Genomic DNA, 54279 nt, shown 5'->3' on the forward strand with positions numbered 1-54279 from the left:
ATGGTGCAGGGCCAGGCAAACACCGGCAAGGCCATCGCCAGGCGGTGGCCGCGTTCGACCAGCTCCAGTACCGCGCCTTCGGGCTCTTGCGCGTCTTGCGCAGGGGCGGGCGCCTGGATGCTGGGGTCTTCGTGTTCGGGAGCGATGTCGGTCAATTCGGGGTAGTCGTGCTGGCTCATTGGGCGGCCTCGCTGGAGAAGCCTTGCAGGTACTGGCGGGCCAGGCGCTGGGCATTGTCAAAACTCACGGCACTGACGTTGAGGCGGCCAAGCACGCCTTGGCGCGGCTGGTCCACCGAGACGGCCAGCACGGTCAGGTCATACAGGCCACTGAACTTGCGGTAGGCGGCCATGCAGACGACGGCGCGCAGCGGCAGCTTGGCGTCACCGGCGACAAAATCCTCGCGGCATTCATAGCCGGTGCGCACACGGTTGCCGCGTTTGCGCATCGGTTCATTGGCAAAGCTGCTGCCGTAGGTATGGGCAAACTGCCAGGGGCTCAGGCGCGGGGCGTCGTAGGCCTCGTAGCGCATGCCCAGGCCGCCGACATCGCCGTCACCGGTGAAGACTTCGCTGTCGATGCGGCATTGGCTGCGCTCGAAATCGAACAAGGATTCGCTGCGCCGCTCACGGCCGTCGCCCCAGCAGCGGGCCAGGGTTTCGGATGGCACGGGCACGCGGTAGGGGCCATAGCGCTCGCTGCGGCTGCTGCCGCTCAGCACCCGGTCGACCAGGTCCTTCTGGTGGGCCATCAGCTGGCGTGTGACTTCGGCATGCATGGCGCCCTTGACCGGGGCAGCCTCGCGGCCCTGCGCGAGCAGCTGCTCGACAAACTCCACCGGCACCAGAAAGCTCAGTTGCTCTGCGCCCAGCTGCTTGGCCACGTTGACACCGACCACGCGGCCCTGGGTGTCGATGGCCGGGCCACCGCTCATGCCCGGGTTCAAGGTGCCGCCAAAGAAGATGCGCGGGTAGAAGCTGCGCTGCACCAGACCGTTGTAGGTGCCCTCGGTGATCGCAAAGCCCACGTCCAGCGGGTTGCCCAGCGAGAAGATACGCTCGCCGCCGCTCAGCGGCCGGCTGCTGGGGCGCAGTGGCAGCGCACTGTAGCGGGGCGCTGGGGCCGCTTCGCTGGCTGGCGGGGGGGTGACGCGCAGCAAGGCCAGGTCATGCAGCACATCGATCGCGAGCAGCTGCACCGGCGCCTCCTGGCCGCTGACCGAGACCAGCACCGCGCGGTGGCGTTCGGGCTCCAGCGCGAGCTGGCTGACCACGTGGTAGTTGGTGATCAGCAACCCATCCTCGGAGACAAAAAAGCCCGAACCGGTGCTGCTTTGCGTATTGGTCTGGCGGCGCAGGGTGCGGATCTGCACCAGCTTGTCGCGCGCAGCCATATAGGCCTGCTGCGCGTCGGGGGAGGGGGGCGGGGCCTCGGCCGCCGCTGCGGGTTGGTTGGCAGCAGCAGGCGTTCCCGGTGTTGCTGGCGCTGATGGTGACAGGGGTGGCGCCGTGGGCGCCGGCACGGCAGCCTCCGCCGCGAGCGGGTTGGCCGTCTGTACCAGCGGCGCCTGGGCCATGGCGGGCGCTGCCAGCAAGGCAGCCAGCGCAAGCGCCAGGCCGTTGCGCCACAAAGGGAAAGATGTGCAATGGGTCATGGTGTTGGGGTTCGCGCCCTGCAGGCCGGCGGGCTCGCTCGCAGGCATGGCAGGGCGTTGGACTCAGGGGCTGACGGCCAGGGCTGGATACCGGGCAAGCTCAAATGCTATCAAAATTAAAGCGCTGTTGTGTGAAGGGATCCGGTATCTGTGCAAGTGTTCGTAGGTCTCAGGCAACGCCACGGCGCAGCACCTCGGTGAGCAGGTTGCGCAGCCCGCCCCAGGCCACCTGGATGCCCAGGCACATGAGGATGAAAGCCGAGAAGTTCAGGAAGACCATGACGCCGCTCTTGCCCAGCGGTTTGAGTATCCGGTCTGCATAGCGGTAGCAGATGAGTACCGTGCTGCCTGCAACCAGGCATCCGGCGACGGCACCGAGCAGGTTGGCAGCGACGACGGCGTTGGACTCGCTGTCCAGAACTGCCACGCTGACCGTGATGGTCGCTGCCAGCGTGCCCGGACCAAATGACAGCGGAAAGGTCAGTGGGTAGAAGGTGAGCAGACGGGCGGATTCTGGCGACAAGGACTGGGTGGGCTTTTCTTGCAACTCCTCATTGGGCTTGGCGTTGATCATGTTCCAGCCGATCACCGCCAGCAACAGGCCGCCGCCCAGCCGCACCACGTCGATGGACAGGGAAAACAGGTTCAGGATGATGGCGCCAAAGAGCATGAAAAAGACCATCAGCACGCTGGTCTGCAGGGCGATGCGGGTGGCCATGCTTTGCCGCAATTCCTTGCTGGCGCCTTCGGTCAAGGCCAGAAAGAAGACCGAAATGCCGATCGGGCTCAGCGCAGGCACGACGGTAACCACCAGCAGCCAGAAGCTCTGGTGGGACGCGCTCAGATAAGTGTCAAAATTCATCGTGAAATGCCTTTTGATAGTTAATCCATAGCCCGATGGTGCCACTCTAAGCGAAGTCCAACCAGTGGGCAACCGGCCAATATCGTTACAGCGTATGTGCGCAACGCAGGGCGGGGGGCGGTCCAATTGGCCCCTGGCGACAACGGCAACTCCGGAGGCAGTGGACAATAGCGCGATGAACTGGAGAAACATACTGATCCCCATCGGCTTGCTGGTGCTGCTGGGGGCTGCTTACCAAAATTACAAATGGATGGGCGTGCTGGCCGTCAGCGGCGGCATCGTGCTGTGGCTGATGCTGCACTTCACCCGTCTGATGACCATCATGAAGCGGGCCTCCGAGCGGCCTTTGGGCTATGTCGCCAGTGCGGTGATGCTCAATGCCAAGCTCAAACCCAATGTGCCGCTGGTCCATGTGGTGGCCATGACGCGCTCTTTGGGCCTGCGCCAGTCCAAGGACCTGGAGCAGCCCGAGGTGTTTGTGTGGCGCGACAACACGGACTCATCGGTGACCTGCGAGTTTGTGCACGGGCGCCTGCAGAAATGGACCCTGCAGCGCCCGGCTGATGCAGCCGAAGCCGCTGCTGCACCCGCCCATCCGCAGCCTTGAGCCGGCCCCACTTGTAACAACGGCGACCTGCCGCCCGTCTGCGGCACCCTTTTAGGCGGGTTTGGCGGTCAAATCTGAGGTGCGCCATGTGCATCTTCTGCCAAGTCGGGCGCCGTCCACGTAAAATCACTGCCCAGCACGGGAGCCCGTTGGGGCTGGTCCCCACCATTGCCCGTGCCTACAGAATCATCGAAAGCCGGTCCGCGACAGGGGTGCGGGGCCGGCGCAGGAAAGTTGAAAACCATGACGCAGGCAGTTGTTGAGTTGCTGGCCAAAGACCTGAACGCCCAAGGTGGCGTGTTTTGCCCCAATCCCAAGGCAGACATGAAATTGTGGAGCGGCCATCCCCGCGTTTTTCTGGATGTCGGCCACAGCGGCGAGGCCAAATGCCCGTACTGCGGTACCGTGTACCGGCTCAAGGCGGGCGAAACCTTCCACGGTGGCCATTGAGTGACTGATTCCCCATTGGGCGGCGCTGCAGCTTCGCGCAGGCTGACGCTGACCATTGGCATCCTCACGCTCAACGAAGAAGACAATATCGAGGCCTGCTTGCGCAGTGCCTCGTTTGCCGACCAGGTTGTGGTGGTGGACAGTGGCAGTGTGGACCGTACCACCGCCATTGCCTGTAGCCTTGGTGCCCAGGTGTTTCGCTACGAAGACTGGCAGGGCTTTGCGTTGCAGCGCAACCGGCTGCTCGCCCACGCCAAGGGGGACTATGTGTTCTTCCTCGATGCCGATGAGACCATCTCTCCCGCGTTCCGCGAGGAGCTGGAGGCCATCGTCCAGTCGGGAGAGGAAGCCATCTGGATGGTGCGCTGGCGCATGGTCGCTTTCGGCAAGGAACTGAAATACCTGCGCTCCACCGCCAAGGTCGAGCGCCTGTTCTGGCGTGGCCTGCTGCGCGAGTACACAGGCGTGGTGCATGAAGAGGCGCAACTGAGCCGCGCCAATGTGACGCGCCACCTGATGCGCACACCGCTGCTGCACCATTCGCGCAGCACCGTGCATTCCAGCCTGGAAAAGCTCACCCAGTACGCGATGCTGGGGGCCGCCAAGCGGGCCGAAGAAGGCGTGCGTGGCGGCATTCTGCGCGGTATGGCCTCGTCGGTGGCGATGTTTGTGCGTCTTTACTTCTTCCATTTCGGCTTTCTGTGCGGGGGCGCGGGCTTCCTGTATTGCGTGTTCGTCGCACTGGAGAGCTTCTTCCGCTATGTGGCACTGGCCTATGACCGCCCTTACCTGAGCGGAGACGTGCGCCGATGAGCCGCCCTGCTGCGGCGCCGTCCGCTGCACCCTCGGCCGCAGCACGCGCCAGCCAGCTGGCGGCGTTTCTGGTGCCTGGTGTGGCACTGACCTTGCCCTCTGGCTACTCCTTTGGCGCTGCAGTGCTGGCGCTGGCCAGCCTGGTTTTTGTGCGCCAATGGTGGGGCCGCAGCTGGGACCGCCGCGCGCTGGCCTGGGCGCTGATGCTCGCCGTCATGGCCGTCATGTGGACCATGAGCTTCGATGACTGGCATGTGCGCTCGCGCAGCGACCAGTTCGTCAAATACGCACTGGCCATCACCGGCCTGGGTTTTTTGCAGACCTTTGCGCCCCGGGTGCGCCCGCTGGGCTGGGGCATGCTGGCGGGTGCCCTGGGTGCGGGCCTGGTCGCCGTCTACCAGACGGGCTGGACCGATGCCCACCGCGCCAACGGCTTTACCAATGCGATCCAGTTCAGCGGCATTGCGCTGGTGCTGGCGCTGGCCTGCTGCTTTGGGGTGCTGCTGCTATGGCGCTCATTGGCGGCCTGGCAGCGTGCGCTGGGTTTGGTCTGCAGCCTGTTCGGCCTGCTGGCCGTCATCCTGTCGGATACGCGCGGCAGCTGGATCGTGCTGCCCTTTGTTCTGCTGATAGGCGCGGCGCTGCTGTGGCGCTGCGGCCTGCGCAAACCAGTGGGGCTGGGCCTGCTGGCGGCCGTGCTGGGCATTGGCGGGCTGGTCTTGCTCAAGGGCGATGAAATGGCCCAGCGCTACCACACCGCCGTGCATGAGGTGCAGAGCTACGAGGTGCAGGACCGCCATGCGGCTGAAACCTCGGTCGGCCAGCGGCTGGCCCACTGGCACCTGGCCTGGCACATGGGGCTGGACAGGCCGCTGACCGGCTGGGGCCTCCAAGGCTATATCGCAGAGAAAGCCCGCCGCGTGGAAGCGGGCGAGGCCAGCGCCTCGGTGCTGCCGTATGACCATGCGCACAACGAGCTGCTCGACATGTTTGCCAAGCGCGGCCTGGTGGGAGTGGCCTTGCTGCTGGCCTTTTATGCCGTGCCGCTGCTGATCTTCTGGCCCACCCGCAAGCGCATGGCGCAATGCCCGGGCATGCCCATGGACCGCCAGATCCTCTACCTGCGCATGCTCGGCATTCTGGTTCCGATGTGCTACATCGGCTTTGGCCTGACCCAGGTCTTTTTTGCCCACAACAGCGGGCATCTGTTCTACGTCTATCTGCTGGTGCTGCTGCTGGGTGCGCTGATCGGACGTGAGCGCGCACTGCTGGCTTTGCAGCAGAAACCATAAGCGTCTTAGGTTGCCTCAGGCCACCTGGCGGGACGCAAAGCGCGCTGCCGGCTCGATCAGCTGGGCCTGCGCTGCCACCAGCGGCAGATCACGGGAGCCCGCCTGCGTGCCCTGGACCAGCGAATACAAGGTAGCCGTGGCCAGCTCCAGCGCCTCTGGCAACGCGCGGCCATCCACCAGCCGGCCCAGCAAGGTGGCGGCAAACACATCGCCCATGCCATTGGGCAAGGGGTGCAGGTCGATACGCGGCGTGGTCACCAGCCAGGCGCCTTGCCCGTTGACGGCCAGGGTGCCCAGCTGGCCGGCGGCGATGTCGGGCGTGGCCAGGCTGGTGATGACGATGGTGTCCGGCCCGCGCCCACGCATCTGGCGCGCGACAGCTACAGCCTCTTCGGTGCTGGCCAGCTTGGTGCCGCTCAGCAGCTCGAACTCGAACTGGTTGGGCGTGATGATGTTGGCGAACGGGATGGCCTGGTCGCGCAGAAAATCGGGGATCGCCGGGTTGACGAAGAGCCCCCGGCCCACATCGCCCATCACCGGATCGCAGAGGTAGCGCAGCTGCGGGTTGGCCTGGCGGATGTCATTGACGGCATCGAGAATGGCGGCGCCGGTATCGGCGTTGCCCAGGTAGCCCGAGAGCACCGCGCCCACTTTCTGCAGCGCGCCGCGCTCGCGCAGGCCCGCGAGGATGTCGCGGATATGTTCGGCGCCCAGGATCTGGCCCCGGAACTGCCCGTAGCCCGTGTGGTTGCTGAACAGCACCGTATGCACCTGTAGCACATCAAAGCCCAGGCGCTGCAGCGCAAACACCGCCGCCGAGTTGCCGACATAGCCCCAGGCCACATGCGATTGGATGGACAGGATGACGGGGCGGGAGGCTTGCGCAGGGGCAGAGGGTGCAACAGTGTTCACGGCAGGCAGTCTTTGCTGGCCCGGACCAGGCTGCCGGGCATTGGCTGCTATTGTGCGCCCGCTGCCTGCCACTCTTGCTTGAGCTGGTGCAATAGTTGCGCAGCGGGCAGGGCTCTGGCCTGGGCCACGCCCTGGCCGGCCCACAGCGACAGGTACTGCGCATCGCCCGCCGCGCCGGCGAGCTTGCGCAGTGCGCCGGTCAGCGCGTTTTGCACCGGGTAGGGCGGAATGGCGGCCTCATCGGCTTCGAGCGCATCGATCATCGCATTGCGGATGCCGCGCGCAGGGCGGCCCGAGATCGTGCGGGTGGTGACGGTGTCGGTGGCCTGGGCAGCGGCCAGTGCAGTGCGGTAGGCCACGTTGATGGCCGATTCCGGGCAGACCAGAAAGGCTGTGCCCATCTGCGCCGCCTGCGCCCCCAATGCCTGTGCGGCGGCGATGCCGGCGCCATCCATGATGCCGCCGGCCGCAATTACCGGTACCTGCAGCTGCCGCACGCAGTCGCGCACTAGCGGCAAGGTGGCGACCATCGACGAGGCATAGTCCGCCAGGAAGGTGCCCCGGTGGCCACCGGCCTCGCTGCCGCTGGCGATGACCGCATCGGCCCCCACCGCCTGCCAGGCCAACGCCTCGGCCACCGTGGTGGCCGTGCCCCAGACCTGGCTGCCGGCCGCCTGCAGACGCTTCACCTGGGCGGCGTTGAGGATGCCGAAGGTAAAGCTGGCCACTGCCGGGCGGCAGGCGGCCAGTGCATCGAGCTGCTGCGCAAAATCTTCGCACCACTGGCTGGGTACGGCTGGCTCCGCGCCAAAACGGGCGTACAGCGGGGCCAGGCGCTTCAGGGCCTGCTGCACGGTGGCGGCATCGGGTGCGGGGGTGGCCTGCACAAACAGGTTCATGGCGAAGGGCCGGTCGGTCTGCGCGCGCGCTGCGGCAGCGGCCTCAGCCATCGCCTGGGGCGAGCGCATGCCACAGCCCAGCGAGCCCAGGCCGCCGCCCGCACTGACGGCAGCGGCCAGCGCTGCGCTGTCCGCGCCGGTCATCGGGCCTTGCACCACAGGCAGCTGCAGGCCCAGTTCTTGCATCACATCGCGGGTCATACGGTCTCCATCGCTGCTGTTAAAGGGGTAGGTGCGGCCGTCTGCAGGACCGCCAGCAATTGCTGCACCGCCGGCGTGGCATAGCCCTGGCGGGTGACAAACATCGTGGTGCAGCTGCCCAGCGGCTGGCTGTGCACAGGCAGCGGGTTGCGCTGCAGGTCGAGCACGGTCTGGGGCACGACGGCCACCGCACTGCCGGCGGCCACGGCCGCAATGATCGCGTGGTAGGACGACAACTGCAACACCCGCGTGGGAACCGGGCCATGGGCCTGCGCCATCCATTGCTCGCCAATGCGGCGGTAGGTGCAGCCATCGCTGAAACCGGCCAGGGTGCGGGGCAGCTCTCCCTCCAGGGTCTGGGCGGGGCGCAGCAGCTGCAGCGATTCTTCGTACAGCGGCACCAGGTCCAGCGGCAGCGGCGCATCCACATCCGGCGGCGGCCAGGCCACCAGCGCGGCATCGAGCTGGTGGTCCAGCACCTGCTCCATCAGCTGCAGCGACGCGGCCGTGGTCAGCTCCAGCTGCACCTGCGGATGCGTGCGGTGGAACGTGGCCAGTGGCAGCGGCAGGCGCGCGGCGGCGGTGCTCTCCATCGAGCCCAGGCGCAGCCGGCCGCTGGGGTGCTGGCCGCGCAGGCTCTGCGTGGCCTCTTCGGCCAGGGTCAGCAGCTGGTCGGCATAGCGCTGCAGCTGCTGTCCCTCGGGTGTCAGCACCATGCGCCGGGCTTCGCGTACAAAAAGCGCAACGCCCAGCGACTCCTCCAGCTGCTGGATGCGGGTGGTGATATTGGACTGGGCGCGGCCCAGCTGCTGCGCAGCACGGGTGATGCTGCCGCTGGCAATGACCTGCTGAAAGATGGCAAGGGTGGCGAGATCCAACACGTTTGTATCTATCTTTTTGGAAGATGTTAATTTAACATAGCATCTCTAAAAAAGATACATAAACGACAGGTCCGCACCATGCCACCCTCGGTCAGCACTTCGGTTTCCCCTTCCTCGTCCAGCGCTGCGCTGCCCTGGAACCAGCGCCCCTGGCTGGTGGCCGTGGCCGGCATGGTGGCGCTGGCTTCGGCCATGGGCGTGGGGCGCTTTGCGTTCACCCCGTTGATGCCGATGATGCTGCATGACGGCAGCATTGACCTGGCGCAGGGCAGCTGGCTGGCGATGAGCAACTACCTGGGCTACTTTGTCGGCTCGCTGCTGTGCATGGTGCTGCCCTGGGTGGCCCAGGGCCTGATGCAGCGGCTGCACCCCTCGCGCATGGTGCACTGGTGGCTGTTCATCACCGCCGTGCTGACGGCGGCGATGGCACTGAACTGGCCCGGCGCCTGGGCCAGCCTGCGCTTTGTCTCGGGCGTGGCCAGCGCCGTGGTGTTCCTCAATATCACCCTGTGGTGCATGTCGCAGCTGGCGCATCTGGGGCGGCCGCAGATGGGCGGCCTGTTGTTTTGCGGCCCGGGCATCGGCATTGCGCTGACCGGCCTGGCCACCAGCGCCATGGTGGCAGCCGGCTGGCATGCCGTCAGCGCCTGGCTGGCGTTTGCGCTGCTGGCGCTGGTCTTCTGGCTGATGGTGATGACGGTGGTGCGCGGCCCGCTGGCGCCACCGCCTGCCCATACGCAGACCGGCGCCGCGGTGGCAGCCGCACCCGAGGGCCCGGTGGACCGGCTGCTGCTGACCCTGGCCTACAGCCTGGCCGGCCTGGGCTATATCGTCACCGCCACCTACCTGCCGGTGATTGCGCGCGGCGCGCTGCCCGCCGATTCGGTCTGGCCCGACCTGTTCTGGCCCATGTTCGGCGGCGGCGTGGCACTGGGCGCCTATCTCTCGACCCATTTGCCTACCCGCTGGGACCGGCGCCGTCTGCTGATGGCCGGCTACGGCATCCAGGCGGTGTCCATTGCCATCAGTGCGCTGTGGCCGACGCCGCTGGGCTTTTCGCTGGGCAGCCTGCTGCTGGGCCTGCCGTTTACGGCACTGACCTTTTTTGCGCTGCAAGAGGCGCGCCGCATCTGGCCGAGCGCGCTCAGCAGCTTTCCGGGTCTGCTGACGGCGGCCTACGGCTTGGGCCAGATCGTAGGCCCGCCGATGGTCGCCTGGATGCTGGCCCACAGCGCCAGCACCCAGCAGGGCTTTGCCTATGGCCTGGCGGCCGCAGGCGCTGCACTGGTGTTGGGGATCGTGATTCTGGCGGCCATGGTCTGGCGCCATCCGCACCAGGGCTGAGCCGCTGAAAGGCCGCCTGCAGGCAGCCGTAGCGGGTTGCCCAAGCGGGTGCCGCCGAAGCATTTGCCCGGCATGACCCACTCGTGAAATCTTGTTTGACCTTCGGGTAAACTCCGGGGCGCAAACGTTTGCGCCCATGCAAACATGCGGCATCTCGCGGCTACTGCTGTGGATGGCACCGCGCGATGCACAACAATCCTTCGGAGACTTATCTCATGCGCTTTACCCGCCGTACCCTGACTGCTGCGCTGGCTTTGGCCACCGTGGCTGGTTTTTCCCACCAAGCCGTTGCGGCTGACAAGCCCAAGGTGGCGCTGGTGATGAAATCGCTGGCCAACGAGTTCTTCCGCACGATGGAAGACGGCGCCAAGGCGCACCAGAAGGCCAATGCCGCCCAGTACACCTTGGTGGCCAATGGCATCAAGGACGAGACCGACACGGCCGCGCAGATCAAGATGGTCGAGCAGATGGTGGCCCAGCGCGTGCAGGCCATCGTGATCGCCCCGGCGGACTCCAAGGCCCTGGTGTCGGTGCTGAAAAATGCGGCAGACAAGGGCGTGCTGATCGTCAACATCGACAACAAGCTCGATGCCGACGCGCTCAAGAGCAAGGACCTGAACGTGCCTTTCGTGGGTCCGGACAACCGTGCCGGCGCCAAGCTGGTGGGCGATTTCCTGGGCAAGCAGCTGCAGGCCGGTGACAAGGTGGGCATCGTCGAAGGCGTCTCGACCACCTTCAACGCCCAGCAGCGCACCCTGGGCTTCCAGGATGCGATGAAGGCCGCTGGCGCCAATGTGGTCAGCCTGCAGTCGGGCCAGTGGGAAATCGACAAGGGCAACACGGTGGCCGCCGGCATGCTGCGCGAGCACCCTGATCTGAAGGCGATCATGGCAGGCAACGACAGCATGGCGCTGGGCGTGGTCGCAGCGGTGAAGGCCGCCGGCCGCACCGGCAAGGTGCAGGTCGTGGGCTATGACAATATCGCCGCCATCAAGCCCATGCTGAAGGACGGCCGCGTGCTGGCCACCGCCGACCAGTACGCTGCCAAGCAGGCTGTGTTCGGCATCGAGATCGCCCTCAAGGCGCTGGCCGAGAAGAAAAAGCAGAACGAGCTGCCCGCTGAAGTCAAGACCGATGTGGCCTTGGTGACCAAGGACAGCAAGTAATCACGGCGCACCCCATGGCTACGACTGAGGCGCAAGGCGCCGGCACGCCACGCGTGCGTTTGCAGCAGATCGGCAAGGCCTACTCCGGCACCCTGGTGCTGGAGGGCGTGAGCCTGGATCTGCAGGCGGGCGAAGTGATGGCGCTGACCGGTGAAAACGGCGCGGGCAAGAGCACCTTGTCCAAGATTCTGTGCGGGTTGGTGGATCCATCGCAGGGGCAGATGCAGCTCGATGGCAAGCCCTTTGCCCCCGCGTCGCGGCGCGAAGCCGAGCGCCTGGGCGTGCGCATGGTGATGCAGGAGCTGGGCCTGGTGGCTACCTTGACGGTGGCCGAGAACCTGCTGCTCGGCCAGCTCCCCCACAGGCTCGGCTGGCTGGACCATGCGGCGATGCGGGCGCTGGCCCGCACCCAGCTGGCCAAGATCGGCATGGAGCATATCGATCCGGACACCCCTGTCTCGCAGCTGGGCATTGGCCAGCAGCAGATGGTGGAGATCGCCCGTAACCTGCAGGAGGGCACGCGGGTGCTGGTGCTCGATGAGCCCACCGCGATGCTCACGCTCAAGGAAACCGAGCATTTGTTCACACAGATTGCACTGCTCAAGGAGCGCGGTGTGGCGCTGGTCTATGTGTCGCACCGGCTCGAAGAGCTGCAGCGCATCGCCGACAAGGTGGCCGTGCTGCGCGATGGCCGCCTGGTCGATGTGCGGCCCATGCAGGGCGTGCAGGAGCATGAACTGGTCGAGCGCATGGTGGGCCATGCGGTGCAGGACAACGAAGGCCGGCCGCGCCGCGCGCGTGGTGCGCTGCGCCTGTCTGCCAAAAATCTGCAACGCGGCGCGCAGGTGCGCGGCGTCAGTCTGTCGCTCTATGCGGGCGAGATCATGGGCCTGGCGGGCCTGGTCGGCTCGGGCCGTACCGAGCTGGTGCGCCTGCTGTTTGGCGCAGACCGCGCCGAGCACGGCGAAATCAGCCTGCATGCCGCTGGCAGCCCCGCGCCCACGCAGACGGTGGCGCCCAACTGGAACAGCCCCGTGCAGGCGATCCGGGCCGGTATCGGCCTGGTGACCGAAGACCGCAAGTCGCAAGGCCTGCTGCTGTCCCAGTCGATCCGCGCCAACACCACCTTGGCGGGCATGCACAAGATTGCACGCGGCGGCTGGCTGCAGCGCGCGCAGGAGAGCGAAGTGGCCCGCCATTTTGTCGAGCGCCTGCGCATCCGCTCGCGCAGCGCCGAGCAGGCCGTCTCCACGCTGAGCGGTGGCAACCAGCAAAAAGTGGTGTTTGCCCGCTGGCTGCACCAGCCCTGCGATGTGCTGCTGCTCGATGAGCCCACACGTGGCGTCGATGTGGGCGCGCGCGCCGACATCTACCACGAGATCGACCGCATGTGCGATGACGGCAAGGCCGTGCTGATGGTCTCCAGCGACCTGCGGGAGCTGATGGCCATGTGTGACCGCATTGGCGTGATGCACGATGGCGAGCTGGTGGCCGTGTTCGAGCGCGGCCAGTGGAGCGACCAGCAGTTGCTGGCCGCCGCCTTTGGCAATGTGGACGAAGCCCCATCGGCCCACGCCGCAGCACAGGCTGCAACCCCCGAATAAAAGAGCAGGCAAGAGGACCAAGCCATGACTACCCCCCTTTCCGCGCGCGCCAGCGCGCCTACGCCGCCGGCTGCAGCGGCTGCCAGCGCCGCCTCGCAGACGTCTTCGGGCCGCATGCAGGCCTGGGGCACCTATGTGGGCCTGTTTCTGGTGCTCGCCGCGATGGTCGCGCTGTTCAGTTTCCTCAGCGAGTATTTCTGGAGCACCGAGACCTTTGTCACCATCGCCAACGAGATCCCCGCGCTGGCGGTGATGGCCGTGGGCATGACCTTTGTGCTGATCCTGGCGGGCATTGACCTGTCAGTGGGTTCGGTGCTGGCGCTGTCGGCGGCGGTGGCGGCCCAGGCGATTCTGGTCTGGGGCCTCAACCCCTGGGCTGCGGGTGCGCTGGGCCTGCTCTGCGGCCTGCTGTGCGGCGCGGTGCTGGGCTCCATCTCGGTGGTCTGGCGCCTGCCCACCTTCATTGTGTCGCTGGGCATGCTCGAAGCGCTGCGTGGCGCGGCCTACCTGGTTACCGACTCGCGCACCCAGTATGTGGGCGATGCGATCTCGGGCCTGGCGGCGCCCATTGCCGCGGGCGTCTCGGCGGCTTTTGTCATCGCCATCGTGGTGGTGGCGCTGGGCCAGATTGTGCTGACCCGCACCGTGTTCGGCCGCTATGTGGTCGGCATCGGCACCAATGAAGAGGCCATGCGCCTGGCCGGTATCGATCCGCGCCCCATCCGCATCCTGGTGTTTGCACTGACCGGCCTGCTCGCCGGCCTGGCAGGCCTGATGCAGTCGGCCCGCCTAGAGGCCGCTGACCCCAATGCCGGCAGCGGCATGGAGCTGCAAGTGATTGCCGCCGTCGTGATCGGTGGCACCAGCCTGATGGGCGGGCGCGGCTCGGTGATCGCCACCTTCTTTGGTGTGCTGATCATCGCGGTGCTGGAAGCGGGCCTGGCCCAGATCGGCGCCAGCGAGCCGGCCAAGCGCATCATCACCGGCGCGGTGATCGTCGTGGCCGTGATCATCGACACGGTGCGCCAGCGCCGTGCCGCACGCCGGGCCTGACGGTGGTGATGAGCAGCATCAAGGACGTGGCGCGCCTGGCGGGCGTGTCCGTCACCACGGTCTCGCATGTGCTGAACAAGACGCGTTCGGTGCTGCCGGCCACGCAGGAGCGTGTGCTGGAAGCCGTGCAGACCCTGGGCTATGTGCCCAGCGCCGTGGCGCGCAGCCTCAAGACCCAGGCCACGCACACCATCGGCATGCTGGTGCCGGACAACTCCAATCCCTATTTTGCCGAGCTGGTACGCGCGGTCGAAGACGCCTGCTTTGCGGCCGGCTATGCGCTGCTGCTGTGCAATACCGACAACGATGCCGGGCGCCAGCAGGTCTACCTGGATGTGCTGTCGCAAAAGCGGGTCGATGGCCTGATCGTGGCCTCCACCAGCGATGATGCGCTGATGTCCCAGCACCTGGTGCAGACGGCGCTGCCGATGGTGCTGATCGACCGGGCCATTGCCGGCCTGGAGCGCCCCTGCGTGCAGACCGACCATGTGCAGGGCGGCATGCTGGCCACCCAGCACCTGATGGCCCTGGGCCGCAAGCGCATTGCCTGCGTCGCTGGCCCGCAGGATCTGCAGTCCAGCGAACAGCGCGTACAGGGCTGGCGCCAGGCACTGCAGCTGGTGGGCCTGCCCAGCGATCTGCTGGTGCATGGTGATTTCACCGTCAACGGTGGCTATGTGGCCATGCAGCGCCTGCTGCACGACGGCGGCGCCAACCGGCCCACGGCCGTGTTTGCCTGCAACGACCTGATGGCGATGGGCGCGCTGCGCGCCGTGCATGAGGCGGGCCTGCAGGTGCCGCGCGATGTGGCCGTGGTGGGCTATGACGATATCGAGCTGGCCAGCTATACCCAGCCAGCGCTGACCACGGTGGCCCAGCCGACCCGGGCCATGGCCCAGCAGGCGTTGGCCTGGTTGCTGGAGCGCATCCAGGCCGGCCGCAGCGCCGGCCCGGCCGCCGCTGCCACGCAGATGCTGGTGCCGGCGCTGGTCACCCGCGAGAGCAGCCGGGCGCTGGCCCGGGCTGCCGTGCCGATTGTGAGTGGAGAAACAGTGTGAATGTGCCTATCTTGAGCCAGGCGCCGCGTATCGTGGTGCTGGGCAGTTTGAACATGGACCTGGTGCTGCGCGTGCCGCATATGCCGCGCGCTGGCGAGACCATGCTGGGCCAGTCGCTCAGCCAGGTGCCCGGCGGCAAGGGTGGCAACCAGGCCGTCAGCTGTGCGCGGCAGGGGGCGGCCGTCAGCCTGCTGTCCTGCGTGGGCGAGGACGCCTATGCCGACCAATTGCTCGCTGGTCTGGTGGCCGACCATATCGATGTGCAGCATGTGCAGCGCAGTGCGCGCGATGCCACCGGCGTGGCCGTCATCAGCGTCGATGACAGCGCCCAGAACCAGATCGTGGTGGTGCCCGGTGCCAACCTGCGGCTGCAGGTGACCGAGCCGGTGCTGCGCCCGCTGCTGCAGGATGCCGACTATGTGGTGCTGCAGTTCGAGACCCCTTTGCAGGAGGTGGACCAGGCCTTGCGCAGCGCGCGCGCCGTGGGCTGCAAGACTGTGCTCAACCCGTCACCGGTGCAGCCGCTGCCCGATGCCTGGTGGCCCATGGTGGATGTGCTGGTGGTCAACGAAGGCGAAGCCGCCCAGCTCAGCGGCAGCCCGGTGGACAGCCCCGAAAGCGCCGCCCGTGCCGCGCGCTGGCTGCAGGCCAAGGGCGTGGGCCAGGTGGTGGTGACCTTGGGCAGCCAGGGCGCCGTTTGCTGCGGCCAGCCGGCCCAGGGCAGCGCAGAAGCCGCCGCCCATTGGCACCGCGCCCCCCAGGTACAGGCGGTGGACACCACGGCCGCTGGCGATACCTTCCTGGGCGCACTCACCGTGCAACTGGCGGCTGGCGCCAGCCTGGACGACGCCACGCAGTGGGCCATCCGTGCGGCGGGCATCTGCGTGACCCGCGCAGGCGCACAGCCTTCCATTCCTTTCCATGCCGAGGTCGCCACCCGCACCGAAGCCAGCCTCTGGAGCCCCGTATGAAGCGTGCCGCATTGTTGAATATCGAGTTGTCGCAGATCATCGCCGCGATGGGCCATGGCGATCTGTTGGTCATTGGCGATGCCGGCCTGCCGGTGCCCCCTGGCGTGCGCCGGGTGGACCTGGCCGTGGCGCGCGGTGTGCCCAGCCTGGACCAGGTGCTGCAGGCCATTCTGAGCGAGCTGCAGGTGGAAGCGGCCGTCGTCGCCAACGAGTGCCTGGACGGGCCGCAACTGCCGGCCTGGTACCAGCAGCGCCAGGCCGATGGCCTGCCCAGCGCGCCGCAATGCGTGCCGCATGAAGCGTTCAAGGCGCTGAGCCGTCAGGCCGTGGCCGTCGTGCGCACTGGCGAATGCACGCCTTATGCGAATATTGCGCTGCGCTCCGGCGTCGCTTTTTAAGCGCTGACATCCACCGTGCCATCAACAAGGGCCTCTGCTGCAAAGCAAGAGGCCCTTTTTCAATGCGTTCACAGCTGGCTTAGACGCTGGCCGGCGGCAGGGTTTGCGCAGGCGTGCTGCGTGCCAGCGGTGCCAACGGCAGGCGCAGCACAAAGACGGCGCCGCCGCCCTCACGCCCTTCGCAATGCACGCTGCCTTCATGGCGCTCGGCAATCGAGCGCACGAGGGCCAGGCCCAGGCCCACACCGCCATGGCGCTCGCTGGCGCCGGGCATGCGGTAGAAGGATTCAAAAATGCGCTCGCGCTGGTCGGGCGGCACGCCGGGCCCCCGGTCGGCGACGCGGATTTCCGCATACGCGCCCTGTTTGTCCAGGAACAAGGTGATCGGGCCCTGGGAGTAGCGGCGGGCGTTTTCCAGCAGGTTGCGCACCGCGCGGCGCAGCAGCTTGGCAATGCCACGCACCTCGATCGCATCGCCATGCGTGTCGGCCACTTCCAGGTCGGCCTCCACCCGTGCGCACTCTTCGGCGCACAGACCGATGATGTCGATCATCTCGGCGGTGCCCACATCGGCCTCGCGCGCACCGAGACGGCTAGCCAGCAGAATTTCGTCAACCAGCTGGTCCAGCTCGGCGATATTGCGCTGGATCTCCTGCTTGAACGTGGGCGAGGGCTTCTCGCCCATCAGCTCCACGCCCATGCGGATGCGGGTCAGCGGGCTGCGCAGCTCATGCGAGGAGTTGGCCAGCAGCGATTTGTGCGATTGCACCAGCGCCTCAATGCGGGCGGCTGCGGCATTGAATTGCTCGGCCAGGTCGCTGACCTCGTCATTGCCGCGCACATCGACGCGCACCGACAGGTCGCCATCGCCAAACTGCTTGACGCCTTTGCGCAGTGCCTCGAGCCGGCCCATCAGGCGCCGGATGATGGGGAACACGCCCACGACGACGACGACCCCAATGAGGCCCAGCATCCAGAAAAAGCCAAACGGCGGCTTGACCCAGAACCACCAGGGCCCCAGATTGGGCGGCGGCGGGCGGTGGCCTTCGCCCCGGCCGGAGCGGCGCTGCAGCTCCATCTCGTAGGTGCGGCCCTGGTCGTCCTCGATCAGGTACAGCACCAGTTCGCTGGGGTCGCCGGGCTGGCGCACCGCCTCGCCATGCAGCAGCAACGAGCCATCGGCACTGCGGATCAGCAGCTCGCGCGCCGGGGGCTGCAGTGGTGTGGCGTTCTTTTCCGCCGCTGCCTGCCAGGCCCAGCCAATCACCAGGATCAGCACGGCCACGCCGCCCACCACGGTGAGCCAGATACGCAGATAAAGCCGTTCGGCGAAGTATTTGTACAGATGCATGCGGGCGGCGGGGCGCTGGAGCCAGTCCTCAGTCCTGCTGTTTGGCGAACACGTAGCCGACGCCGCGCACCGTCAGAATGCGGCGCGGGTTCTTGGCATCGGCCTCGATGGCGGCGCGGATGCGGCCCATGTGCACGTCGATGGAACGGTCAAAGGCTTCGAGCTCGCGGCCCCGCACGGCTTCCATGATCTGGTCGCGGCTGAGCACGCGGCCGGCGCGTTCGGCCAGGGTGACCAGCAGGTCAAACTGGTAGCTGGTCAGGTCGGCGGGCTTGCCGCTGATCGTGACGGAACGGGCGTCGCGGTCGATCTCCAGGCTGCCAAAGCGCAGCACCTGGCTGGCGGGGGCCGCCGCGCTGCCGCCATCGACCCGGCGGCGCAGAATGGCGCGGATGCGGGCGAGCAGCTCGCGCGGCTCGAACGGCTTGGGCAGGTAGTCGTCGGCGCCCACTTCCAGGCCGATGACGCGGTCCATCGGGTCGCCCTTGGCGGTCAGCATCAGGATGGGCACCTGGGCGGCGGGGCCGTTCAGGGTGCGAATGCGGCGGCAGACCTCCAGGCCGTCGAGATCGGGCAGCATCAGATCGAGGATGACCAGGTCGGGCGACTGGCCGCTGGCCGGCTCCTGCAGCGCTGCGAGGCCGCTGGCGCCATCGGCCATGTGGCTGACCTGCAGCCCCGACTGGGCCAGATACTCGCTCACCATATTGGCCAGACGCTCGTCATCTTCGATCATCAACAGTTGGTGGGTATGCATGGCAGTCATGGTTAGGAGCGGGAGGACCCGCAGATTTTGCTATAGGGGCGATCGTGGCACGCCGGGGTCGCGCCGGATTGTCCCTGCCGTAAAGTTTGGTAAACCGCGCATCGGTCGTGCCAAGCGGGTCAGGGCCTGCCGGGCACAGGCCTGATGCGCGACGCCAGCCAGACCAGCACCAGCACCGGCAACCCCAGCAGCGCCGTCGACACAAAGAACTGCGCATAGCCGAAATGGTCCACATAGACGCCCGAGAAGCCGGCAATCCACTTGGGCAGCAGCATCATCATCGAACTGAACAGCGCATATTGGGTGGCCGAGTAGTTGACGTTCGTGAGACTCGACAGATAGGCGATGAAGGCCGCCGACGCAATACCGCCGGCCAGGTTGTCGGCGGAGACCACCGCAATCAGGCCCACCAGGTCATGGCCACGGGTGGCCAGCCAGGCAAACAGCAGGTTGCTGCCGGCCGACAGCACCGCGCCCAGCATCAGCACCCGCATCACGCCGATGCGCATCGAGATCACCCCGCCAATGAAGGCGCCGACCAGTGTCATGATGACGCCGAAGATCTTGCTGACCGAGGCGACCTCGGCCTCGGTGTAGCCCATGTCGACATAAAAGGGGTTGGCCATGATGCCCATCACCACATCGGAGATGCGGTAGATCGCGATCAAGGCCAGGATCAGCGCCGCATGCCAACCGTAGCGGCCCAGAAAGTCGGCAAACGGGGCGACCAGCGCCTCCCGCAGCCACTGGGCGGCATTGCGGGCAGGGGTCAGCGCCTTGGCCACGGGCTCGGGCGACAGCAGCACGGTGACCACGCCCACCAGCATCGACGCGGCCATCACCAGGTAGGCAAAGCTCCAGGCCTGGCGCTGGTAGTCGCCCGCGCCTTCTTGCAGCCCCAGCGCCACCAGCCACAGCACGCCAGCGCCGGCCCAGATCATCGCGATGCGGTAGCCCGTCTGGTAGGTGGCGGCCAGTGCCGCCTGGCGCTCGGCGTCGGCCGATTCGATGCGGTAGGCATCGAGCGCAATATCCTGCGTGGCCGAGCCAAAGGCCACGGCCAGCGCGCACCAGACCACGTGGTTGAGGTGCAGTTGCGGATCGGCCCAGGCCATGCCCAGCAGGCCGGCGATCACCAGGCCCTGGGCCAGCAGCAGCCAGCTGCGCCGGCGCCCCAGCAGGCGCGTGAGGCCTGGCAGCGGCAGCCGGTCGACCAGTGGCGACCAGACCCATTTGAACGCATAGGCCAGGCCCACCCAGCTGAGGTAGCCGATGGTGCTGCGGTCAATCCCCGCCTTGCGCAGCCAGAACGACAAGGTGCCCAGCACCAGCAGCAGCGGCAGGCCGGCAGAAAAGCCCAGCGCCAGCATGCGCAGGCTGGCCGGCTCGGTGTAGACGCGGAACGTGTCCGCCCAGGAGCGGCGGGCGGCAGGCGCGGGAGCGGAAGAAGAGAGGGGCGAAGAGGTGTCGGCCATGCAGACGGAAAGCTGTGCAGTAAGCGGGGCGGCCCGGGCCAGTCCCGGACCATGCGCCAATATACGCTGATCCGCACGGCCAGGCGGGGCAAGCGGCGCAACAGGGAGCAACCGCCGGCGCCTGGCTACACTGTGCGCTATGCACTGATGCACCGCTGCCATGGCCGACCACTCTCACCACCGCTTGCTGGCTCCTGACTACTCTGTTCGCCATTACGAAGGCGAGCAGCAGGCGCACAGCCATGACCATGTGCAGCTGCTGTACGCACTGGCTGGCCGCATGGAGCTGGAGGTCAATGGCAAGGCGGCCTATGTCGATACCGCCAGCGGCGTGGTGATACCGGCCGGCTCCACCCATGCCTACCTCGCGCAGAAGGGCAGTGCACTGGCCGTGGTGGATGTGCCCGATGGCGCAGACTGGACGCAGATGCGCCGCTTTGCCGCACCACCGCGTGACTGGCTGGCCACCCATGCCTCGGCCTTGACGGTGGCCCAGGCCCATGTGGCCTGGGTGCAGCAATCGCCTCAGCTGCTGCTGCGCCGTGCGCTGGATGTGCAGGCCATCACCGCTGCGGTGCGGGCCGATCTGGCCGGCGACTGGCGCACCCCCCAACTGGCGGCCCTCGCGCACCTGAGCCCGCAGCGCTTCCATGTGCGCTGGCTGGAGCTGACCGGCAGCACCCCCCAGCAGTGGCTGCGCGACCTGCGCCTGACCGAGGCCAGCAAAGCGCTGGCCGCCGGCCAGCCGCTGGAGACCACGGCACTGCGCTGCGGCTACAGCACCGCCAGCGCGCTGGCCTATGCACTGCGGCGCGACCGTGGCGTGGGCAGCCGCAGCCTGCGCAAGAGCGCGGCGCGCTGATGCATGGGGCCTGTGGAGCAGCGCAGGCACAAGCGTTTCTCGACATTTGCCCGGGTCCCGCCGCAGCACCATAGCGGTATGACACAGACATCCAGCGGCATGGTTTCCCCTGCACCTTCTTCTTTCTTCAGCGCCTCCGCCCAGGGCATTGCACTGGTCGCCATTGCCGGTGTGCTCTGGGGCACCAGCGGCACCGCCCAATACTTAGGGGCGGCGGGGCTGTCGCCGTTCTGGGTGGGTGCGGCGCAACTGGCGGTGGCGGCGGCCTTCCTGGGCCTGAGCCTGCTCTGGGCGCGGCGCGGCAGCACTGGCAGCCTGGTGCTGCGGCCCCGCCAGGCGGGGCTGCGGCTGTCGTCGTTCTTCTGGGCATCGCTGGGCATTGGCGGCTACAGCGTGTTCTTTTATGCTGGCCTGCAGATGGCCGGTGTAGGCGTGGGCACGGCCGTGGCCATTGGCAGCAGCCCCATCTGGGCGGGCCTGCTGCAGGCGCTGGTGCTGCGCGCGCCGCTGTCGCCGCTGTGGTGGCTGGGCACCTTGGTCAGCGTGGCCGGTGGCGTGGCGATGGTGATGGGCGAGGGCGGCAGCAGCCAGGTCTCCTGGCCTGGGCTGGCGCTGTGCCTGCTCGCGGGGCTGTCCTATGCCGGCTATGCGCTGGTCAACAAGCGCCTGGTCAGCCATATGTCGCCCAAGGTGGTGAACTTTTATGTGTTCAGCGGTGCTGCGCTGCTGGCGCTGCCTGTTGCCGCGCTGTATGCGGGTGCGCCGCAGTGGAGCCTGTCTGCCGTGCTGGTCGTCGTCTACCTGGGCGCTGTCGTCTCGGGCATTGCGCACTTGCTGTTCTCGATGGGCCTGCGCCATATCTCCGGGCCCACCGGTGTGGCGCTGAGCCTGATCGAGCCAGTGGCGGCCTTTGTGCTGGCGGTGTGGATTGTCGGCGAGCACCAGCCCTGGGTGGCCTGGGTGGGCTTGGCGGCGGTGCTGCTGGGGCTGTGGGTGGTGGTGAAGGCGGAGATGCGGGGCTGAAATCCAGGTCACGCATTCGCTGGTGCCGCCCGCAGGCCCAGCGATAGAATGGCGCTCTTGCCACCATGGACTGCGTTTGCTGCCCCTGTATGACCTTGCCCGAAGCCACTTACCAACTGGATGATGCCGTATGGTCGCGGGTGCTGACGCAGGAGATGGCCAGCCAGCTCCAGGGCCAGTCGCTGGTGTTCCTGGCTGGGGATACGGCGGGGCATACGCACCAGATTCCGCTGCTGGTGACGGCCTTTGAAACGCAAGGCCGAACGGCCCCAGGCATGGCCGCATTCCGGCTTAATTTTCAGGGCCCGGCCGCCCCGGTGCTGCCCAGCCAGACCTACCGCGCACGCCATGCGGACTGGGGCGACTTTGCGATCATGGTGTCCGCAACCGGGGCCGATGCGCAAGGCGTGTACTACGAGGCCCACTTCAGCCATGCCCTCTGAGCTGCCTGCGGCGCTGCAGCTGGGCCGCTTGCAACTGCGCCAGTCTTTGGCGTCGGATGCGGATTTTTTGCGTGCTCTTTACCGCGATGTGCGCAAGGATGAGCTGGCGGCCACCGGCTGGCCGCCTGAAGCCATCGATGCCTTCTGCCAGTCGCAGTTTGATTTTCAGCGTCAGCACTATGGCAGCTACTACCCCGATGCGCTGCATTACCTGGTCGAACAGGATGGCCAGCCGATCGGGCGTTTGATTGTGGAGGACGGGCCCGATGAGTTACGGGTCGTCGATATCTCGCTGCTGGCTGCACAGCGTGGCCAAGGCCTGGGCAGCGTGCTGCTGCGGTGGCTGTGCGACTGCGCTGATGCCCAGCGGCAGCCGCTGGCGCTGAGTGTGGAGCCGCATAACCGCGCGCGCCATTTATACCTGCGGCTGGGCTTTGTGCAACTGCCAGGCGATGGGCTGTACGTGACCATGCGCCGCGCGCCCACCAAGACGGAGCCTGCCGAATGAAAGACCATCCAGAACCCGCCGCCGCCATCTTTCCGCCTGGCCAGGCGGTGCTGCCGGCCCAGCGCGCCGCGCTGATGGGCCATGCGCCCTGCTGCATCTGGCTCACCGGGTTATCTGCCTCGGGCAAGACCAGCCTGGCCCATGCGCTGGAGCGGGCCTTGCACCAGCGCGGCTGCCATACTTATGCGCTCGATGGCGACAACCTGCGCCAGGGGCTCAATGCCGATCTGGGTTTCAGCGCCGAGGCGCGGGCAGAGAATATCCGCCGCATGGCCCATGTGGCGCGGCTGATGGCCGATGCCGGCCTGGTGGTGATTGTGGCTGCCATCTCGCCGTTTGCGGCAGACCGGGCACAGGCGCGGGCCTTGTTTGCGCCGGACGCCTTTGTCGAGGTGTTTGTCGATACGCCGCTGGCTGTGTGCGAGGCGCGCGATCCCAAGGGCTTGTATGCGCGCGCCCGGCGCGGCGAGCTGCGCGACTTTACCGGTATCGACAGCCCGTATGAGCGGCCGCTGCAGCCGGAGCTGCATTTGCAAGGCAAAGACCTGGCGCCTGAAGCTGCGCTGAGAGCTGTACTGGCGTATCTGGATGCGCTGGGCTTGGAACAGAAGCGGCCCGGCTGAGCGGGCCGCTTCTGAAATGCCCAATGCTCAGTTGCGCGATGGGAAGACGCCTTCCAGCGCAATGATGAAATTCACGGCTAGATAAGGTTGCATGATGGAGAACGGAATGGATCCGCCTGCCTGCCCTATGGTGACAGTTGGAGCAGGTGCATTACCTCCCAAGGGGACCGTTGTGCCGGCGCTTGCCGAATCAATGTACTGTGAATCCCGCTGGTTGGATTGCGCCAGTAAAGAGCCCGTAATTGGTGCCTGCAATGTGCCTGCAGACGTGCTGGCCATGATGCTACCGTTGGGGGTAACGGTGGCGGGGTGGGTATGGATGGGCATATTCGAACTGGTCAACGTGGTGTTGTGCGTGCCTCCCACTTGTCCCAGGACAAAAGGCTCGAGCCCTGGACCCTGACCGGTACCCACGGGCACGCGACTACTCAAATTTGGAAGTTGAAAAGTGCTCTGTCCGTTGCCACCATAGGTGGTCCCTAGAATGGAGAACAGCGCCACATTTTGTTGGATAGCCAAAATCTGCCCCTGACAGAATGCCCAGCCTCGTGGGGCGAAATTGCCAGCAAACATGACGATTTGGCCAATAAACGGGTCCATGGTCGATTCCTTTAAGGTAGTTAGGTTTGCAGATAGCCATTAAGCCATCCGCTGATAAGTGGGGTGTTCGGGCGGTTGTTTACGCGGCGGCTTGAGATCGCTGTGTGTGGCCGGATAGCGAGCGGTCCCCGCAACACTGACTTTTGCCAAGCTTGGTGCAATGCAGAAGTCGATGGTTGCTGAGTAACATTCTCGATCGCGGCCGCAATGCTGTAACCTGCCTCGGCACCCATCAGCGCGGCAGCAGTCCAAGGCACTGCTGCCAGCTCAAAACGATGCTTCCAAAGCGGTTCGGCTTGAGCAGCGCCGGGCCATGCACCGGCGGTGACGGCATTGGCCCCGGTATGTACATCCCCCAACCACGGAAAACCAGCCAGCCCCCAATCACCCTGCGACTGCGCATGCGCCTGCCACCAGTGAGCAAAGCGGGCCAACTGCGGACCTGAGTAGAAAGCGACAACGGCATCAGGCCGGTGGCTGAAAACGGCAGTACGCAGGCCGTCAAATTCCTCGCTCTGCGGCCCAAACTGACCCACATGGCGGGCAAGCACCCGTCCACCCAGCGCACGGTAACTATGTTCAAAGGTATAAACAAAGTCGTAGCCACCTTCCATATGGCCCACCGCCAGCACGGCCCGTGGGCCTAGTTGTTGGTAGACGGCCTGCGCCAGCTGCGCGGCGCTGCCGCACAGATCCAGGCTGTGGCGCACGACGGCCTGGGGCTGGCCCGGCTTGGCATCGGCAGGCAGATCGGCACCGGTATCGCTGGCCCACAGAGGCAGCCCCCTGGGTTGCGCATGGGCGGCCACCCTGGCTTCGACGGCGGGCGGCATCCAGCCGACAACGCCATGCAGTTGGGGCAGCTGATCCATTGCCGCCGTGATGCTGCGGGCGGCACGGCTGGGGGTGGGTGGGGCTTCCACCCAGTGCAGCTGTAGAGCGATCTCCGGCCGCTGGGCCAGGCCCAGCTCCAGGCCTCGGCGGTAGTCCGAGCCCAGAGTGGCCACCTTGTGCGACTGCGGCGCCACGGCCAGCAGCTGCCAGGCCTTGGCCGTTTGCGGGGCCGGGGCGCTGTGGACCAGCGCCTGCGCAGCACTCCAGCCGCCGGTCGTGCTGACGGCCACGCTGGTGGAGGCGAGAAAATGGCGTCTTGGAATCATGGTCATAGAGCGGCCTCGGTGAGAGTCTCTGCGCGGTCATGGGCGTCGCACCGGGCCCGCAATTGCTGGTAATGGGGGGCCATCCATTGCGCGGCCAGCGCGCGCAGTGCGGCGTCGGCCTTGGCATGTTTGTCGTTGGTGTCCTGGGCAAAGGGTTCATGCGGCCGCTTGCCGTGGCGCGACAGGCGCTCGCGCAGCGCCTGCATGGCTTTTGCATCGGGTTGCCAGGACATGCGTGGCAGCACCCACTGCTCGATGGCCTCGGGCAGCTGGGCATGGTCCAGCACCAGCGCTTGCGCCGGATCGGCCACCCGGGCCATGTCCGCATAAATGTGGCCCAGCATGCGTGCGCAGTACTGTGCGGGCGGCATCGTGGCCTGCTCCAGCAGGCTCAGGCCCGGCAGGCCGAACGTGGGGCCAAAGGCGCCGGGAACGAGGTAGAAAGCGCGCTCCTGCATCTGCGACACCAGCACCGCCAGCGGCTCGCGGGTCAAAAAGACCGGCAAGGCCTCAGGCCAGGCCTGCATCAACAGCGGTGCCTGGTCGGTGTTCCAGGCGTCGATCTTGAGGCTGGCCGATTGCAGCGCCGGGCTGGCCGCATCGCTGCGCTGGGCCCAGGCGCTCATCCAGGCACGCAGCGCGGCAATGGATTGCGCGGGGCTGAGCCAGCCATTGACCCGTGCCTCGCGCAGCAGGAAATCGACCGGTGGCGGCTCGGACATCGCCAGGTGGTGGGCGCTTTGCGCCAGTGCCTGGGGGAACAAGGTGGAGCCGCAGCGCGAGACATGGAACACCAGCAGGCAAGGAGTGATACCCGGCGACTGCGCCTGCCAGTCCAGCAGCACTTGCAGCGGGGTCTGCCGGCGGAAGGCCTGGTTGAACGGCAGGTTGAGCAGCGGCTTGAGGCTCTCCTGGTAGAAGGGGGCGCGCAGCGGTGCATCGCCCAGGCGCGCCCAGTCCACCATGGTCTGGTTGCCATCGTGGTACAGCCGAACGGGCCGCCAGCCCTGGAGTGTCAGAGCATCCATTGGGCATTCCAGGCGCGGCGCCCGGCCTTCATCGCCGATTCGACATCGGAGGCATCAAACACCAGGCCCTGGGCCTGGCCCAGCGCAATGCTGCGGGCGCTCAGGCTGGCCAGGTCGGCGCAGCCGGCCAGCGCATCGGCCAGTGCTTCTTGCGCAAACACGCGCTCGCGAAACTGTTCAAATGCCAACCAGGGATCTCCGTCATCAGGCGCTGGCTCGCCCTGGTCACCGGCGGCAAACGCCTGTGCCAGGCGCTCGTCCACCAGCGCATCTGCCACCAGGTGGATGCGTGCCTTGCCGCTGCGGTTGCGCACGCGGTGGGGCAGGGACACATCGGTGTACCAGCATTCACCCACGCGCATCGGCACCCGCTGGCCACCTGAATGGAAAAAAACCCGCTCTTCGGTCTGCAAGGGAATGTGCAGCCGGGCATCGCCCTCGGCGGCGCACAGGCCTGCATCGGTGTGCTCCATGATTTCGCTGTCAGGCTGCAGGCGCATCAGGCGCACCGATTTCCACTGCAGGTCCAGGCTGTGCAGCAGGGCGGCAATGGCGGGGCAGGCCTGCAGCGTCTCGCAGTCGGCATACGCGTCCAAACTGGCATCCATCGGCATGATGTCCGACGGCGCCTGGGCCGATGCCCGCAAGGCCAGCGCCTGCCAGCCACCATCGTGCCGGCCCTGGTTGAAATGCATGCGCCACAGGGATTCGGGCAGTTGCTGGGCTTCTTGCAAGGCAGCCGCTACCTCCAGGCGCCATGGCAGGCGCATGGTGGTGATGCCCTGCAGGCGCAGACCCTGGCGGGGCTGGGCTTGCAGGTCCGGAGCGGCCGTGTGGGTCATGGCGTGGTGACAGGGGCGCAAAGCGCGTAGGCCTTGCAGGTCAAAGAATTGTCGCCTTTGAACGAGTTCAGGATCTGTACCGACCAACCACGGGTACCGCTGCAGTTGGTCGGCGAGCCGGGTGCACTGACCGAAACACGCACATCGAAGACAGGGTTTTGTACGGTCCCGCTAAAAGCCGAATGGCCGCCACCGATCACTTGCTCGCCAACATTGCAGCAGGCGACTGCTTGGCAGAGTTCACCCGTGCCATCGCCTTCGACAGTGCGTACAGCGGCAATCGAGCCGGCGGGTCCTTGAATACCTTGGGCACCAGGCGGGCCTGGCTCGCCCTGAGGTCCTTGCAAACCGGTCGCGCCCGTCAGCCCGGTCGCGCCAGTGGCGCCTGCGGGACCAGCAGGGCCTTGAGCGCCTGTGGCACCTTGGGCGCCGGTAGCACCGATGGGACCGGCAGGCCCGGTCGCACCGGTAGCACCTGTTGGACCTATGGGGCCTGTCTGGCCCGCAGGGCCGGCAGCGCCGGTGGGGCCCGCAGGGCCTGCAGGACCTGCTGGGCCCGTTGTACCCACAGCGCCGCTTGGGCCGGTTTCACCCGTGGGGCCTGCCGGCCCAACCGGGCCAATGGCGCCTGCGGGGCCAACCGGGCCTTGCGGACCGGTGGGACCGGCCGGGCCTGTAGCGCCCGTGCCAATGCCATCGGCACAGCGCAGCAGGCGGCCGGTGGCAGGGTCCATGCACAGCTGCTCGGTGCCGGTCTCGGGCGCGGTGCGGACTGGCGGCACATAGGTTTCGCCGGTGCCCTGCACCCGGAACAGATCCTGGTTGGCCTGGTCCTTGATGACAAAGCCGGAGCCTGCCGCCGGCTTGAAGCTGGTATCGGCAGACCATGCGGCGCTCGCAGCCAGGGCCATGATGCCGCCGGCCAGCCAACGGCTGTGGAAGAAGGAGGTGACGAGGTTCATGGCTGGGTTCTCAGAAAAGAGCGGATGCGGGCAGAGCGCAACGCGCCCCAGGACAAAAGCGAAAGCAGCAGTGCGAGGCTGGCCGTCCAGCCCAGGCCGGAAACCGGCACCGCAACCGGCGCCGCGCTAGGCGGTGGGCCGATGTAGACATTGACCAGGTTGACGTTCTGCTGCGTGACTTGTGCGCCCGGGCCCAAGGTGAAGGTCGCTGGCTGGCCGGATGCGGTGGTGATCTGCAGCGGCTGGCCCGGCTGGCCTTGCAGCACCAGGTTGCCCGTAACGACGATATTGGCGCCGTTGGGCAGCACAAAGCTTTGACCGCTGCTGGAGCTGAAGGTGAGATTGGCCACCGTGGTGACGCCGGAGACGGTGAGGCTGGCGCCCGGCGCGGCGCAGGAGCCGTCGAAAACCATGGTGCTGGCCGCTGCGTTCAAGCTGCCCTGGTTGCGAAAATCGGAGCCCAGTTGGATGCTGCCCTGGGCATCGAGCACGCCACCCGTTTCGATCAAAAAGGCCCCAGCGTTTTGCAGCGTGCCACCGTCCAGTGCATAGCTGCCCGCAATGGTGACGGCCTCACAGCCCAGGTCCTGGCTGCCACCGCCTAGGCTCCCTTCAGAGCCAGCAGGGATCTCCATCTGCGCATGCGCAGCAGAGGCAAGGCCAAGCGCGATGCTCGCGGCGGCCAGAAAACGCAGATGAGGCATGGGCGGGCCTGTTTTGCTTTGGAGCAAATGTAATTGGGTGTAGATTTGTACCAGAGCGAAACATAGTTTGCAATTTATTTATTAAATATATTTATTAATGTGCTAAGCGAAATCGTATTTGGGGATACAACCGCTGTGCAATCATCGCGTTTTCATGATTGGAACTGGAATGCCTGACCTGCCTCACCCGACACCGTTGTTCAGCTGTGCCTGCCACGGGCGCCGCGCCTGGTTGCAAACGCTGGTGGCGGGTGCCGCCGTGGTGGGGGCGGGCAGCGCCTGGGCGCAGGTCGATGTGGGCAAGTCGTCCGCGCTGCGCAATCTGGTGCCGGCCGAGACGCTGGAGCAGGCGGCGCAGCAGCAGTACGCCGAGCTGCTGGCGCAGGCCAAAGAGCAGGGTGCGTTGGCGGGGCCGGGCAATGCGCAGCTGCAGCGGCTGCAGACGATTGCCCAGCGCCTGATTGCGCAGGCCCTGCCCTGGAACCCGCGCGCCAAGGACTGGCAGTGGCAGGTGAACCTGATCGGCAGCAAGCAGATCAACGCGTTTTGCATGCCCGGCGGCAAGATCGTGTTCTACACCGGGCTGATCGACCAGCTCCAACTCAGCGATGATGAGATTGCGATGGTCATGGGCCACGAGATGGCGCATGCGCTGCGCGAGCACTCCCGCGAGCAACTGGCCAAGACCCAGGCCACCGGGCTGGGCATCCGCCTGGGCGCGGCCATTTTTGGGCTGGGCGATATGGGCACGGCCGCCGCCAACCTGGGCGGCCAGCTGCTGACGCTCAAGTTCAGCCGCTCCGACGAGTCCGATGCCGATCTGGTCGGGCTGGAGATCGCTGCACGTGCCGGCTATGCGCCGCAGGCCGCCGTGACGCTGTGGGAAAAGATGGGTGCTGCCACCGGCAAGGGCGGCATCGGCTTTCTGTCTACCCACCCGACCGGGCCGGACCGCATCGCCAACCTGGAGGCGAATGTGCCCAAGGTGCAAGGTCTTTACGAGCGCGCCAAGCGCTAGAGCCCCGGCCTGAACGCGCTCACACCCATTCCACCTGCATCGGGTTCTTGCGCGAGAACAGCGCCACATGCGCATCGATGGCATGGCGCACCCGTGCCAGCGCCAGGGCATCGTCTGCGAGCGTGCATTCGTCGGCCCGCAAACTGCAGTGGCCCCAGGGGAACTGCGCTTCGCCCTGCAGGCTGTCGTACTGCACCTTGATCTTGCGGCTGAAGTGGTAGCACAGCCGCTGCAGGTAGCGGCTGGCCTCTGGCGTCGCTACCTGGCCTTGGGTGCTGAATGGGGTGTCGGTCGATGAAGTCATGGCGTCGGGCGATCAGTCCTGCAGAGCCATTGCCAACGCCTGCTGCGCCGCTGGCAGCATCGCGCCGCCGTGGTCGGCTCCGGGAAAGCTGGCATAGCGCAGCGCCAAGCCGGGCGCGCCGCGCAGACCTTCCATCAAGGCCGGAATGCCGGGCGCGTTCTGGCGCTGGCGCCGTATCGCATCACGGGCCGGGTCGCTGGCGGATGCCGGCGGCGAAGACTGCGTCGATGGCGCGGCAGGCCGGGCTTCCCGCTCACCCTGCGTCAGCAACAGCTGCAGCGCCGCTGCATCGGCAGGCCGGTTCGCGGCCTGTGCCAAAAAGCCGGGCAAGGCCTGCAGCACCAAGCCATCGCGCCACCAGATCGAGGGGCTGGCGGCGACATAGCGCTGAAAACTGCCCGGCCGGGTCAGCAGCGCATGCAGCACGCAGAGGCCGCCATACGAGTGGCCAAAAAAGGTCTGGCGCGCCCGGTCGATCGGCCAGCTCGCCTCCACCAGCGGGCGTACCTGCTGGTCGATGAAATCCAGAAAATGGTCGGCGCCGCCTTCGGCACGCCCGCGCGCATCGGTGGCCGGCCCGGGCGCAGGCGGCGTGTAGTCATAGCTGCGGGCGCTCAGGTCCAGCACCGCGCTGTCGGCATAGCCCAGGCCGACGACCACCGCGCCTTGCGTGGGCACCGAGGGGCCGCGCGCAAAGCGGTTGCGCATCAGCTGCGCGGTGGGTGTGAACAGCAGGTTGCCGTCCAGCAGATAGAGCACCGGGTAGCCTTGGGGCGGCGGCGGGGCGGGCGGCACGGCCACCATGATGCGGTGCACGCGCTCCGGTGCGCCCGGGCCCGGCATGCCGGGCGCGCGCAGGTCCAGCTGCCGCGTGCCGGGCAGGGTCACGGGCGGGGCGTCCTGCAGGCTGCTTTGCCAGGCGCAGCCGGGCAGCGCAAGCGCGGCGCCCAGGCCCAGCAAGCGGCGCCGGGTCCCATCGGCCAATTGGGCCAAGGGCAGGGTGGGGAAGGGGGACAGGGCAATGTGCATAGGGGCGGGGCTTGCGGCAAATCAACCATGAGCTTGAGAATGATTTGCATTAAGAAATTATCATGGCAAGCATGGCACAAACCCGCTTGGCCCATGTTTGCTGCAGCAAGAAAAATGTTTGCGCATGCCGGGCACCCCTTCCACCCGCTACCGGCCTGGCCCATGCACAGCGCTGATCCTGCATCCAGCCCAGAGGCGGATCAGGCGGACCTGCGCGCGCATGTCTCGCGGCTGCGCGAACTGCGCCCGGGCCTGCACCTGCACAGCGAGGACGGTTGCGACCTGCGCGACCAGACTGCGCAGGCCGAGATCGGTGCCGGGCTGCGCCTGGTGGTGCTGCTGGAAGGGCGCATTGATGTCTCCTACGGTTTGACCCGGGTGGCGCTGAGCCATGCAGGCGCGGGCGCCAGCGCGGCGCTGGTGTCGGTGGCCGAGCGCGAACGCTTTGAGCGGCGCGCGCGCTCGGGCGTGTATTCCCGCCGGGTCAGCCTGGGGCTCACCCCCGCCTGGCTGGCCCAGGCCGGTGGTGGCGACGGGGCCGGCTGGCCCGGTCTGCAGCGCTTCATGCATGAGCACCTGGCCACGCGCCGCTGGCAGCTGTCGCCCCGCGCCGCCGTGATTGCCGAGCAGATCGTGCATCCGCCAGGCTTGGCGCCGCTGCTGCAGCACATGTACCTGGAAAGCCATGCGCTGGAGCTGCTGGGCGAGGCACTGGCCACCGTGGGCGATGGCGAGGCCGCCGCCCCAGGCGCCAGCGCGGCAGGCCTGCTGCCGCGTGAACACCAGCGGCTGCGCGAGCTGCAGGCGTTTCTGGCCTCGGGCCAGGCCGATGCGCTGTCGATGGATGCGATTGCGCGCCAGGCCGGTGTCAATGCCAGCACCTTGCAGCGCCAGTTCCGCAGCGTCTACGGCACCACCGTATTCGAGTTCTTGCGCGAATGCCGGCTGCAGCGCGCCCGCCAGGCGCTGGAGCGCGACGGCATCACCGTGGGCCAGGCGGCGCTGCTGGCCGGCTACACCAGCGCCGCCAACTTTGCCACCGCCTACCGCAGGCGCTTTGGCCTGGCGCCCAAGCTGGCGCGGGCACGGGTCTAAAAGCGCGCGCTCTTCCGTCCGCATCCATGGCCTGGTCTCCGCCGGACGGCACTGCCGCTGGCGCAAACATCTTTGTTGCCCGCGCAAACCACGGCGCGTCCCCCAGATGGAAGAATTCAGTACTTGGTAATGAAAATCATTTGTCTTTCAAAAAGGGGCGGTATGTCGATCCAGGCAGGGGAACAGGGGTGGCGCTTGCGCGCCGTGGCAGCAGCGGTGCTGGTAGTGGGTGTGCAGGCGGCAGCGCAGGCACAGACCCAGGCAGCGGCAACCACACCGCCGGAGCAGGATCCGACCTTGGAGACCGTGCAGGTGCTGGGCACGGCAGAAAGCGCCTGGAAGCAGGCACCGGGCGTATCGACCGTCACGCGCGAAGACCTGGACAGCCAGCCGAGCAATGACCTGGCCGATGTGCTGCGCCAGCAGCCCGGTGTGAACCTCACCAGCAACTCCAGCAGCGGCCAGCGCGGCAACAACCGCCAGATCGACCTGCGCGGCATGGGCCCGGAAAACACCTTGATCCTCGTCGACGGCAAACCCGTCAACAGCCGGGGATCGGTGCGCTACGGCTGGCGCGGCGAACGCGACACCCGGGGTGACATGAACTGGGTGCCGCAAGAGGCCGTCGAGCAGATCGAGGTGCTGCGCGGCCCCGCCGCGGCCCGCTATGGCAATGGCGCCGCTGGCGGCGTGGTCAACATCATCACCAAGGGCATCCCCGACAAGCTGAGCGGCAGCGCGACGGTCTACTACAACCAGCCCGAAGATTCGCGCGACGGCAGCAGCAGCCGCACCAGCTTCTCGCTGGCCGGGCCCATCTCGGAGCAACTGGGCTTTCGCCTGAGCGGCAATATCGACAAGACCGATGCAGACGCCTGGGACATCAACCAAGGCCATGCCTCGACCCGCACCGGCATCTATGCCGGCACCTTCCCTGCGGGCCGCGAAGGCGTGCGCGACCGTAATCTGTCGGGGCGGCTGAGCCTCAAGCCCGCAGCGGGGCACCGCATCGACTTCGATGCCAGCTTTGCGCGCCAGGGCAATATCTATGCGGGCGATACGCAAAACACCAACAACTACACGGTCGACGCGAATGGCAACCTGGTCGCCACCTCGCAGCGCGTGCTCGATGCGCTGGGCACCGAGACCAACCGCATGTACCGCTCCACCTATGCTGTCACGCACAAGGGCGAGTACGACTTTGGCAGCTCCACCGCCTACCTGCAGTACGAAACCACGCGCAACACCCGCCTGAACGAGGGCCTGGCCGGCGGCACCGAAGGCCTGTTCTCCAGCGATGCCTATGGCACCTCCAAGCTCGACATCCTGACCGCCCATGGCGAGGTCAGCGCCCGGGGCACATGGGGCAGCCTGCCCCATGTGATGACCGTGGGCGCCGAGTGGGTGGAGCAAAAGTTGGAAGACAGCAACTCGGTATCGCAGACCACGACCGAGGCCGGCAGCGTGCCGGGGGTGGACAACACCGGCCGCAGCGGCAAGATCTCCTCGCGCATTGCCTCGGTCTTTGTCGAAGACAACATCGAGCTCAACGCCCGCACCTTGCTGACCCCCGGCCTGCGCCTGGACCAGCACAGCGAGGTGGGCACCAACTGGAGCCCGTCGCTGAACCTGTCGCACTACCTGACCGACAAGGTCACGTTGAAGGCTGGCGTGGCACGGGCCTACAAGGCGCCCAACCTCTACCAGATGAACCCCAACTACCTGCTCTACAGCCGCGGCATTGGCTGCTGGGGCGCGGGCGGTGCCTGCTATTTGATGGGCAATGCCGACCTCAAGCCCGAGACCAGCATCAACAAGGAGCTGGGCATCGAGTACGCCGACGAGGGCCTGCTGGCCGGTGTGACCCTGTTCCACAACGACTACCGCAACAAGATCGATGCGGGCATGACCCCGGTGGGCAGCGCTACTGGCGGCACCGGCGCCTATGCCAATGCCGATGTGTTCACCTGGACCAACATCCCCAAGGCGGTGGTGTCTGGCGTGGAGGGCACGTTCAACATCAAGCTGGGCCCTGCAGTGCGCCTGAGCAACAACCTCACCTACATGGTGCAGAGCAAGAACAAGACCACCGGCGAGCAGCTGTCCATCATCCCCAAGTACACGCTCAACTCGCGGGTGGAATGGCAGACCACCAACGCCTTGCAACTGCTTGGCTCGGTGACCTGGTATGGCGGCCAAAAGCCCAACAAGCTCGACTACCAGGGCCTGCCGCTGACCGGCGAGGAAACCCGCCGCCTGGCCCCCTATGCGCTGGTCGGCGTGGGCGCGCGCTACAGCTTCAGCAAGGATGTCACCCTGACCGCCGGCATCAAGAACCTGTTTGACAAGCGCCTCTACCGCATGGGCAATGCCGTGGGCGTGAACAACCCGCGCACCATCTACGGCGCCGGTGCCGCGACCTACAACGAGCCGGGCCGCTCGTTCTATGCCTCGCTGACCGCCAGGTTCTGATCGGCGTCTACGCAAAAAAGGCCAGCGGCATGCCGCTGGCCTTGGGCGTTAGACCCTTCGCTGGAGATCAGGTCCCACCCACATAGGGGTTGCTCTGGCGTTCGCGGCCAAAGCTGCTCTCGGGACCATGACCGGGGATGAACACCGTCGCATCGCCCATGGGCCACAGCCGCTGGGTGATGGAGTCGATCAGCTGCTGGTGGTTGCCCTGGGGAAAATCGGTGCGGCCGATGCTGCCGGCAAACAGCACATCGCCGACAAAGCAGCGCGCGATTTGCGGCGCATGGAAAACCACATGGCCAGGGGTGTGGCCGGGGCAGTGGCGCACCTGCAAGGTCTCCTGCCCGATGCTGACCGTATCGCCATCCTGCAGCCAGCGCGTGGGCACAAAGCTTTGCGCGGGCGGAAAGCCAAACATCTGGCTTTGCTGGGGCAGGCCATCAATCCAGAACTGGTCGCCCGGGTGCGGGCCAATGATGGGCAGCCCGCGCTGCTCGGCCAGCTCACCGGCGCCACCGGCATGGTCGATATGCGCATGGGTCAGCCAGATGGCCTTGAGCTGCAGACCGAGGCGTGCAATCTCCGCCTCGATGCGGTCCAGATCGCCGCCGGGATCAATGACGGCGGCCTCCATCTGCTGGTCGCACCAGACCAGGGAGCAGTTTTGCTGAAACGCGGTGACGGGAATCGTGTGGTAGTGGAGCATGGTTTGTTGGGAGGCTGGCGGCAGCGCGCAGGCCGCGGATGCGGGGCGCAATCCGGCTATTGTGCGGCAAGCTGCGGTGGGCTTGGGGCTGGCTGGGGTTCAGAGCCGCCAGTGGCGGGTGCCGCTTGGGGGATGCCCCGTAAAATCAGTGCTTCGCCCATCGGTTCTACGTCTTTTCTGGAGGTTTGATGCCCCGCCCTCCTGCCTTGCCCCGTTCGGATTGGGTGCTGCGCAGCCCGGCCTCCGGCGCGATGGAGCGCATCGAGGCCTGGTTCCAGGGCCCTGCCTACGCGATGCACCGCCACGACACCTATGCGATCGGGCGCACCTTGGCGGGCGTGCAGAGCTTTCACTACCGGCGCGGCCGGCGCGACAGCCTGGCCGGCAGCACCCTGGTGCTGCATCCCGACGAGGCGCATGACGGGCAGGCCGGCACGGACGAGGGCTTTCGCTACCGCATGGTCTATGTGGAGCCCGCGCTGATCCAGGACATTCTGGGCGGCAGCGCGCTGCCTTTTCTGGAAGGCGGCATCACCCACGACCCGGCGATATCGGCCGCTGCCCAGGCCTTGCTGCAAGGTGTGGATGATGTTGTCGAGCCCTTGGAGCAAAGCGATGCGCTGGCACAGCTGGCCCATGCGCTGGCCGCTGCCACCGGCGGGCCCGGCACGCGGCGCGCCAAGGCCAAGGGTGACTACCAGGCCGCCCGCCGCGCGCGTGACTACCTGCAGGCCCATGCCACCCGGGTCGTGGCACTGGACGAGCTGGAAGCGGCCACCGGCCGCGACCGCTGGAGCCTGTCGCATGATTTCCGCATGTTCTACGGCACCAGCCCCTACCGCTACCTGACGATGCGCCGGCTCGATGCCGTGCGGCGCCTGCTGCTGGCGGGCCTGTCACTGGCCGACGCCGCCCAGGATGCCGGCTTTGCCGACCAAAGCCATATGACGCGGCATTTTCTGAAGACCTTTGGCATCACGCCAGGGCGCTGGCTGCAGGTGATGCGCCATGCACGACCTCGCTGAACCCGGCACCACAAACGTTCAATACGTCCGGGCTGCGCATGCTTAAGCTGGCTGCTGTTTTCAACACCTACAGCACCACCATGTCAGCACCTGCCGAAACATCTCCCGCACCCCACCACCGAGGCCAAGGCCAGTCCATCGATCTGCTGGGCAAGATCGCCCAGCTGCAGGGCCATTGGCAGCCGCGCGTGGTTGCAGAGATGAACGACTACCAGTTCAAGGTCGTCAAGATCGCCGGCGAATTTCTGTGGCACCAGCACAGCGACACCGACGAAACCTTCATCGTCCTGGGCGGCCAGCTGCGCATCGACCTGCGCGATGCCAGCGGCAGCATCCGCGCCCTCCACCTGCAGGCCGGCCAGATGGCCGTCATCCCCCAGGGCCTCGAGCACAAGCCCTTTGCGCAGGCCGAGGTCAAGCTGCTGCTGATCGAGCCGCGCGGGGTGGCCAATACGGGCGATGGGGAGGCGGGGGCGCGTACGGTGGCGAATGACCTTTGGGTGTAGAACCCCACCCATGCAAAGACAGAAGATGCCGGGCCTCGCGGCATCTTCGCTAGAATTTTTGCTTGGAGAGTCGCCTGAATAATCGGCCATTCTCTAGCGCAATAAAGCACCAAAAACAGCGAGGGAGATATTGGCGATGAGCGCAGTATTGCGGGTTTCAGCTTTGAATGTGGAAGCTTGTTTGGTGAATACCACGATCCAACCCTATCGGCTGGAAAGCGGCACCGCCCATTTCCTGGTGAGCGACTGCGACTTCGATGATGTTCCCGGCCAGCTGCAGGATGCGTTGGCATTTCTAAGTGGCCATGCCGCCGATATCCGATGGATGATGCAGACGCCGGAGTCGGCCGCGACGCTAGACTTTGCGCGAGAGGCCAGAGAGGAAGGGTTTCAATATCTGGCCTTTCCTGCTGTGCTCGTACAGCTTGCCGGAGCCTTGGGAATCGGGCTGGAAATTTCTTTATACCCGGTGCACGCGCCTTGAGTAGTACGCCATGCATTTGCACAACTGCATGGTATGTATTGGCAAATGCAATATTGCTGAATTGCTGTATATACTGCCTCAATAATCAAAGGAGGCAGAAGGTGAAAAAAGCGCTGGGTATTCCATTTTTACAATCCGTCGTTCTGGCGGGCGCCGCGCTGTTAAGCAGCCCTGGTTGGGCGGCGCGCGACTTCACGCCTCAGGCGGGCACCTGGGTGGTGAGCGATGAGCTCGACGGCAAGCCCGGCCGAGGCCTGGCGATTGATGTGCAGGGCAACACCTTCTTCATGCAGGTGTTTGGCTATGAGAAGAATGGGGATGCCACGTTCTACACAGCCACCGGCCAGATGGACGGAAACAGCGTCACTGCGCCACTGATGCGCTACAAGGGCGGCCGCAGCTTTGGCAGTGAGGCGCGCGATGCCGTTGAAGACCAATCCATTGGGAATGTGCGTGTGAGTTTTCGCAATGGCGTCGCGGGCACGGTGCAGTTCCCCGGCGAGCCGGAGTCGGCTATCGAACGCTTTGTGGTGCGCAGCGATGACGCCAACGTCACGAACCCCCGTGCACAGACGGGGATTCGCGTTCTGAGGATGCTGGTGCAGGATGCCCAGGGTGATGTGAGCAACCAATGGAAGAGCGAACTGACGCCGATGTCGGATGGCCGCTTCCGACTCACTTTGATGGAGGCCCAGGCAGGGTCCTACAGACCTGTCTTTACTGTTTTTGAAGAGCTGAACTGCGAACTGCAGGGTCAGCGCGCGCGTTGGCATTGCTCGCACCCCAACACAGCCACACCGGCCAATGATGCGGCGAGCTATCGCGTGGCGGCATTGACTTTTGAGCTGGTGGGCTATGACCTGGTGGGCAGCGTGCAATGGCAAGGTGCACCGGCGGGAAAGGCGCAAACCATTACCGGCCATAACCTGGGAGCCTACGAAGTAGGAGGCCGCCGCCAAGAGGGCAACACAACATGGACCACCTCCATCGAGCAGAACTACCAGCGCGGGCTTTTTATGCGAGGTGGAGTCTGCCAGGTCAGCTGCTTTTCCACGGAAAACGTCTCGACCTTGATGCCGATCAATGGCACCTGGGTCGTGGAGGATGAGCTGACCGGCAAGCCGGGCAGAGGGCTGGCGCTGGACATCCAGGGCAATACGGCCATCTTGCAGGTCTACCATTACCGCGACAATCTGCAGCCGAGCTTTCATATGGGCAGTGCGCCCTATCTGAGCAAAGGGGTGAAATCCATGGCTTCGGTGGCGGCCATTCCAATGGACGAGTATGCAGGCGGCCGCAGTGTGGGCGGCGCCAAGCAGTCAGCGCAATGGCGCAGCCAGGCAGGCCATGCGCAGCTGGAGTTTGCCTACGACATCGCCAATGACCGCTCTGATACCCCGCCCAACGAAGCGTCGTTGTGGTGGACGGTGGGCCAATTGCAATTGCCGGGAGAAAGCCCGGTTCGTATCCGCCGTTTGCAGTTGGAGAAGCCGACCAATTTTCCCGAAGCGATGCTGGGCAAGTGGTTTCTTCACGGTGCTCAGAAGACCTTGGAGCTGACCCAGGTGGTCGGGGACGTGGTGACCACCGCCGATGGCTCGGTGTTTTGTTCTTTGGTGAGCGATCGATACGATGCGGACGTCAGCTGTGGGCAACTTGCCCCCGAGGTGGGTTGGGCATGGCACCAGTTCTTGCAAATGCCGATCATGAACCGTGGTGGCACGATGACCCGTTTGCGCGACCGCCACGGCAATGCGATGGGGCTGGGTGTATTGGACTGAAGGGCGCGATGCGCGATGGGCGGCCCTAGGCAAAAATGCGCGTAGCCCAAACCGCTGGCCCGTGATACAAGGGGTTCTGCGCTGCAGGCATGGCCGGGCACACCGGCGCGCTGCAAGCCCATTGATCCCTGAACCAGGAGCGCGCATCCATGTCCAGCACCTCGCCACCGATGTCAGCAGCAGCGGCGCCGCAGCCACCGCCAGCCAACCCGCAATGCATAGGGGTGCCGCGCGAGATATTCGCCGGTGAAAAGCGCGTGGCCACCGTGCCTGCGGTGGTGGAGAAGCTGGTGAAACTGGGCTTTCGCGTCAGCGTGGCGGCAGGCGCTGGCGAGGCGGCCAGTTTTGGCGACGAGGCCTACCGCGCAGCGGGTGCGCAGGTGCTGCCCAGCTCGGCGATCTGGGCGGGGGCCGACATTCTCTTCAAGGTGCGGCCACCTACTGCTGAAGAATGCGAATGGATGCATGCCGGCCAGATGCTGGTCGGTTTTGTCTGGCCCGCGCAAAACCCGGAGCTGATGGCGCAGCTGGCAGCCAAGGGGTTGACGGTGCTGGCGATGGATGCGCTGCCGCGCACCTTGAGCCGCGCGCAGAAGATGGATGCGCTGACCTCGATGGCAGGTGTCAGCGGCTACCGGGCGGTGGTCGAGGCGGCGCATGCCTTTGGGCGCTTTTTCAGCGGGCAGATCACCGCGGCCGGCAAGGTGCCGCCTGCGCAGGTGTTTATTGCTGGTGCCGGGGTGGCGGGCTTGTCGGCGATTGGCACGGCCGTCAGCCTGGGCGCGGTGGTGCGCGCCAACGATACGCGGGCCGAGGCGGCGGACCAGGTGGTGTCGCTGGGCGGTACCTTTGTACCGGTGGATTACGCCGAAGAGGGCGGTGGTGGCGGCGGCTACGCCAAGGTGATGAGCGAGGGCTTTCAGGCAGCGCAACGCCAGATGTATGCGCAGCAGGCCGCATGGGCCGACATCATCATCACCACGGCCCTGATCCCCGGCAAGCCGGCGCCGCGCTTGATCACTGCCGAGATGGTGCAGGCGATGAAGCCCGGCAGCGTGATTGTGGACATGGCCGCCGAGCAGGGCGGCAACTGTGAGCTGATGGTGCCCGGCGAGGCCGTGGTGCGCCACGGCGTGACGATTGTGGGCTACACCGACCTGGCCTCGCGCCTGGCGGCGCAGTCCTCCACCTTGTACGCCAACAACCTGCTGCGCCTGACCGAGGAGCTGTGCAAGGCCAAGGATGGGCATGCAGTGGTGAACATGGACGACGATGCGATCCGTGGCCTGACGGTGGTCTACCAGGGCAGCATCAGCTGGCCCGCGCCTGCGCTGGCGGCGGCGCCCGTGACCAAGCCGGCAGCGGCTACTACAACAGCTGCAGCGGGCACGGCAGCAGCCAGCCCGGCAGCGGCCAAAAAGCGGGGCCATGGCCATGGTGCCGGCAGCCCTTTGCCTGCGCGCACCTTGGCCATGCTCTTTGCGGTGCTGGCGCTGCTCTTCTGGCTCATTGGCGCGCATGCGCCGGCGGCCTTCCTGGGTCACCTCACGGTGTTTGTGCTGGCCTGCTTTATCGGCTACATGGTCGTCTGGAATGTGACGCCCGCCCTGCACACACCGCTGATGAGCGTGACCAATGCGATATCCAGCATCATCGCGATTGGCGCGCTGGTGCAGATAGCGCCGCCCGGCGTGGTGGGCACGGACCGGCCGGGGCTGCTGATTGGCGCACTGGCCTTTGTGGCCCTGGTGCTCACGGCGATCAATATGTTTGGTGGTTTTGCGGTGACGCGCCGCATGCTGGCCATGTTCCGCAAATAGGCCGGGGGGTAGAACCGCATGACCGAAAGCCTTGCAACCGTTGCCTACCTGGGCGCTGCCATTTTGTTCATCCTCAGCCTGGGCGGGCTGTCACACCCCGAGACCGCGCGGCGCGGCAATCTGCTGGGCATGCTGGGCATGGGCCTGGCGGTGCTGGTGACCGTGTTCGGCCCGCGCGTGTCGCAGTCCGGCGTGGTGGCCATTGTCATCGCGCTGGTGCTGGGTGGCGGCATCGGGCTGTATGCCGCCAAGCGGGTCAAGATGACCCAGATGCCCGAGCTTGTGGCGCTGATGCACAGCCTGGTCGGCCTGGCCGCCTGCCTGGTGGGTTTTGCCAGCTATGTCGATACCTCCCATCCGTTGCAGGGCGCTGAGAAGGCCATCCACGCGGCCGAGGTCTATATCGGCATTCTCATCGGCGCTGTTACCTTCTCGGGCTCGCTGGTGGCCTTTGGCAAGCTCAATGGCCGCATCGGCGGCAAACCGCTGCTGCTGCCGGGGCGGCATCTGCTCAACCTGCTGGGGCTGGTCGTGGTGGTTGCGCTGGGCTGCTGGTTTGTGCAGACCGCATCGCTGGGCCTGGGCATGCTGGCGCTGCTCGTGATGACGGCCATCGCACTGCTGTTTGGCGTGCACATGGTGATGGCCATTGGCGGCGCCGACATGCCGGTGGTGGTGTCGATGCTCAACAGCTACTCGGGCTGGGCGGCCGCCGCCACCGGCTTCATGCTGGGCAATGACCTGCTGATCGTCACCGGTGCGCTGGTGGGCTCGTCGGGTGCGATCCTGAGCTACATCATGTGCCAGGCGATGAACCGCAGCTTTATCAGTGTGATCGCCGGCGGCTTTGGCAGTGGCACGCCCGCAGCAGCGGGCCAGGCAGGCGCAGCGCCCCAGGGCGAGGTGGTGGCGGTCACCGCGGCCGAGACCGCCGAGATGCTGCGCGAGGCCAAGCGCGTGGTCATCGTGCCCGGTTACGGCATGGCCGTGGCCCAGGCACAGCACACCGTCAACGAGATCACCCGTAGCCTGCGCGAGCGCGGGGTGGAGGTGCGCTTTGCGATCCACCCGGTGGCGGGCCGCATGCCCGGCCACATGAATGTGCTGCTGGCCGAGGCCAAGCTGCCCTATGACATCGTGCTGGAGATGGACGAGATCAACGACGACTTTCCCGATACCGATGTGGCCATGGTCATCGGCGCCAATGACATCGTGAACCCCGCCGCGCAGGACGACCCCACAAGCCCCATTGCTGGCATGCCGGTGCTGGAGGTCTGGAAGGCGGGCCAGTCCATCGTGATGAAGCGCTCGATGGCGGCCGGTTACGCCGGCGTGGACAACCCGCTGTTCTACAAGGACAACAACCGCATGCTGTTTGGCGATGCCAAGCAGATGCTCGATGAGGTGCTGGCCAGCCTCAAGGGCAGCGCCTAGGACGGATGCTTACCACTCGAAGGCGGAATCGCTGCTGGGAAAGTGCGCCACCGGGCATTCGCCGCTGCGCGCATAGCGGTCGGCATAGTTGAAGCGGTAGGCCATCTCGCTGCCATTGCGGCAGGGCAGGCCGCCGTACAGGCGTGCATAGGTGGCCCGCGCGCCACTGCTGCTGCGGTAGGTGTCCTCGGCCTTGAACACCAGCTTGCCGTCCTTGTCCTGGATGCGCAAGGTACCGAACGAGGCATTGTGGGGCGTCTCGTAGTCGACGAGCATGTCCGCGCCCTGCTGGCCCAGCTGCGAGATGATCAGAAAGTTGGCGCGCTGCTCGGCCACCAGTTGCTCCTGGCTCAGCACCCGCGTCGTTGGGGTGGATTGCAGCCGTGGCGCCAGGCGCAGGCCCTTGCCCTCCAGCATGACAATGGCGGCGGTGCTGGGCGGCGCATCACGCGTAGGGCCCGCCAGCAGCACCTTGGACAGGCGCTGGGTCAGCGCCTCGACCAGTTCCTGCGTGCTGTAATCCGATGCGTCCCGGGCATTAACGGCGCTGCTGGCCAGCAGGGCAGCCAGAAGAAGGGGTGCTGCAGTGACGCGCATGGAAAGCTCCCGGTGGGTGGTCTGGGCTCCCGGCCGCTGGGACGCGTGGCGGGACGTTGGGATCAGAGCTGGAAATCGTAATCGATCGTGATGGGCGCGTGGTCGGAGAACTTCACATCCTTGTAGATGTGCTCCTTGCGGGCCAGTGCTGCAATCGCTGGCGTGGCCAGGTGGTAGTCCAGGCGCCATCCCACATTGTTGGCATAGGCCTGGCCCCGGTTGCTCCACCAGGTGTAGCAGGCGTCGGTGGTATCGGGCTGCAGCACGCGGTACACGTCCACCAGGCCGCCGGTCTCGGTTTCCTTCTCCAGCAGCTGGGTCATCCAGCTGCGCTCTTCGGGCAGGAAGCCGCTGTTCTTCTGGTTGCTGCGCCAGTTCTTGATGTCGGCGTTGGTGTGGGCAATGTTGATGTCGCCGCAGAGGATGAAGTCGCGCTCGGCCCGCAAGCGCATCAGGTGCGGGTGCAGCTCGGCCAGAAAGCGGTACTTGGCAGCCTGGCGGATGTCCCCCGAGCTGCCGCTGGGAAAGTAGCAGCTGATGATCGACAGCTTGCGCGTGGGCGTGTCAAAGCGCAGCTCCACATAGCGGCCTTCGGCATCGAACTCGTTGGGCGAAAAGCCGACCACCACATCGCTGGGTGCATGGCGGGTGTAGATGCCCACCCCCGAGTAGCCCTTCTTCTCGGCAAACTGGAAATACCCGTTCATCTCGTCGATAACGTCGAACTTGTCCAGCATATCCGCTTGCTGTGCCTTGATTTCCTGCACACAAATACAATCGGGCCGGGTTGTCTCAATCCAGGGGATCACGCCCTTGGTGGCAGCGGAGCGGATGCCGTTGAGGTTGAGGCTGGTTAATTTGAACAAGGATTGGGTCATGGTCGATAGTCTCCCACAGCCAGGCGCGGATGCGCAGCTGGCGCAGGATTTTGTAGAGTTTGCCGTAGACGCTGGCGTGCTGCGCTTTGGGCAGTTCACCACCAAGGCCGGCCGCGTCAGCCCGTATTTCTTCAATGCGGGCCTGTTCGATGATGGCGCCAAGATGGCGCGCCTGTCCGAATTCTATGCAAAAGCGATTCTGGCCAGCGGTGTGGCGTTCGACATGGTGTTCGGCCCGGCCTACAAGGGCATTCCGCTGGCCGCGACCGTGGCCGTGGAGCTGGCGCGCCAGGGCAAGAACGTGCCCTTTGCCTACAACCGCAAAGAGGCCAAGGACCATGGCGAAGGCGGCAGCCTGGTGGGCGCACCGCTCAAAGGCCGGGTGCTGATCATTGATGACGTGATGTCAGCCGGCACCGCCGCGCGCGAATCGATTGCGCTCATCAGGGGCGCGGGCGCCATCCCCCATGCGATGGCCATTGCATTGGACAGACAGGAAAAAGCCACTGAGAATGGCAAGGACGTTGCCCATAGTGCGGTGCAGTATGTGCGCGACCAGCTGGGAATGCAGGTCTGCACCATTGCCAGGCTGGAGGACCTGCTGGCCTTCCTGGCCCAGGGCCCGGCCGCAGAATCGATGCGTGAACACCACAGTCAGGTGCTGGCTTACCGGGAACGTTATGGCGTTGGCAATTGATTATTAGAATTCGATAGTTTTGAATGATAAGGATCTAGCAATGCGGAAGGACAGGTGTGCAGCTGCTTTGGCCATCGGGATGCTGGCGCTCGCTGGCGCCAGCCATGCCCAGAAGTCCCCGTCGGCCTCCATGGTCTACAGCTGTGTGGATGCGGCTGGCCGCCGCCTGACGGCGGACCGGCCCATTCCTGCCTGTGCGGACCGCGAGCAGCAGGTCACGATGCCCGGCGGTGCAGTGCGCACGGTCGGGCCGGCCTATTCCGAGCGCGAGCGTGCCGAGCAGGCCGCGCAGCAGCGCCGTGAGGCAGAAGAGCGCTACCGCGCCAATGACGGCAAACGGCGCGAGCGCGCGCTGGCCACACGCTTTCCCACCAAGGCCGCCCATGACGCCGAGCGTGCCGAAGCCGTCGATGTGTTGCGTGCGCAGATCCGCATCGTGCAGGAGCGCCGCACTTTCTTGCTCGAAGACCGCAAGAAGATCGACCAGGACATGGAGTTCTACAAAAAGGACCCCAGCAAGGCGCCTGCCCCGCTGCAGGCCCGCCTGGATGGCAACCGACGTGACTTCAAGGAAGTCGACGAGCAGATCGCCACGATCAACGAAGAAATCAAGGCCACCAACCTGCGCTTTGACGCAGAGGCCCAAAGCCTCAAACCCTACTGGACCCCGGCTGCTTCCAAGTAGCCGCGCGCAACCTCCATGCCCCTCGACACCCTCGCCCCAGGCCTGGCCCTGGCCGACGACCAGCGCGCGCGTTGCAGCTGGTGCATGGCCTCGCCCCTCTACCAGCACTACCACGACCATGAATGGGGCTTCCCCGTGCATGAGGACCGCCGCTTGTTCGAGAAGATCTGCCTGGAAGGCTTTCAGGCCGGCCTGAGCTGGCTGACGATTCTGAACAAGCGCGAGTCCTTCCGGGCAGCCTTTGCGCAGTTCGATGCGCAGCAGGTTGCGCAATTCGGTGCCGAGGATGTGCAGCGCCTGCTGGCCGACGCCGGCATTGTGCGCCACCGGGGCAAGATCGAGGCGGTGATCAACAATGCCCAGCGCCTGGCCGAGCTGCAGCGCGAATTTGGCAGTTTTGACGCCTACCTGTGGCGCTTTGCGCCAGCGCCGGCAAGCCGCCCGGAGCGGATCACGTTGGAGGCCGTGCGCCAGATGGGCGTGGCGCCCGAGGCCGTGGCGCTGTCGAAGGATCTGAAAAAGCGCGGCTGGAAGTTTGTCGGCCCCACCACGGTTTACGCCTTCATGCAGGCGATGGGCATGGTCAATGACCACCTCCATGGCTGCCATGTGCGGGATGGCCGGCCGGCCTGAGCCCCTTTACGCTACAAGCCCGGTAGTTCGCTCACCAGCAGCGAATAGCGCTGCAGCGATACGTAGGCGCCATCGCGCTTGCTGCAGTCGCGCAGCAGGCCTTCATGGCAAAAGCCCAGGCGGCCCAGCAAACGGGTCGATGCCGCATTCTCGGGCTCCACATAGGCCACCACGCTGTGCAAGCCCAGCCGCCCAAATGCGCCGGGCAGCCACTGGCGCAGTGCCTGGTCCATCCAACCGTGGCCCCAATGGTCGGGCAGCAACCAGTAGCCCAGATCGGCGCTGTCGGCCTCGTCGTCATGGTCGTAGATGCCGACGGCTGCGATGACGGCCCCGTCCAGCAGCACCGCCTGCCACCAGCCGCTGCCTTCGCTGGCAACACTGGCATACCAATCGAGCTGTTCCTGCGCAATGACGCGGGCATCGCTGTGCGCCGTTTCCAGTCCGTAGAACGCGGTCAGCCGTGCGTCGCCCATGGCATGGGCGACGACGAACAGGTCGGCGGGAGAGAAATCACGGAAATGGAGGCGGGCGGGCTGCAGCATGGTGCAAGCCTAGCACCGCTGCGCGGCGGTGCGGTGTGGCATGGATGAGGGGCCGGCGCCTCAGGCCGCTACATGCCAGCGCGCGGGCTGATGGCTGCCCACCGTCTGGATGCCCAGCAGTGCCGCATTGCGCTGCAAAACGGCTTCAAACTGCGCGCCGCTGGCGCCGATCTGTTCGGCCGCGCCATCCCAGTAGTCATCGGCAATCTGGGCGGCGGTAAAGTCGCGGTGCGTGAACTTCTGCACGATATTGCGCAGTTTGTCGAGGTTGATGCTGTCGATATCGGTCATGGCAGGCCTCCAACTCAGGGGTAAGCACCAGTGTCGCGCAAATGGGGCGGCTGTCAATCGGCAATCGCCGCCAACCGGTAACGCCGCGCTAGCCGCGCATGGCCGCCATGCTGCGCAGCAGGCGCTGCACCAGCAGCGCGCCCACCCAGGCCACGCCGCCTATCCACAGCGGCACCAGCACATAACTGCTGGCGCGGGCCCATTGGCCCAGTTCATCCAGCTCGGTGAGCGGCCACAGCGCGAACGCAAAGCCAAAGCCCCACCAGACCAGCGCAAACAGTGCAAACGCCCACGGCAGCCAGGCCGGACGGCCTGCGGATGCCTGCTGCCGCGGCGCCCGGTTCTGCAGAAACATCCATAGCACGGCGCTCAGCACCAGCAGCAAGGACAGGCCGGTGGCCACCGGCCACCATAGCGCCAGCGGCAAAAAGGTCAGGGTCAGCGAATCCATGCGAGGCCCGGCCTTATTCCTTGTTGCAGAGCATCGCGTCAGCCAGGCTGCCAACGGTCACGCGCAGGTTCTTGCCCTTGTGCGCCTGCACCGCCCAGGTATCGCTCAAATCCTCGGGGACCAGGTCCTTGTCGTTCATCAGTTCGGGCTTCTTGTGTTCGGAGCGGTCCTGCTTGACCACCTTGGGCACGATCATCGTGATCGTGCTGCCATCGATGCGCCAATGGCCTGTGCCTTGCAGCACAAAGCGGTACTGCTGCTCGGTACTGGGCATGTCATAGGCCAGAAAGGCCTGCGAGCGCAACGTGTGGTCGGGGTTGAACTGGTTGGTGTAGGTGAAGCTGGCACTGTCCTTGCCCATGCTGATCTGGAACTGGCATTCCCAGATGCCGGCCAGGTCGGCCTCGCTGATGCTGGCCGCTGCGGCAGCAGGTGCTTGCGGCGCCGGTTTGTCGCTGGGCGCCTGCTGGGGCGCGCGGGGCGCAGGATCGGCCTCTTTTTTGGAGGGCCAAAGGCTGGAGCAGGCGGCCAGGCCGGGGACCAGCAGCAGGCAGAAGGTGGTGCGGAAGAGAGGAGTCAATGGCATCTGCGCACTCTACCAAAATACGGTGAAGCAGCGGCCCAGGCCTTGGCACAGGTTCTTTGTAGGCCCAGGCCGCCCAAGGCGCTTAGCCGGCAAGAGTGGGGTAGTCGGTATACCCCTTCTCGCCACCGCCATAGTAGGTGCTGCTGTCGCCGGTATTGAGCGCGGCACCGCTGCGCAGGCGCTCGACCAGGTCCGGGTTGGCAATGTAGGGCCGGCCAAAGGCGACGATGTCGGCCTGGCCGCTGGCCACGGCCTGTTCGGCCAGTTCGCGGTCATAGCCGTTGTTCACCACCCAGGCCGCCTTGCCGCCGGCGCGGCGGTATTCCGCCTTGAACGCTTCATAGTCGAAGGGGCGGCCTTCCACCTCGCGCGGGCCCCCGGTGGCGCCCTCGATCACATGGATATAGGCCAGCCCCAGCGGCGCCAGCTGGTGGGCCAGGTAGGTGAACAGGCTTTGCGGATCGGCGTCATCGATGCCATTGGCCGGGGTGACCGGCGAGAGCCGGATACCCACCCGGCCACGGCCGACCGCATCGATCACCGCGCGGGTGACTTCCAGGGTCAGGCGGGCGCGGTTTTCAATTGAGCCGCCGTAGTCGTCGCGGCGCACATTGGCGCCGGTCTTCAGGAACTGGTCCAGCAGGTAGCCATTGGCGCCGTGGATCTCGACGCCATCAAAGCCGGCCGTCTTGACCGCATTGCGGGCAGCCGCAGCAAAGCTGTGCACGATGCCGGGGATCTCCTCGGCATCCAGTGCGCGCGGCTCGGAGGTCGGCTCGAAGCGGCCTTCTCCCGTGGCATGGTCAATCAGGTAGGTCTTGGTCTTGGCAGTGATGGCCGAAGGGGCCACCGGGGCCTGCTGGCCCGGCTGCAGCAGGCGGTGGGAGACGCGGCCCACATGCCACAGCTGGCAGACGATCTTGCCGCCCTTGGCATGCACGGCGTGGGTCACCTTGCTCCAGCCGTCAAGCTGGTCCTGCTCGTACAGGCCCGGCACATCGGCATAACCCTGGCCCTGGTGGCTGATGGCGGTGGCCTCGGTGATCAGCAAGCCCGCGCTGGCGCGCTGGGCATAGTAGGTGGCCGTCATCGGTTGGGGCACGGCGTTGGGCGAACGGTTGCGCGTCAGCGGCGCCATCGCGATGCGGTTGGCCAGCGCCAGATCGCCCACTTGTATCGGGTCGAACAGGCTGTGGGTGGGGGCAGTTGTCATGCAAAACTCCTTGCGGTTGTGTCACAGAATCACCTGCTTTTTGTACCACGCAGCCTCACCCTTTGCAGGCCAGGGTTGAAGCCCGGCGCTTGTCGGCGAACCACCCGGGTGCTGAAAAACCAAGCAAATCAAGTGCTTCAGCTGTGCAGGGCGGCAGGCTTGGACAAGCGGCGGGTGGCGCCGGCTGCGCCGCGTAGGACCTAGGGTCAACCCGACAACACGTAATGGCAAAGGTTCTGCGCCATGATCGACCCGGGTCTGCCAGCTGCCGATCGCAGCCGTGGGGGCAGACCGCTGTTGTTTGTGAAAGAGAAAGCGCGCATTCATGACCAAAACATCGCTGGATAAATCGAAGATCAAGTTCTTGCTGCTCGAGGGCATCCACCCTTCCGCGCTCAAGGTGTTGCAGGCGGCGGGTTATACCCAGGTCGAGGCGCTGACCGGCGCCTTGGAGGGCGAGGAGCTCAAGCGCAAGATCGCCGACGTGCACTTTGTCGGCATCCGCTCCCGCACGCAGCTGACAGCCGATGTATTTGCCGCGGCCAACAAGCTGGTCGCCGTGGGGTGCTTTTGCATCGGCACCAACCAGGTCGATCTGAATGCGGCGCGTGAGCGCGGTATTGCAGTCTTCAACGCGCCTTTCTCCAACACCCGCTCCGTCGCTGAACTGGTGCTGGCCGAAGCCATCCTGCTGCTGCGCGGCATCCCCGAGAAGAACGCGGTATCGCACCGGGGCGGCTGGAAGAAAAGCGCCGACAACGCCTTCGAGATCCGAGGCAAGACCCTGGGCATCGTCGGCTACGGCTCCATTGGCACGCAGCTGTCGGTGCTGGCCGAAGGCCTGGGCATGAAGGTGGTGTTCCATGATGTGGTCACCAAGCTGCCGCTGGGCAATGCGCACCAGGCCGCCAACCTCTATGCGCTGCTGGAGCAGTCCGATATCGTGACCCTGCACGTGCCCGAGCTGGCCTCCACCCACAACATGATCGGCGCTGCCCAGATTGCAGCGATGAAGGCTGGCAGCATCCTGATCAATGCCTCGCGCGGCACCGTGGTGGACCTCGATGCCCTGGCCCAGGCACTGAAGGACAAGAAGCTGCTGGGCGCTGCCATCGACGTGTTCCCGGTCGAGCCCAAGAGCAACAAGGATGAGTTCCAGTCGCCGCTGCGCGGCATGGACAACGTGATCCTGACACCGCACATCGGCGGCTCGACAATGGAAGCCCAGGCCAACATCGGCCTGGAAGTGGCAGAAAAGCTGGTCAAGTACAGCGACAACGGCACCACCACCTCGGCGGTCAACTTCCCCGAAGTGGCCCTGCCCGAGCACCCGGGCAAGAACCGCATCCTGCACGTGCATGAGAACCGCCCCGGCATCCTGTCGGCCATCAACCAGGTGCTGGCCGACAACGGCATCAACATCGCCGGCCAGTACCTGCGCACCGATGAGAAGGTGGGCTACGTGGTGATCGATATCGACCAGGAATCGTCGGCGCTGGCGCTGGAGAAGCTGGCCCAGATCGCCGGCACCATCCGCTGCCGCGTGCTGTTCTGATGCGGCATCCACCGCACAGCGTCCCAACGGCGCCGGTGGGGTGGATGGCTTTAGAAAAGGTTCTTAGACATCGAAGAAAGAGGCTTATGCCTCTTTTTTCTTAGCTGCTGTTGGCATATCGATGCATGAAATGCGTCGTTGTGGCGGCGCGCACCCCTGCCTAGCATGAAGGCTTCTACCTGATTGCCAGCCCTTGAGGAGCGCCCATGAATGCCATCACCAATGTTCGCCACCTGAGCCCCGCGGTCCAAGCCGCTGCAGGCGCCGCCCTGCACATCGAGCCCCTGGCGGGCCGCATTGGCGCGGTGGTGCATGGCGTGTCGCTGTCGGGCGCGCTGGAGCCCGCGCTGTTTGCCCAGATCAAGGCGGCGCTGCTGCAGCACCGGGTGATTTTCTTCCGGGGCCAGCAGCACCTCGATGACGCCAGCCACCAGGCCTTTGGCCGTCTGTTTGGCGAGATCGAAGCGCATCCCACCGTGCCCGCACCCGATGGCACGGCCTTCCTGGAGCTCAATTCCCAGCACGGTGGCCGGGCCGATTCCTGGCACACCGACGTGACCTTCAAGGCGGTGTTCCCGAAAGTCTGTGTGCTGCGCGCCGTCACCTTGCCCGGCCATGGCGGCGACACCGTCTGGGCCAATACTGTGGCCGCCTACGAGAGCCTGCCCGCCCCGCTGCAGCAGCTGGCCGAGCAGCTCTGGGCTGTGCATGGCAATGACTACGACTATGCGGAGAACTTCCGCCAGAACACCACCGCCAGCCAGAGCGAGACGCAGGGCCGTGCCAGCTACCGCAAGGTGTTCACCAGCAAGACCATCGAGTCCGAGCAACCGCTGGTGCATGTGCATGCTGAGACGGGGGAGAAAGCGCTGCTGCTGGGCCACTTTGCCAAGCGCATCAAGGGCCTGCGCAGCAACGAGTCTGCCGCGTTGCTGCAGCTCTTCCATGAGCGCATTGTGCGTCTGGAAAACACCGTGCGCTGGCACTGGCAGCCGGGCGATGTGGCCATCTGGGACAACCGGGCAACCCAGCACTACGCCATCAATGACTACGCCGACGCCCACCGCGTGATGCGCCGCGTCACGGTCACCGGCGATGTGGCCACTGCGGTCGATGGCCGCACCAGCGTCGACCTGACGGTGCGCGAGCCGGCCGCAGCCTGACCCGCCGCAGACCGGCCGGACCTGGCGGCTGCCTGGACTGGCGCTGCGCCTGCCTCCCTATCCGACAGCAGACGGCCCTGAACGCCTGCGCCCGCTGGAGAAGAACTTCGATGACCCGAACCACCTACCACTATGAAGGCGGCCTGCTGGTGCCGCGCCGCAAGCTGCTGGTCTCAGCGCTGGCCGCCGGTGCCGGCAGCGCGCTGGGCTTTCCCGCACTGGCGCTGGACAGCAAGCCGCTCAAGGGCGTGACGCTCAATACCTCGCTGTACAGCTCGCCGTACTCGAAGCTGCTGCGCCCCTGGATTCCCGAATTCGAGGAGGCGACGGGCGCCAAGGTGAACTTCGACACGCCCGGCTTTCCGGTCTACAACCAGCGTGCCGATCTGGAGTTGTCCACCAAGGGCGCGGCCTTTGATGCGGTCAATGTCACCTTCATCTATTCGAGCCGCTGGATCAACTCGGGCTGGCTGACGCCGCTGGACGGCTATATCAACGATCCGAACAAAACGCCGGCGAACTTTGACATCCGCGACTTTCTGGAAGGCGCGCTGGCGCCCGAGCGGGGCCGCGACGGGCAGCTCTACGGCATCCCCTGGCAGGCCGAGGTGACGATTGCCGCCGCCTCGCGCTTTGATGTGCTCAAGCAGTCGGGCCTGGCCTTTCCCGATACGACAGACGCCTGGCTGGAAGCGGCCAAGCTGCTCAACCGCAAGGAACGCGCGGCCGGCTTTGTCACCGACAACCACTATGGCTGGACCTTCATCCCCTTCCTGCAGGCCTTTGGCGGCGATGTGTTCCGCAAGGCGCCCGATGACCTGTTCCCGACCCTCGACAGCCCCGAAGCGATAGCGGCGGCCGACTACTTTGCCCGCCTGCTGCGCGAATACGGGCCTGACGGAGTGGTCTCCTACACCTCGGACCAGGCGGTGCAGTCGCTCAAGGCCGGGCGCAGCCATTTGAGCGTGCAAGGCCAGATCAACCTCTCGCAGCTGGCCGACGCATCGAGCAGCAAGGTGGCGGCATCGGCGGCCTGGGGCCAGGTGCCCAAGGGCGTGGCCGGCCGCTTTCCAGGCACCGCCATCCATGGCTGGGGCATTCCGGTGGGCAGCAAGAACAAGGACGCCGCCTGGCAGTTCATCCGCTGGGCGACGTCCAAGGAAACCTTGCAGCGTGCCGTGGCCGCCGGCTATGGCTCGCCGACGCGCCGCTCGGACATCGACTCCCCCATCTACCGCGAGCGCCAACGCGCCAATGGCTATGACATTGCGGCGCTGGTGACCGCATCGGTGGACCTGTCGGCCAAGCAGGGCCATATGAAATACCGCACCGTGGCCGCCTACCCGCAGGTGGACCAGCAGATCAACAAGGCCATCGAGTTGATCGTCACCGGCCAGCGCACGCCCGAGCAGGCCATGAAGCAGGCGCAGACCGCGTCGATTGCCGAGCTGCGCCGCGCTGGCGTCTCGGTCTGACAGGCCAGGAACGCGCCCATGCCGCCCACCGCTTCCATCGCGCCGCAGGCGCTCAACACGGGGCCTGCGCAGCCCTTGCCGCTGCCCGGGCCAACACGCGGCAAGCACGCTGAAACGCCCGCCACACAGCGCTGGCAGCGCGCATCGGCGCGGGCCTACGGCCTGGGCCTGGCACCGGCGCTGGTGGTGCTGGCCGCCATTACCCTGCTGCCGCTGATCACCCTGGTGGTGGTGAGCCTGACGCCGCTGAGCCTGACGGACCCGGCAGCCACCTTCCACTTTGGGCAGCCCGCTGGCAACTATGTGCAGCTGCTGCAGGACCAGCGCTTTCTGGATTCGCTGTGGGTGCAGGCCAAGCTCTCGTCGGTGGGGGTGCTGCTGCAGCTGCTCGTCGGCCTGGGCCTGGCCCTGCTGCTGCACAGCGGCAGCCGGCTGCTGGCGGGCTTGCGCACATTTTTCCTGATCCCCATGGTGCTGCCACCGATCGTGGTGGCCCTGGTCTGGAAGATCATCTACACGCCCGACATCAGCCCGCTGCATGCGCTGCTGGAGCAGTGGGGCTGGCCGGTGCGCTCGCTGATCGCCAATCCCGATACCGCGCTGTGGGCCATTGTCGTTGCCGATGTCTGGCAGTGGTTCCCGTTCACGATGCTGATGGTGCTGGCGCAGCTGCAGATGGTGCCGCGCGACCCGGTCGATGCCGCCCGCATCGATGGCGCCAACCGCTGGCAGGTGTTTGTCTACATCGTGCTGCCCTATCTGCAGCGCACCCTGGTGGTCTGCGCGCTGTTCCGCTTGATCGACAGCTTCAAGGCCTTTCCGCTGCTGTATGTGCTGACCAATGGCGGGCCGGGCACCGTGACCGAGGTGACCAATTTCTACGGCTTTATCCAGGCCTTCAACTTCTCGTACTGGGGGTATGGCAGCGCCATTGCGGTGGTGATGCTGGCCATCATCTTTGTGCTGAGCGCGCTGATCAGCCGCCTGGGCAAGGCCAACGGAGAGCGCCATGCACGCTGAGACCTGGCACAGCGCAGCATCTTCATTGCCGCTGTGGCAACGCTTAGTGCAGGGCGCACAGCGCCATCTGCGCAGCACCGTGGCTGTGGGGGTGCTGATGCTGGTGCTGCTGCCCTTTTTGTGGATGCTGCAGATGGCCTTTCGCCCGGCGGGCGATGCGCTGTCGCTGGATCTCATCTTCAGCCCCACGTTGGAGGCCTTTGCCGGCCTCTGGCAGGACAACTTTGCGCGCTCCTTTGGCAACAGCCTGCTGGTGAGTGTGCTGTCCACCGGGCTGTCACTGCTGTTGGGGGTGCCTGCGGCC

General features: G+C 65.9%; 58 protein-coding genes (2 of these 58 cut by a window edge). 33 read left to right on the forward strand and 25 right to left on the reverse strand.

Features of this window, described 5'->3' with window-relative positions:
- The 3 genes from AB7A72_RS17290 to AB7A72_RS17300 form a co-directional block, all read right to left on the reverse strand.
- Nucleotides 1-179: the start of an FHA domain-containing protein gene (locus AB7A72_RS17290; RefSeq protein WP_369460684.1), read on the reverse strand. Its footprint begins 955 nt before the window's first position; 179 of the gene's 1134 nt are visible here — the first part of the coding sequence; it begins with the start codon at nt 177-179; its stop codon lies off the left edge, out of view.
- Nucleotides 176-1702: a S1C family serine protease gene (locus AB7A72_RS17295; protein ID WP_369460685.1), complete on the reverse strand. Its 1527-nt coding sequence runs from the start codon at nt 1700-1702 to the stop codon at nt 176-178. Before AB7A72_RS17295 ends, AB7A72_RS17290 begins: the two co-directional genes overlap by 4 nt.
- Nucleotides 1703-1823: 121 nt before the next feature.
- Nucleotides 1824-2516, reverse strand: a complete 693-nt coding sequence (locus AB7A72_RS17300) for a MarC family protein (RefSeq protein WP_239810230.1) — start codon at nt 2514-2516, stop codon at nt 1824-1826.
- Between the two features lie 175 nt (nt 2517-2691).
- Here AB7A72_RS17300 and AB7A72_RS17305 point away from each other — a divergent pair, with 175 nt between their 5' ends.
- The 4 genes from AB7A72_RS17305 (at nt 2692) to AB7A72_RS17320 (ending at nt 5678) form a co-directional block, all read left to right on the forward strand.
- The gene (locus tag AB7A72_RS17305; RefSeq protein ID WP_239810231.1) at nt 2692-3123 is read left to right on the forward strand and encodes a glycerate kinase; all 432 of its coding nucleotides are present in this window, start codon (nt 2692-2694) and stop codon (nt 3121-3123) included.
- Nucleotides 3124-3366: 243 nt separating this feature from the next.
- On the forward strand, nt 3367-3573 hold the full coding sequence (locus AB7A72_RS17310; RefSeq protein ID WP_021028650.1) for a zinc-finger domain-containing protein: 207 nt from the start codon (nt 3367-3369) through the stop codon (nt 3571-3573).
- The gene (locus tag AB7A72_RS17315) at nt 3574-4386 is read left to right on the forward strand and encodes a glycosyltransferase family 2 protein (protein ID WP_239810232.1); all 813 of its coding nucleotides are present in this window, start codon (nt 3574-3576) and stop codon (nt 4384-4386) included.
- Nucleotides 4383-5678, forward strand: a complete 1296-nt coding sequence (locus AB7A72_RS17320) for an O-antigen ligase family protein (protein WP_369460686.1) — start codon at nt 4383-4385, stop codon at nt 5676-5678. Before AB7A72_RS17315 ends, AB7A72_RS17320 begins: the two co-directional genes overlap by 4 nt.
- A 15-nt stretch (nt 5679-5693) precedes the next feature.
- Here AB7A72_RS17320 and pdxY read toward each other — a convergent pair whose 3' ends face one another.
- Genes pdxY through AB7A72_RS17335 form a run of 3 tightly spaced genes read right to left on the reverse strand, consistent with a single transcriptional unit; the run spans nt 5694 to nt 8571 of the window.
- Nucleotides 5694-6590 (reverse strand): pyridoxal kinase PdxY, encoded by an 897-nt coding sequence (gene pdxY, locus AB7A72_RS17325; RefSeq protein ID WP_369460687.1) that lies wholly within the window; start codon nt 6588-6590, stop codon nt 5694-5696.
- Nucleotides 6591-6637: 47 nt separating this feature from the next.
- The gene (locus AB7A72_RS17330; protein ID WP_369460688.1) at nt 6638-7690 is read right to left on the reverse strand and encodes an NAD(P)H-dependent flavin oxidoreductase; all 1053 of its coding nucleotides are present in this window, start codon (nt 7688-7690) and stop codon (nt 6638-6640) included.
- Nucleotides 7687-8571 (reverse strand): LysR family transcriptional regulator, encoded by an 885-nt coding sequence (locus AB7A72_RS17335; protein WP_312413938.1) that lies wholly within the window; start codon nt 8569-8571, stop codon nt 7687-7689. Before AB7A72_RS17335 ends, AB7A72_RS17330 begins: the two co-directional genes overlap by 4 nt.
- 78 nt (nt 8572-8649) lie before the next feature.
- Between AB7A72_RS17335 and AB7A72_RS17340 the strand changes: the two genes are divergently transcribed.
- From AB7A72_RS17340 to rbsD, 7 genes are all read left to right on the forward strand, one after another.
- The gene (locus AB7A72_RS17340; RefSeq protein WP_369460689.1) at nt 8650-9915 is read left to right on the forward strand and encodes a YbfB/YjiJ family MFS transporter; all 1266 of its coding nucleotides are present in this window, start codon (nt 8650-8652) and stop codon (nt 9913-9915) included.
- 215 nt (nt 9916-10130) lie between these two features.
- A complete protein-coding gene (locus AB7A72_RS17345; protein WP_239810236.1) occupies nt 10131-11081 on the forward strand; it encodes a sugar ABC transporter substrate-binding protein in 951 nt (316 codons plus the stop codon).
- A 14-nt stretch (nt 11082-11095) separates the two neighbouring features.
- Entirely contained in the window at nt 11096-12685 is a 1590-nt protein-coding gene (locus AB7A72_RS17350; protein ID WP_312462541.1) for a sugar ABC transporter ATP-binding protein, read from the forward strand.
- 24 nt (nt 12686-12709) lie between these two features.
- Entirely contained in the window at nt 12710-13738 is a 1029-nt protein-coding gene (locus tag AB7A72_RS17355; RefSeq protein WP_369460690.1) for an ABC transporter permease, read from the forward strand.
- Nucleotides 13739-13746: 8 nt separating this feature from the next.
- A complete protein-coding gene (locus AB7A72_RS17360) occupies nt 13747-14796 on the forward strand; it encodes a LacI family DNA-binding transcriptional regulator (protein ID WP_239810238.1) in 1050 nt (349 codons plus the stop codon).
- Complete coding sequence (rbsK, locus tag AB7A72_RS17365; protein ID WP_256460948.1) at nt 14793-15767, forward strand: ribokinase; 975 nt, start codon at nt 14793-14795, stop codon at nt 15765-15767. The genes AB7A72_RS17360 and rbsK overlap by 4 nt, the downstream gene beginning before the upstream one ends.
- A complete protein-coding gene (gene rbsD / locus AB7A72_RS17370) occupies nt 15764-16165 on the forward strand; it encodes a D-ribose pyranase (RefSeq protein ID WP_239810239.1) in 402 nt (133 codons plus the stop codon). The genes rbsK and rbsD overlap by 4 nt, the downstream gene beginning before the upstream one ends.
- 79 nt (nt 16166-16244) lie before the next feature.
- Here rbsD and AB7A72_RS17375 read toward each other — a convergent pair whose 3' ends face one another.
- The 3 genes from AB7A72_RS17375 to AB7A72_RS17385 form a co-directional block, all read right to left on the reverse strand.
- Entirely contained in the window at nt 16245-17516 is a 1272-nt protein-coding gene (locus AB7A72_RS17375) for a sensor histidine kinase (RefSeq protein WP_239810240.1), read from the reverse strand.
- A gap of 28 nt (nt 17517-17544) precedes the next feature.
- Nucleotides 17545-18273, reverse strand: a complete 729-nt coding sequence (locus AB7A72_RS17380) for a response regulator transcription factor (protein ID WP_239810241.1) — start codon at nt 18271-18273, stop codon at nt 17545-17547.
- Nucleotides 18274-18401: 128 nt separating this feature from the next.
- Nucleotides 18402-19757 (reverse strand): AmpG family muropeptide MFS transporter, encoded by a 1356-nt coding sequence (locus tag AB7A72_RS17385; RefSeq protein WP_239810242.1) that lies wholly within the window; start codon nt 19755-19757, stop codon nt 18402-18404.
- Between the two features lie 160 nt (nt 19758-19917).
- Between AB7A72_RS17385 and AB7A72_RS17390 the strand changes: the two genes are divergently transcribed.
- The 5 genes from AB7A72_RS17390 (at nt 19918) to cysC (ending at nt 23216) form a co-directional block, all read left to right on the forward strand.
- Nucleotides 19918-20619 carry a helix-turn-helix domain-containing protein gene (locus AB7A72_RS17390; RefSeq protein ID WP_239810243.1) on the forward strand — a complete coding sequence of 234 codons (702 nt, stop codon included), beginning with the start codon at nt 19918-19920 and terminating at the stop codon, nt 20617-20619.
- Nucleotides 20620-20697: 78 nt separating this feature from the next.
- Nucleotides 20698-21642 (forward strand): DMT family transporter, encoded by a 945-nt coding sequence (locus AB7A72_RS17395; protein ID WP_239810244.1) that lies wholly within the window; start codon nt 20698-20700, stop codon nt 21640-21642.
- An 89-nt stretch (nt 21643-21731) separates the two neighbouring features.
- The gene (locus AB7A72_RS17400; RefSeq protein ID WP_239810245.1) at nt 21732-22085 is read left to right on the forward strand and encodes a DUF6916 family protein; all 354 of its coding nucleotides are present in this window, start codon (nt 21732-21734) and stop codon (nt 22083-22085) included.
- Entirely contained in the window at nt 22075-22593 is a 519-nt protein-coding gene (locus AB7A72_RS17405; RefSeq protein ID WP_369460691.1) for a GNAT family N-acetyltransferase, read from the forward strand. Before AB7A72_RS17400 ends, AB7A72_RS17405 begins: the two co-directional genes overlap by 11 nt.
- Nucleotides 22590-23216: an adenylyl-sulfate kinase gene (cysC, locus tag AB7A72_RS17410; RefSeq protein WP_342395171.1), complete on the forward strand. Its 627-nt coding sequence runs from the start codon at nt 22590-22592 to the stop codon at nt 23214-23216. The genes AB7A72_RS17405 and cysC overlap by 4 nt, the downstream gene beginning before the upstream one ends.
- A gap of 27 nt (nt 23217-23243) precedes the next feature.
- On the opposite strand, the gene AB7A72_RS17415 is transcribed toward cysC, so the two are convergent.
- The 6 genes from AB7A72_RS17415 to AB7A72_RS17440 are packed head-to-tail and all read right to left on the reverse strand — an operon-like array spanning nt 23244 to nt 28512.
- Nucleotides 23244-23816 (reverse strand): phage tail protein, encoded by a 573-nt coding sequence (locus tag AB7A72_RS17415; protein ID WP_239810247.1) that lies wholly within the window; start codon nt 23814-23816, stop codon nt 23244-23246.
- A 20-nt stretch (nt 23817-23836) separates the two neighbouring features.
- Nucleotides 23837-24982 carry a type 1 periplasmic-binding domain-containing protein gene (locus tag AB7A72_RS17420; RefSeq protein WP_369460692.1) on the reverse strand — a complete coding sequence of 382 codons (1146 nt, stop codon included), beginning with the start codon at nt 24980-24982 and terminating at the stop codon, nt 23837-23839.
- Nucleotides 24979-26004, reverse strand: coding sequence for a sulfotransferase family protein (locus AB7A72_RS17425; RefSeq protein ID WP_239810249.1), 1026 nt, complete (start codon nt 26002-26004; stop codon nt 24979-24981). Before AB7A72_RS17425 ends, AB7A72_RS17420 begins: the two co-directional genes overlap by 4 nt.
- A complete protein-coding gene (locus AB7A72_RS17430) occupies nt 25992-26846 on the reverse strand; it encodes an aspartyl/asparaginyl beta-hydroxylase domain-containing protein (protein WP_369460693.1) in 855 nt (284 codons plus the stop codon). The genes AB7A72_RS17425 and AB7A72_RS17430 overlap by 13 nt, the downstream gene beginning before the upstream one ends.
- Nucleotides 26843-27808 (reverse strand): collagen-like domain-containing protein, encoded by a 966-nt coding sequence (locus AB7A72_RS17435; RefSeq protein ID WP_312462551.1) that lies wholly within the window; start codon nt 27806-27808, stop codon nt 26843-26845. Before AB7A72_RS17435 ends, AB7A72_RS17430 begins: the two co-directional genes overlap by 4 nt.
- Nucleotides 27805-28512: a hypothetical protein gene (locus AB7A72_RS17440; protein ID WP_312413890.1), complete on the reverse strand. Its 708-nt coding sequence runs from the start codon at nt 28510-28512 to the stop codon at nt 27805-27807. Before AB7A72_RS17440 ends, AB7A72_RS17435 begins: the two co-directional genes overlap by 4 nt.
- A 169-nt stretch (nt 28513-28681) precedes the next feature.
- On the opposite strand from AB7A72_RS17440, the gene AB7A72_RS17445 reads away from it, so the two are divergent.
- Nucleotides 28682-29530, forward strand: a complete 849-nt coding sequence (locus tag AB7A72_RS17445) for a M48 family metallopeptidase (protein ID WP_239810252.1) — start codon at nt 28682-28684, stop codon at nt 29528-29530.
- Nucleotides 29531-29549: 19 nt separating this feature from the next.
- Here the strand turns inward: AB7A72_RS17445 and AB7A72_RS17450 are convergent, their stop codons facing one another.
- Complete coding sequence (locus tag AB7A72_RS17450; protein ID WP_369460694.1) at nt 29550-29834, reverse strand: DUF2218 domain-containing protein; 285 nt, start codon at nt 29832-29834, stop codon at nt 29550-29552.
- A gap of 12 nt (nt 29835-29846) precedes the next feature.
- A complete protein-coding gene (locus AB7A72_RS17455; RefSeq protein WP_369460695.1) occupies nt 29847-30863 on the reverse strand; it encodes an alpha/beta hydrolase in 1017 nt (338 codons plus the stop codon).
- A 162-nt stretch (nt 30864-31025) separates the two neighbouring features.
- Here AB7A72_RS17455 and AB7A72_RS17460 point away from each other — a divergent pair, with 162 nt between their 5' ends.
- On the forward strand, nt 31026-31958 hold the full coding sequence (locus tag AB7A72_RS17460; protein WP_369460696.1) for a helix-turn-helix transcriptional regulator: 933 nt from the start codon (nt 31026-31028) through the stop codon (nt 31956-31958).
- 162 nt (nt 31959-32120) lie between these two features.
- Nucleotides 32121-34430 carry a TonB-dependent siderophore receptor gene (locus tag AB7A72_RS17465; RefSeq protein WP_369460697.1) on the forward strand — a complete coding sequence of 770 codons (2310 nt, stop codon included), beginning with the start codon at nt 32121-32123 and terminating at the stop codon, nt 34428-34430.
- A 67-nt stretch (nt 34431-34497) separates the two neighbouring features.
- On the opposite strand, the gene AB7A72_RS17470 is transcribed toward AB7A72_RS17465, so the two are convergent.
- Nucleotides 34498-35136, reverse strand: a complete 639-nt coding sequence (locus AB7A72_RS17470) for an MBL fold metallo-hydrolase (RefSeq protein WP_239810257.1) — start codon at nt 35134-35136, stop codon at nt 34498-34500.
- Nucleotides 35137-35324: 188 nt separating this feature from the next.
- On the opposite strand from AB7A72_RS17470, the gene AB7A72_RS17475 reads away from it, so the two are divergent.
- From AB7A72_RS17475 to pntB, 6 genes are all read left to right on the forward strand, one after another.
- Nucleotides 35325-36161, forward strand: a complete 837-nt coding sequence (locus tag AB7A72_RS17475) for an AraC family transcriptional regulator (protein ID WP_313336453.1) — start codon at nt 35325-35327, stop codon at nt 36159-36161.
- Nucleotides 36162-36241: 80 nt separating this feature from the next.
- Complete coding sequence (locus tag AB7A72_RS17480) at nt 36242-36667, forward strand: cupin domain-containing protein (protein WP_369460698.1); 426 nt, start codon at nt 36242-36244, stop codon at nt 36665-36667.
- Nucleotides 36668-36803: 136 nt separating this feature from the next.
- On the forward strand, nt 36804-37151 hold the full coding sequence (locus AB7A72_RS17485) for a hypothetical protein (RefSeq protein WP_239810260.1): 348 nt from the start codon (nt 36804-36806) through the stop codon (nt 37149-37151).
- Nucleotides 37148-38932, forward strand: coding sequence for a hypothetical protein (locus AB7A72_RS17490; RefSeq protein ID WP_369460699.1), 1785 nt, complete (start codon nt 37148-37150; stop codon nt 38930-38932). Before AB7A72_RS17485 ends, AB7A72_RS17490 begins: the two co-directional genes overlap by 4 nt.
- Nucleotides 38933-39102: 170 nt before the next feature.
- The gene (locus tag AB7A72_RS17495; protein ID WP_369460726.1) at nt 39103-40752 is read left to right on the forward strand and encodes a Re/Si-specific NAD(P)(+) transhydrogenase subunit alpha; all 1650 of its coding nucleotides are present in this window, start codon (nt 39103-39105) and stop codon (nt 40750-40752) included.
- A gap of 18 nt (nt 40753-40770) precedes the next feature.
- The gene (gene pntB, locus AB7A72_RS17500) at nt 40771-42186 is read left to right on the forward strand and encodes a Re/Si-specific NAD(P)(+) transhydrogenase subunit beta (protein WP_369460700.1); all 1416 of its coding nucleotides are present in this window, start codon (nt 40771-40773) and stop codon (nt 42184-42186) included.
- A 9-nt stretch (nt 42187-42195) separates the two neighbouring features.
- Here the strand turns inward: pntB and AB7A72_RS17505 are convergent, their stop codons facing one another.
- Both AB7A72_RS17505 and AB7A72_RS17510 read right to left on the reverse strand, forming a co-directional pair.
- Nucleotides 42196-42783: a hypothetical protein gene (locus AB7A72_RS17505; protein WP_369460701.1), complete on the reverse strand. Its 588-nt coding sequence runs from the start codon at nt 42781-42783 to the stop codon at nt 42196-42198.
- A gap of 62 nt (nt 42784-42845) precedes the next feature.
- On the reverse strand, nt 42846-43649 hold the full coding sequence (locus tag AB7A72_RS17510) for an exodeoxyribonuclease III (protein WP_239812822.1): 804 nt from the start codon (nt 43647-43649) through the stop codon (nt 42846-42848).
- Between the two features lie 10 nt (nt 43650-43659).
- On the opposite strand from AB7A72_RS17510, the gene pyrE reads away from it, so the two are divergent.
- The 3 genes from pyrE to AB7A72_RS17525 all read left to right on the forward strand — a co-directional run bounded on the left by pyrE (nt 43660) and on the right by AB7A72_RS17525 (nt 45676).
- Nucleotides 43660-44358 (forward strand): orotate phosphoribosyltransferase, encoded by a 699-nt coding sequence (gene pyrE, locus AB7A72_RS17515; RefSeq protein WP_369460702.1) that lies wholly within the window; start codon nt 43660-43662, stop codon nt 44356-44358.
- A gap of 79 nt (nt 44359-44437) precedes the next feature.
- Nucleotides 44438-45043: a DUF4124 domain-containing protein gene (locus AB7A72_RS17520; RefSeq protein ID WP_369460703.1), complete on the forward strand. Its 606-nt coding sequence runs from the start codon at nt 44438-44440 to the stop codon at nt 45041-45043.
- Between the two features lie 15 nt (nt 45044-45058).
- The gene (locus AB7A72_RS17525) at nt 45059-45676 is read left to right on the forward strand and encodes a DNA-3-methyladenine glycosylase I (protein WP_369460704.1); all 618 of its coding nucleotides are present in this window, start codon (nt 45059-45061) and stop codon (nt 45674-45676) included.
- A gap of 11 nt (nt 45677-45687) precedes the next feature.
- Here the strand turns inward: AB7A72_RS17525 and AB7A72_RS17530 are convergent, their stop codons facing one another.
- The 5 genes from AB7A72_RS17530 to AB7A72_RS17550 form a co-directional block, all read right to left on the reverse strand.
- On the reverse strand, nt 45688-46221 hold the full coding sequence (locus AB7A72_RS17530) for a GNAT family N-acetyltransferase (RefSeq protein ID WP_239810267.1): 534 nt from the start codon (nt 46219-46221) through the stop codon (nt 45688-45690).
- 60 nt (nt 46222-46281) lie between these two features.
- Nucleotides 46282-46512, reverse strand: coding sequence for a hypothetical protein (locus AB7A72_RS17535; protein ID WP_021026822.1), 231 nt, complete (start codon nt 46510-46512; stop codon nt 46282-46284).
- An 88-nt stretch (nt 46513-46600) separates the two neighbouring features.
- Nucleotides 46601-46963 (reverse strand): hypothetical protein, encoded by a 363-nt coding sequence (locus AB7A72_RS17540; RefSeq protein ID WP_369460705.1) that lies wholly within the window; start codon nt 46961-46963, stop codon nt 46601-46603.
- 13 nt (nt 46964-46976) lie between these two features.
- Nucleotides 46977-47549, reverse strand: coding sequence for a hypothetical protein (locus AB7A72_RS17545; RefSeq protein WP_312836313.1), 573 nt, complete (start codon nt 47547-47549; stop codon nt 46977-46979).
- 82 nt (nt 47550-47631) lie between these two features.
- The gene (locus tag AB7A72_RS17550; protein ID WP_239810270.1) at nt 47632-48762 is read right to left on the reverse strand and encodes an alkene reductase; all 1131 of its coding nucleotides are present in this window, start codon (nt 48760-48762) and stop codon (nt 47632-47634) included.
- 325 nt (nt 48763-49087) lie between these two features.
- Here AB7A72_RS17550 and serA point away from each other — a divergent pair, with 325 nt between their 5' ends.
- The 5 genes from serA to AB7A72_RS17575 all read left to right on the forward strand — a co-directional run.
- Nucleotides 49088-50317, forward strand: a complete 1230-nt coding sequence (gene serA, locus AB7A72_RS17555; protein ID WP_369460706.1) for a phosphoglycerate dehydrogenase — start codon at nt 49088-49090, stop codon at nt 50315-50317.
- Between the two features lie 206 nt (nt 50318-50523).
- On the forward strand, nt 50524-51480 hold the full coding sequence (locus AB7A72_RS17560) for a TauD/TfdA dioxygenase family protein (RefSeq protein WP_313335655.1): 957 nt from the start codon (nt 50524-50526) through the stop codon (nt 51478-51480).
- A 110-nt stretch (nt 51481-51590) separates the two neighbouring features.
- Entirely contained in the window at nt 51591-52955 is a 1365-nt protein-coding gene (locus tag AB7A72_RS17565) for an ABC transporter substrate-binding protein (protein ID WP_239810273.1), read from the forward strand.
- Nucleotides 52956-52973: 18 nt separating this feature from the next.
- A complete protein-coding gene (locus AB7A72_RS17570; RefSeq protein WP_369460707.1) occupies nt 52974-53975 on the forward strand; it encodes a carbohydrate ABC transporter permease in 1002 nt (333 codons plus the stop codon).
- On the forward strand, nt 53965-54279 hold the 5' end (the start) of the coding sequence (locus AB7A72_RS17575) for a carbohydrate ABC transporter permease (RefSeq protein WP_369460708.1). 552 nt of this gene lie beyond the right edge of the window; the window shows 315 of its 867 coding nt (coding positions 1-315); it begins with the start codon at nt 53965-53967; its stop codon lies beyond the right edge, outside the window. The genes AB7A72_RS17570 and AB7A72_RS17575 overlap by 11 nt, the downstream gene beginning before the upstream one ends.

Source organism: Comamonas sediminis, assembly GCF_041107495.1.
Lineage (GTDB): Bacteria > Pseudomonadota > Gammaproteobacteria > Burkholderiales > Burkholderiaceae_C > Comamonas > Comamonas sediminis.

Bases quoted from the DNA above. Each gene is read 5' to 3' on its own strand.
- AB7A72_RS17295 (WP_369460685.1), bottom strand. From the start codon at position 1,702: ATGCCTGCGAGCGAGCCCGCCGGCCTGCAGGGCGCGAACCCCAACACC.
- AB7A72_RS17300 (WP_239810230.1), bottom strand. From the start codon at position 2,516: ATGAATTTTGACACTTATCTGAGCGCGTCCCACCAGAGCTTCTGGCTG.
- AB7A72_RS17305 (WP_239810231.1), top strand. From the start codon at position 2,692: ATGAACTGGAGAAACATACTGATCCCCATCGGCTTGCTGGTGCTGCTG.
- AB7A72_RS17310 (WP_021028650.1), top strand. From the start codon at position 3,367: ATGACGCAGGCAGTTGTTGAGTTGCTGGCCAAAGACCTGAACGCCCAA.
- AB7A72_RS17320 (WP_369460686.1), top strand. From the start codon at position 4,383: ATGAGCCGCCCTGCTGCGGCGCCGTCCGCTGCACCCTCGGCCGCAGCA.
- AB7A72_RS17330 (WP_369460688.1), bottom strand. From the start codon at position 7,690: ATGACCCGCGATGTGATGCAAGAACTGGGCCTGCAGCTGCCTGTGGTG.
- AB7A72_RS17340 (WP_369460689.1), top strand. From the start codon at position 8,650: ATGCCACCCTCGGTCAGCACTTCGGTTTCCCCTTCCTCGTCCAGCGCT.
- AB7A72_RS17345 (WP_239810236.1), top strand. From the start codon at position 10,131: ATGCGCTTTACCCGCCGTACCCTGACTGCTGCGCTGGCTTTGGCCACC.
- AB7A72_RS17350 (WP_312462541.1), top strand. From the start codon at position 11,096: ATGGCTACGACTGAGGCGCAAGGCGCCGGCACGCCACGCGTGCGTTTG.
- AB7A72_RS17355 (WP_369460690.1), top strand. From the start codon at position 12,710: ATGACTACCCCCCTTTCCGCGCGCGCCAGCGCGCCTACGCCGCCGGCT.
- AB7A72_RS17360 (WP_239810238.1), top strand. From the start codon at position 13,747: ATGAGCAGCATCAAGGACGTGGCGCGCCTGGCGGGCGTGTCCGTCACC.
- rbsD (WP_239810239.1), top strand. From the start codon at position 15,764: ATGAAGCGTGCCGCATTGTTGAATATCGAGTTGTCGCAGATCATCGCC.
- AB7A72_RS17375 (WP_239810240.1), bottom strand. From the start codon at position 17,516: ATGCATCTGTACAAATACTTCGCCGAACGGCTTTATCTGCGTATCTGG.
- AB7A72_RS17380 (WP_239810241.1), bottom strand. From the start codon at position 18,273: ATGCATACCCACCAACTGTTGATGATCGAAGATGACGAGCGTCTGGCC.
- AB7A72_RS17385 (WP_239810242.1), bottom strand. From the start codon at position 19,757: ATGGCCGACACCTCTTCGCCCCTCTCTTCTTCCGCTCCCGCGCCTGCC.
- AB7A72_RS17390 (WP_239810243.1), top strand. From the start codon at position 19,918: ATGGCCGACCACTCTCACCACCGCTTGCTGGCTCCTGACTACTCTGTT.
- AB7A72_RS17395 (WP_239810244.1), top strand. From the start codon at position 20,698: ATGACACAGACATCCAGCGGCATGGTTTCCCCTGCACCTTCTTCTTTC.
- AB7A72_RS17400 (WP_239810245.1), top strand. From the start codon at position 21,732: ATGACCTTGCCCGAAGCCACTTACCAACTGGATGATGCCGTATGGTCG.
- AB7A72_RS17405 (WP_369460691.1), top strand. From the start codon at position 22,075: ATGCCCTCTGAGCTGCCTGCGGCGCTGCAGCTGGGCCGCTTGCAACTG.
- cysC (WP_342395171.1), top strand. From the start codon at position 22,590: ATGAAAGACCATCCAGAACCCGCCGCCGCCATCTTTCCGCCTGGCCAG.
- AB7A72_RS17415 (WP_239810247.1), bottom strand. From the start codon at position 23,816: ATGGACCCGTTTATTGGCCAAATCGTCATGTTTGCTGGCAATTTCGCC.
- AB7A72_RS17420 (WP_369460692.1), bottom strand. From the start codon at position 24,982: ATGACCATGATTCCAAGACGCCATTTTCTCGCCTCCACCAGCGTGGCC.
- AB7A72_RS17425 (WP_239810249.1), bottom strand. From the start codon at position 26,004: ATGGATGCTCTGACACTCCAGGGCTGGCGGCCCGTTCGGCTGTACCAC.
- AB7A72_RS17430 (WP_369460693.1), bottom strand. From the start codon at position 26,846: ATGACCCACACGGCCGCTCCGGACCTGCAAGCCCAGCCCCGCCAGGGT.
- AB7A72_RS17435 (WP_312462551.1), bottom strand. From the start codon at position 27,808: ATGAACCTCGTCACCTCCTTCTTCCACAGCCGTTGGCTGGCCGGCGGC.
- AB7A72_RS17440 (WP_312413890.1), bottom strand. From the start codon at position 28,512: ATGCCTCATCTGCGTTTTCTGGCCGCCGCGAGCATCGCGCTTGGCCTT.
- AB7A72_RS17445 (WP_239810252.1), top strand. From the start codon at position 28,682: ATGCCTGACCTGCCTCACCCGACACCGTTGTTCAGCTGTGCCTGCCAC.
- AB7A72_RS17450 (WP_369460694.1), bottom strand. From the start codon at position 29,834: ATGACTTCATCGACCGACACCCCATTCAGCACCCAAGGCCAGGTAGCG.
- AB7A72_RS17455 (WP_369460695.1), bottom strand. From the start codon at position 30,863: ATGCACATTGCCCTGTCCCCCTTCCCCACCCTGCCCTTGGCCCAATTG.
- AB7A72_RS17460 (WP_369460696.1), top strand. From the start codon at position 31,026: ATGCACAGCGCTGATCCTGCATCCAGCCCAGAGGCGGATCAGGCGGAC.
- AB7A72_RS17465 (WP_369460697.1), top strand. From the start codon at position 32,121: ATGTCGATCCAGGCAGGGGAACAGGGGTGGCGCTTGCGCGCCGTGGCA.
- AB7A72_RS17470 (WP_239810257.1), bottom strand. From the start codon at position 35,136: ATGCTCCACTACCACACGATTCCCGTCACCGCGTTTCAGCAAAACTGC.
- AB7A72_RS17475 (WP_313336453.1), top strand. From the start codon at position 35,325: ATGCCCCGCCCTCCTGCCTTGCCCCGTTCGGATTGGGTGCTGCGCAGC.
- AB7A72_RS17480 (WP_369460698.1), top strand. From the start codon at position 36,242: ATGTCAGCACCTGCCGAAACATCTCCCGCACCCCACCACCGAGGCCAA.
- AB7A72_RS17485 (WP_239810260.1), top strand. From the start codon at position 36,804: ATGAGCGCAGTATTGCGGGTTTCAGCTTTGAATGTGGAAGCTTGTTTG.
- AB7A72_RS17495 (WP_369460726.1), top strand. From the start codon at position 39,103: ATGTCAGCAGCAGCGGCGCCGCAGCCACCGCCAGCCAACCCGCAATGC.
- pntB (WP_369460700.1), top strand. From the start codon at position 40,771: ATGACCGAAAGCCTTGCAACCGTTGCCTACCTGGGCGCTGCCATTTTG.
- AB7A72_RS17505 (WP_369460701.1), bottom strand. From the start codon at position 42,783: ATGCGCGTCACTGCAGCACCCCTTCTTCTGGCTGCCCTGCTGGCCAGC.
- pyrE (WP_369460702.1), top strand. From the start codon at position 43,660: ATGGTCGATAGTCTCCCACAGCCAGGCGCGGATGCGCAGCTGGCGCAG.
- AB7A72_RS17520 (WP_369460703.1), top strand. From the start codon at position 44,438: ATGCTGGCGCTCGCTGGCGCCAGCCATGCCCAGAAGTCCCCGTCGGCC.
- AB7A72_RS17525 (WP_369460704.1), top strand. From the start codon at position 45,059: ATGCCCCTCGACACCCTCGCCCCAGGCCTGGCCCTGGCCGACGACCAG.
- AB7A72_RS17530 (WP_239810267.1), bottom strand. From the start codon at position 46,221: ATGCTGCAGCCCGCCCGCCTCCATTTCCGTGATTTCTCTCCCGCCGAC.
- AB7A72_RS17535 (WP_021026822.1), bottom strand. From the start codon at position 46,512: ATGACCGATATCGACAGCATCAACCTCGACAAACTGCGCAATATCGTG.
- AB7A72_RS17540 (WP_369460705.1), bottom strand. From the start codon at position 46,963: ATGGATTCGCTGACCCTGACCTTTTTGCCGCTGGCGCTATGGTGGCCG.
- AB7A72_RS17545 (WP_312836313.1), bottom strand. From the start codon at position 47,549: ATGCCATTGACTCCTCTCTTCCGCACCACCTTCTGCCTGCTGCTGGTC.
- AB7A72_RS17550 (WP_239810270.1), bottom strand. From the start codon at position 48,762: ATGACAACTGCCCCCACCCACAGCCTGTTCGACCCGATACAAGTGGGC.
- serA (WP_369460706.1), top strand. From the start codon at position 49,088: ATGACCAAAACATCGCTGGATAAATCGAAGATCAAGTTCTTGCTGCTC.
- AB7A72_RS17560 (WP_313335655.1), top strand. From the start codon at position 50,524: ATGAATGCCATCACCAATGTTCGCCACCTGAGCCCCGCGGTCCAAGCC.
- AB7A72_RS17565 (WP_239810273.1), top strand. From the start codon at position 51,591: ATGACCCGAACCACCTACCACTATGAAGGCGGCCTGCTGGTGCCGCGC.
- AB7A72_RS17570 (WP_369460707.1), top strand. From the start codon at position 52,974: ATGCCGCCCACCGCTTCCATCGCGCCGCAGGCGCTCAACACGGGGCCT.